At 59.1% G+C, this 57,671-nt stretch carries 48 protein-coding genes, 2 tRNA genes and 2 pseudogenes (2 of these 52 only partly in view); 26 read left to right on the forward strand and 26 right to left on the reverse strand.

Going from position 1 to position 57,671, the window contains the following annotated elements; translation table 11 throughout:
• The 5 genes in view from L8V00_RS08185 to L8V00_RS08205 are tightly spaced (at most 48 nt apart) and all read right to left on the reverse strand, a layout consistent with a single transcriptional unit that may run on beyond the window.
• Positions 1 to 532, reverse strand: the 5' portion of a protein-coding gene (locus tag L8V00_RS08185; RefSeq protein ID WP_011274335.1) for an NUDIX hydrolase. It extends 29 nt beyond the left edge of the window; only the first 532 of its 561 coding nucleotides appear in the window; the start codon lies at positions 530 to 532; the stop codon falls past the left edge of the window.
• A 48-nt stretch (positions 533 to 580) separates the two neighbouring features.
• Entirely contained in the window at positions 581 to 970 is a 390-nt protein-coding gene (locus L8V00_RS08190; RefSeq protein WP_035003242.1) for a branched-chain amino acid transporter permease, read from the reverse strand.
• Complete coding sequence (locus L8V00_RS08195; protein WP_035003245.1) at positions 971 to 1,723, reverse strand: AzlC family ABC transporter permease; 753 nt, start codon at positions 1,721 to 1,723, stop codon at positions 971 to 973. It abuts the gene before it with no gap.
• Entirely contained in the window at positions 1,724 to 2,566 is an 843-nt protein-coding gene (locus L8V00_RS08200; protein ID WP_269944727.1) for a hypothetical protein, read from the reverse strand.
• Positions 2,563 to 4,176, reverse strand: coding sequence for a CCA tRNA nucleotidyltransferase (locus tag L8V00_RS08205; protein WP_420840057.1), 1,614 nt, complete (start codon positions 4,174 to 4,176; stop codon positions 2,563 to 2,565). Before L8V00_RS08205 ends, L8V00_RS08200 begins: the two co-directional genes overlap by 4 nt.
• A gap of 435 nt (positions 4,177 to 4,611) precedes the next feature.
• Here L8V00_RS08205 and L8V00_RS08210 point away from each other — a divergent pair, with 435 nt between their 5' ends.
• The 7 genes from L8V00_RS08210 to L8V00_RS08240 all read left to right on the forward strand — a co-directional run bounded on the left by L8V00_RS08210 (position 4,612) and on the right by L8V00_RS08240 (position 16,044).
• On the forward strand, positions 4,612 to 5,421 hold the full coding sequence (locus tag L8V00_RS08210) for an NUDIX hydrolase (RefSeq protein ID WP_274707168.1): 810 nt from the start codon (positions 4,612 to 4,614) through the stop codon (positions 5,419 to 5,421).
• Positions 5,422 to 5,522: 101 nt separating this feature from the next.
• Positions 5,523 to 8,339 carry a hypothetical protein gene (locus tag L8V00_RS08215; protein ID WP_269944728.1) on the forward strand — a complete coding sequence of 939 codons (2,817 nt, stop codon included), beginning with the start codon at positions 5,523 to 5,525 and terminating at the stop codon, positions 8,337 to 8,339.
• A 53-nt stretch (positions 8,340 to 8,392) separates the two neighbouring features.
• On the forward strand, positions 8,393 to 12,274 hold the full coding sequence (locus tag L8V00_RS08220; protein WP_269944729.1) for a murein biosynthesis integral membrane protein MurJ: 3,882 nt from the start codon (positions 8,393 to 8,395) through the stop codon (positions 12,272 to 12,274).
• 198 nt (positions 12,275 to 12,472) lie between these two features.
• Positions 12,473 to 13,090 carry an RNA polymerase sigma factor gene (locus L8V00_RS08225; protein ID WP_035003258.1) on the forward strand — a complete coding sequence of 206 codons (618 nt, stop codon included), beginning with the start codon at positions 12,473 to 12,475 and terminating at the stop codon, positions 13,088 to 13,090.
• A 38-nt stretch (positions 13,091 to 13,128) separates the two neighbouring features.
• Positions 13,129 to 14,160, forward strand: coding sequence for a thioredoxin-disulfide reductase (gene trxB / locus L8V00_RS08230; RefSeq protein ID WP_269944730.1), 1,032 nt, complete (start codon positions 13,129 to 13,131; stop codon positions 14,158 to 14,160).
• A gap of 197 nt (positions 14,161 to 14,357) precedes the next feature.
• Positions 14,358 to 14,681 carry a thioredoxin gene (gene trxA / locus L8V00_RS08235; protein ID WP_035003263.1) on the forward strand — a complete coding sequence of 108 codons (324 nt, stop codon included), beginning with the start codon at positions 14,358 to 14,360 and terminating at the stop codon, positions 14,679 to 14,681.
• A gap of 175 nt (positions 14,682 to 14,856) precedes the next feature.
• Positions 14,857 to 16,044, forward strand: a complete 1,188-nt coding sequence (locus L8V00_RS08240) for an N-acetylmuramoyl-L-alanine amidase (RefSeq protein WP_035003397.1) — start codon at positions 14,857 to 14,859, stop codon at positions 16,042 to 16,044.
• Here the strand turns inward: L8V00_RS08240 and L8V00_RS08245 are convergent.
• The 9 genes from L8V00_RS08245 to rpmH all read right to left on the reverse strand — a co-directional run bounded on the left by L8V00_RS08245 (position 16,018) and on the right by rpmH (position 23,403).
• The gene (locus L8V00_RS08245) at positions 16,018 to 16,989 is read right to left on the reverse strand and encodes a hypothetical protein (protein WP_269944731.1); all 972 of its coding nucleotides are present in this window, start codon (positions 16,987 to 16,989) and stop codon (positions 16,018 to 16,020) included. The two genes, L8V00_RS08240 and L8V00_RS08245, sit on opposite strands and share 27 nt — an antisense overlap.
• 203 nt (positions 16,990 to 17,192) lie before the next feature.
• A complete protein-coding gene (locus L8V00_RS08250; protein ID WP_049050551.1) occupies positions 17,193 to 17,774 on the reverse strand; it encodes a nitroreductase family protein in 582 nt (193 codons plus the stop codon).
• A gap of 127 nt (positions 17,775 to 17,901) precedes the next feature.
• Entirely contained in the window at positions 17,902 to 19,179 is a 1,278-nt protein-coding gene (locus L8V00_RS08255; protein ID WP_035003270.1) for a ParB/RepB/Spo0J family partition protein, read from the reverse strand.
• A gap of 260 nt (positions 19,180 to 19,439) precedes the next feature.
• The gene (locus L8V00_RS08260; RefSeq protein WP_035003272.1) at positions 19,440 to 20,378 is read right to left on the reverse strand and encodes a ParA family protein; all 939 of its coding nucleotides are present in this window, start codon (positions 20,376 to 20,378) and stop codon (positions 19,440 to 19,442) included.
• Positions 20,379 to 20,475: 97 nt separating this feature from the next.
• Positions 20,476 to 21,144 (reverse strand): 16S rRNA (guanine(527)-N(7))-methyltransferase RsmG, encoded by a 669-nt coding sequence (gene rsmG / locus L8V00_RS08265; protein ID WP_269944732.1) that lies wholly within the window; start codon positions 21,142 to 21,144, stop codon positions 20,476 to 20,478.
• 233 nt (positions 21,145 to 21,377) lie between these two features.
• A complete protein-coding gene (gene yidC, locus L8V00_RS08270; protein WP_070488564.1) occupies positions 21,378 to 22,352 on the reverse strand; it encodes a membrane protein insertase YidC in 975 nt (324 codons plus the stop codon).
• 87 nt (positions 22,353 to 22,439) lie between these two features.
• Positions 22,440 to 22,682, reverse strand: coding sequence for a membrane protein insertion efficiency factor YidD (gene yidD / locus L8V00_RS08275; protein WP_080722668.1), 243 nt, complete (start codon positions 22,680 to 22,682; stop codon positions 22,440 to 22,442).
• A gap of 91 nt (positions 22,683 to 22,773) precedes the next feature.
• Positions 22,774 to 23,175 carry a ribonuclease P protein component gene (rnpA, locus tag L8V00_RS08280; RefSeq protein WP_070488562.1) on the reverse strand — a complete coding sequence of 134 codons (402 nt, stop codon included), beginning with the start codon at positions 23,173 to 23,175 and terminating at the stop codon, positions 22,774 to 22,776.
• A gap of 84 nt (positions 23,176 to 23,259) precedes the next feature.
• A complete protein-coding gene (gene rpmH, locus L8V00_RS08285) occupies positions 23,260 to 23,403 on the reverse strand; it encodes a 50S ribosomal protein L34 (protein ID WP_005292556.1) in 144 nt (47 codons plus the stop codon).
• A 706-nt stretch (positions 23,404 to 24,109) separates the two neighbouring features.
• Between rpmH and dnaA the strand changes: the two genes are divergently transcribed.
• From dnaA to L8V00_RS08315, 6 genes are all read left to right on the forward strand, one after another.
• Complete coding sequence (gene dnaA / locus L8V00_RS08290; RefSeq protein WP_070488560.1) at positions 24,110 to 25,879, forward strand: chromosomal replication initiator protein DnaA; 1,770 nt, start codon at positions 24,110 to 24,112, stop codon at positions 25,877 to 25,879.
• A gap of 607 nt (positions 25,880 to 26,486) precedes the next feature.
• Positions 26,487 to 27,671 (forward strand): DNA polymerase III subunit beta, encoded by a 1,185-nt coding sequence (gene dnaN / locus L8V00_RS08295; protein ID WP_034985185.1) that lies wholly within the window; start codon positions 26,487 to 26,489, stop codon positions 27,669 to 27,671.
• Positions 27,672 to 27,731: 60 nt separating this feature from the next.
• Positions 27,732 to 29,009, forward strand: a complete 1,278-nt coding sequence (gene recF / locus L8V00_RS08300; protein WP_269944733.1) for a DNA replication/repair protein RecF — start codon at positions 27,732 to 27,734, stop codon at positions 29,007 to 29,009.
• Positions 28,999 to 29,526, forward strand: coding sequence for a DciA family protein (locus L8V00_RS08305; RefSeq protein ID WP_269944734.1), 528 nt, complete (start codon positions 28,999 to 29,001; stop codon positions 29,524 to 29,526). Before recF ends, L8V00_RS08305 begins: the two co-directional genes overlap by 11 nt.
• 110 nt (positions 29,527 to 29,636) lie before the next feature.
• On the forward strand, positions 29,637 to 31,661 hold the full coding sequence (gene gyrB, locus L8V00_RS08310) for a DNA topoisomerase (ATP-hydrolyzing) subunit B (RefSeq protein ID WP_035003291.1): 2,025 nt from the start codon (positions 29,637 to 29,639) through the stop codon (positions 31,659 to 31,661).
• 9 nt (positions 31,662 to 31,670) lie between these two features.
• Positions 31,671 to 32,672, forward strand: a complete 1,002-nt coding sequence (locus tag L8V00_RS08315; protein WP_269944735.1) for an alpha/beta fold hydrolase — start codon at positions 31,671 to 31,673, stop codon at positions 32,670 to 32,672.
• Positions 32,673 to 32,835: 163 nt separating this feature from the next.
• Here the strand turns inward: L8V00_RS08315 and L8V00_RS08320 are convergent, their stop codons facing one another.
• A complete protein-coding gene (locus L8V00_RS08320) occupies positions 32,836 to 33,495 on the reverse strand; it encodes a cell surface protein (protein ID WP_269944736.1) in 660 nt (219 codons plus the stop codon).
• 413 nt (positions 33,496 to 33,908) lie between these two features.
• On the opposite strand from L8V00_RS08320, the gene gyrA reads away from it, so the two are divergent.
• The 4 genes from gyrA to L8V00_RS08340 all read left to right on the forward strand — a co-directional run bounded on the left by gyrA (position 33,909) and on the right by L8V00_RS08340 (position 37,584).
• Complete coding sequence (gyrA, locus tag L8V00_RS08325) at positions 33,909 to 36,422, forward strand: DNA gyrase subunit A (RefSeq protein ID WP_239200942.1); 2,514 nt, start codon at positions 33,909 to 33,911, stop codon at positions 36,420 to 36,422.
• Positions 36,423 to 36,578: 156 nt separating this feature from the next.
• A complete protein-coding gene (locus tag L8V00_RS08330) occupies positions 36,579 to 37,265 on the forward strand; it encodes a DUF3566 domain-containing protein (RefSeq protein ID WP_269944737.1) in 687 nt (228 codons plus the stop codon).
• A 104-nt stretch (positions 37,266 to 37,369) separates the two neighbouring features.
• Positions 37,370 to 37,446, forward strand: a tRNA-Ile gene (locus tag L8V00_RS08335).
• Positions 37,447 to 37,511: 65 nt separating this feature from the next.
• Positions 37,512 to 37,584 (forward strand) — tRNA-Ala (locus L8V00_RS08340).
• A 478-nt stretch (positions 37,585 to 38,062) separates the two neighbouring features.
• Here L8V00_RS08340 and L8V00_RS08345 read toward each other — a convergent pair.
• From L8V00_RS08345 to L8V00_RS08375, 7 genes are all read right to left on the reverse strand, one after another.
• Positions 38,063 to 39,297, reverse strand: a protein-coding gene (locus L8V00_RS08345; RefSeq protein WP_192816336.1) for an IS3 family transposase whose coding sequence is annotated in 2 segments (ribosomal slippage) — positions 38,063 to 39,009 and positions 39,009 to 39,297 — 1,236 coding nt in all. Because the reading frame shifts where the segments join, the coding sequence is not laid out codon by codon here.
• A gap of 21 nt (positions 39,298 to 39,318) precedes the next feature.
• A complete protein-coding gene (locus tag L8V00_RS08350) occupies positions 39,319 to 39,585 on the reverse strand; it encodes a hypothetical protein (protein WP_070762363.1) in 267 nt (88 codons plus the stop codon).
• Positions 39,586 to 39,659: 74 nt separating this feature from the next.
• Positions 39,660 to 41,114, reverse strand: a complete 1,455-nt coding sequence (locus tag L8V00_RS08355) for an MATE family efflux transporter (RefSeq protein ID WP_046648445.1) — start codon at positions 41,112 to 41,114, stop codon at positions 39,660 to 39,662.
• A complete protein-coding gene (locus L8V00_RS08360; protein ID WP_035011700.1) occupies positions 41,096 to 42,157 on the reverse strand; it encodes a PLP-dependent cysteine synthase family protein in 1,062 nt (353 codons plus the stop codon). Before L8V00_RS08360 ends, L8V00_RS08355 begins: the two co-directional genes overlap by 19 nt.
• A gap of 18 nt (positions 42,158 to 42,175) precedes the next feature.
• Complete coding sequence (locus L8V00_RS08365) at positions 42,176 to 43,564, reverse strand: alanine racemase (RefSeq protein WP_269944738.1); 1,389 nt, start codon at positions 43,562 to 43,564, stop codon at positions 42,176 to 42,178.
• Positions 43,558 to 44,550: an ornithine cyclodeaminase gene (locus L8V00_RS08370; protein ID WP_046648446.1), complete on the reverse strand. Its 993-nt coding sequence runs from the start codon at positions 44,548 to 44,550 to the stop codon at positions 43,558 to 43,560. Before L8V00_RS08370 ends, L8V00_RS08365 begins: the two co-directional genes overlap by 7 nt.
• The gene (locus L8V00_RS08375) at positions 44,547 to 45,515 is read right to left on the reverse strand and encodes a TauD/TfdA family dioxygenase (protein WP_070851609.1); all 969 of its coding nucleotides are present in this window, start codon (positions 45,513 to 45,515) and stop codon (positions 44,547 to 44,549) included. Before L8V00_RS08375 ends, L8V00_RS08370 begins: the two co-directional genes overlap by 4 nt.
• Before the next feature lie 164 nt (positions 45,516 to 45,679).
• Here L8V00_RS08375 and L8V00_RS08380 point away from each other — a divergent pair, with 164 nt between their 5' ends.
• From L8V00_RS08380 to L8V00_RS10110, 5 genes and pseudogenes are all read left to right on the forward strand, one after another.
• Positions 45,680 to 47,212 (forward strand): ABC transporter substrate-binding protein, encoded by a 1,533-nt coding sequence (locus tag L8V00_RS08380; protein WP_175974191.1) that lies wholly within the window; start codon positions 45,680 to 45,682, stop codon positions 47,210 to 47,212.
• Positions 47,175 to 48,161, forward strand: coding sequence for an ABC transporter permease (locus L8V00_RS08385; protein WP_269944739.1), 987 nt, complete (start codon positions 47,175 to 47,177; stop codon positions 48,159 to 48,161). Before L8V00_RS08380 ends, L8V00_RS08385 begins: the two co-directional genes overlap by 38 nt.
• Positions 48,158 to 48,949, forward strand: coding sequence for an ABC transporter permease subunit (locus L8V00_RS08390; RefSeq protein WP_269944740.1), 792 nt, complete (start codon positions 48,158 to 48,160; stop codon positions 48,947 to 48,949). The genes L8V00_RS08385 and L8V00_RS08390 overlap by 4 nt, the downstream gene beginning before the upstream one ends.
• Before the next feature lie 20 nt (positions 48,950 to 48,969).
• Positions 48,970 to 49,456: pseudogene (locus L8V00_RS10105) on the forward strand (ATP-binding cassette domain-containing protein); the annotation flags it as partial.
• Positions 49,457 to 49,821: 365 nt separating this feature from the next.
• Positions 49,822 to 50,412 (forward strand): annotated as a pseudogene (locus tag L8V00_RS10110) (ABC transporter ATP-binding protein); the annotation flags it as partial.
• Positions 50,413 to 50,533: 121 nt separating this feature from the next.
• Here the strand turns inward: L8V00_RS10110 and L8V00_RS08405 are convergent.
• The 3 genes from L8V00_RS08405 to L8V00_RS08415 all read right to left on the reverse strand — a co-directional run bounded on the left by L8V00_RS08405 (position 50,534) and on the right by L8V00_RS08415 (position 54,671).
• A protein-coding gene (locus tag L8V00_RS08405; RefSeq protein WP_192816336.1) for an IS3 family transposase occupies positions 50,534 to 51,768 on the reverse strand; the annotation gives its coding sequence in 2 pieces (ribosomal slippage) (positions 50,534 to 51,480 and positions 51,480 to 51,768; 1,236 coding nt in all).
• Positions 51,769 to 51,828: 60 nt separating this feature from the next.
• On the reverse strand, positions 51,829 to 53,730 hold the full coding sequence (locus tag L8V00_RS08410) for a hypothetical protein (RefSeq protein ID WP_269944741.1): 1,902 nt from the start codon (positions 53,728 to 53,730) through the stop codon (positions 51,829 to 51,831).
• A gap of 671 nt (positions 53,731 to 54,401) precedes the next feature.
• Positions 54,402 to 54,671 (reverse strand): antitoxin VbhA family protein, encoded by a 270-nt coding sequence (locus tag L8V00_RS08415; RefSeq protein ID WP_049050538.1) that lies wholly within the window; start codon positions 54,669 to 54,671, stop codon positions 54,402 to 54,404.
• Between the two features lie 313 nt (positions 54,672 to 54,984).
• Here L8V00_RS08415 and L8V00_RS08420 point away from each other — a divergent pair, with 313 nt between their 5' ends.
• The 3 genes from L8V00_RS08420 to L8V00_RS08430 are packed head-to-tail and all read left to right on the forward strand — an operon-like array spanning position 54,985 to position 56,787.
• Positions 54,985 to 55,392, forward strand: coding sequence for a hypothetical protein (locus L8V00_RS08420; protein ID WP_241476873.1), 408 nt, complete (start codon positions 54,985 to 54,987; stop codon positions 55,390 to 55,392).
• 34 nt (positions 55,393 to 55,426) lie between these two features.
• A complete protein-coding gene (locus L8V00_RS08425) occupies positions 55,427 to 56,023 on the forward strand; it encodes a sigma-70 family RNA polymerase sigma factor (RefSeq protein WP_269944742.1) in 597 nt (198 codons plus the stop codon).
• Positions 56,020 to 56,787, forward strand: a complete 768-nt coding sequence (locus L8V00_RS08430) for an anti-sigma factor (protein ID WP_049050537.1) — start codon at positions 56,020 to 56,022, stop codon at positions 56,785 to 56,787. Before L8V00_RS08425 ends, L8V00_RS08430 begins: the two co-directional genes overlap by 4 nt.
• On the opposite strand, the gene L8V00_RS08435 is transcribed toward L8V00_RS08430, so the two are convergent.
• On the reverse strand, positions 56,784 to 57,368 hold the full coding sequence (locus tag L8V00_RS08435; protein ID WP_269944743.1) for a hypothetical protein: 585 nt from the start codon (positions 57,366 to 57,368) through the stop codon (positions 56,784 to 56,786). The genes L8V00_RS08430 and L8V00_RS08435 overlap by 4 nt on opposite strands.
• Positions 57,369 to 57,601: 233 nt before the next feature.
• On the opposite strand from L8V00_RS08435, the gene L8V00_RS08440 reads away from it, so the two are divergent.
• A protein-coding gene (locus tag L8V00_RS08440; protein ID WP_049050535.1) for a hypothetical protein crosses the window boundary here: on the forward strand, positions 57,602 to 57,671 show its 5' end (the start). The gene runs 191 nt beyond the window's last position; the window shows 70 of its 261 coding nt (coding positions 1-70); the start codon lies at positions 57,602 to 57,604; its stop codon lies beyond the right edge, outside the window.

Below are 57,671 nucleotides of genomic sequence, written 5' to 3' on the forward strand. Positions count from 1 at the left end.
AGCCCATGCGCGGGCGGAAGCCCGCCGGGTGCTTCATCTGCGCCACCGCGTCGGCAATCACCAGGCGGAAGCGCGGCTGCATCGGCGGCATCTGGGAGATCGAATACCAGCCCACCTGCGTGGACTCGTCGTCGCCGATCACCGGCTCGTCATTGAACTCGCCGGTCTCGGGGTCGGGAATCACGGTGCAGCGAACGGTGGTGTCCACGTAGCTGGTCACATCCCCATTCGGGTATTCCACGGGGCCGACCTGGCCCACGCCCAGCAGCGCATCCACCTGCACGTGCAGGCCAGTTTCCTCTCGCACCTCGCGGATGGCCGCCAGGTGCGGCTCCTCCCGCGGGTCCACGATCCCCGTCACGGGGGTCCACTGACCGTCGTCGGCGCGCTTCACCAACAGCACCTCCGGCACGGCCCAGATGGGTGCGCCCTCTGGAACGTCCCGAATGACAATGGCTGTCACGCCGGGCAGCCACAGCTCGTCGTGGCCGATTTTCTTGCGCAGTTCAACGATGAAATCAGGGGTCGGCATGGGCGCTATTCTACGGTGCTGGGGCTAGGTGCGGCGGGGGAGGGGGCGTCAAAAAATAAGGTTCACCAGCACCAGATACAGCACCGTGCCCAGCAAGATCGACAACGTGGCCGAGCGGCGCCAGAGGTGCAGGGCGACGGTGAAGGTCAGGGCGATGGCGACCGCCGCGAAGCCACCCGGCGCGTCGGCCTGGCCGGAGACGGTGTAGACGACCAGGAGGGTCATCACGCCAACGGGCATGGCCAGGCCCAGCCAGGCGACCAGGTCGGATTCGCGGAAGAAGCGCAGCGCGGCGAAAGGCAGGCCGCGCAGGGCGAGCGTAACCATGAATATCGAGCCGAGAATCGCGAGGGTGGGGCCAAGTTCCACGCCCTCGGGGAGACCCGCGGCGGCCTGTAGGTGTACGGCGGGCGCAGCAAGCGCGACAGTGGTGGGCATCTACTCCACCTCCCGGGAGGCGGCGTTATCCGCGCCGACCTTCAGCCGCAGCGCGCGGTCCAGCGGCGGGCACAGGAAGCGCACGATGAGGCTCACAAAGTACAGGCTCATGCCGATCATCAGCATGTTGTCCGGCGAGATCAGCAGGCCGACCAGCCCGCATAGCGCCGCCACGATCGGCAGGGAGAGGTCTTTGAAGCTCACGAAAGCCTCGATCGCCAGCACCGTGAACAGGGCGATCAGCGCAAACTCCATGCCCTGGATCTCGAAGGGCAGGGCGCTGCCGAACAGCGCGCCGAGCACACCACCGCCGACCCAGCCGATCTGCAGCAGAATCTGCACCGCCATCACGCGGGCAGTCGACCACTTCGCGTCGCGCCGGGCGGCGAGGATCGCATACGTCTCATCTGTCAGCGCATAGATGCCATAAGCCCTGGCCAGCCAGCCGCGCACCTGGGCGATGGGGTAGTTCAGGGCGTAGAAGGCGTGGCGGAAGTTCACCAGGAACCCGTACAGCGCCGCGCTCAGCGGACCCACGCCACCCGTGACCAGCGACACCGCCAGGAACTCCATGGAGCCCGCGTAGATGACGAAGGAGAAGATCGGCGCCCACCACCAGGCGAAGCCGACCTGGGTGATCAGCAGGCCAAAGGCCAGGCCCAGCGGCACCATGCCCAAGGCCACGGGCCAGGCGTCGGCGATCCCGGCGCGCCAGTCAGCGTTCCTGTCGCGGTGGGTGCTGCTCGCGGCCATCTAGTTGCGCTCCGGGTGGCTCGCCCAGGTTGCGAACAGGTTTTTGGGGAAGGGGCTGTTCTTCATAATCTGACGCCACGTCTCCGCCGGTCGGTCCGTGAACACATCCTCTGCGGTTGCGGCCTGGAGGCCGGCGATCCCGGAATCCAGCCAGCCGCGCACGTCGGCGGCGTCGAGGAGGACATAGCTGTGGAAGAGCCGCAGGCCGCGCAGCATGGAGGGGTCCACATGGCCGACGACCTGCGCTACCTGCTCGTCCACGCTGGGTGCCTCTTCGGCGGTGCTGATCAGCATGAACTGCCCGCGCGCGCCGAAGCGGGCGGCGGGGGCCGCGTTGGCTTCAGGGCTGCCGGGGGCGGGGGCTTCAGGGCTGCCGCTCGCCGCTTCACCATTGCTGCTCGCCGCAGAGGCGCCCGCAGCGTCCAGCTCCAAACGGTCAGCGTCCAACAGGCCGACGGCAAGCACGACGGGTTCGTTGTCGCCGCCGATAAAGAAGACCTTCGGCTTGGTGAGCTTCTCCGCTAGAGAGGGCAGGTGATTGGCAACGGCTTCACTGCTCATGAGGCCCAAGCGGACGGCCACGATGGTGGCGCCGCCGGCATCCGGGTCGTCCTGAACTTCCAGCACGAGTAGCGCGTCCGCGCCGGGCAGCCCCGGCACGGCGAGCACACCGGGGGAAGTGCCGAAGGCATCCACGAACGCCTCCAGGTGTGCGGGCTCGATGTCGGCGGTGTCCAGGTAGCCTTCCGGATCCACAACCACGGCGGGTGCCTGGAAGATCACGTCACCGGGCCGCACGTTGAACTGGTTCTCTGTGCCATTCGGCTGCTGGTCAGCGCTCACTTTTGCGACCCACCTTTCTGTTCGCCCCACCATTGTTTCAGCGCGGCGATGGCGTCCTCACGCTCCATCGGCCCGCGATCCAGCCGCAGCTCCTTCAAGTACGCCCAGGCCTTGCCCACATCGGGGCCGGGCTTGAGGTCCAGGATCTGCATGATCTCGTTGCCGTCCAGGTCGGGGCGGACGGCGGCGAGGTCCTCCTGCTCCTGCAGCTGCTCGATTCGCCTTTCCAAATTATCGTAGGTGCGCTGCAGCCTCTGGGCTTTTCGCTGGTTGCGGGTGGTGCAATCGGCGCGCACCAGCAGGTGCAGCAGTGGCAGCAGCTCGCCGGCGTCGTTGACATAACGGCGCACGGCGGAGTCGGTCCAGGTGGATTCGTTGTTGTCCTTTTCCCCCGCACCGCGGCGAGCATCCTGGTTCTGCCCCTTGCCCTGCGTATCGGCGTAGCCGTGGAAGCGCATGTGCAAAAACACCAGCTGGCCGATGTCTTGGACGTGCTGCTTGGAGTACTTCAGTTTGCGCAGGCGGCGGCGAGTGATGCGCGCTCCGACGACTTCGTGCTGGTGGAAGGTCACCGCGCCAGATTCGGTAAAAGCCCTGGTATCGGGCTTTCCGATGTCATGCAGCAGCGCGGCCATGCGCAGTTCCAGCGAGGGCTCCAGCCCGCGCTCTGCCTCTAGGTTCACGGCGTTGCGCAGCACCTTCAGCGAGTGCCAGTACACGTCCTTGTGCTGGCGGTGCTCGTCCTGCGTGAGCTTCAAAGCTGGCAGTTCCGGCAGCACGTGGTCGGCCAGCCCGGTCTCGACCATCAGGTCCAGGCCCACCCACGGCGCCGCGCCAAGCATCAGCTTGTTCAGTTCGACGGCCACGCGCTCGACGGTGATGCGGCTGATCTGCTCGCTCATCGCCGTCATTGCTTCCTTGACTCTCTTTGTGACACCGAACTCCAGCTGTGAGACGAATCGGCACGCGCGGAGCATGCGCAGCGGGTCGTCGTTGAAGCTGATCTCCGGGCTGTCCGGGGTGTCTAGCACTCCGGCCTGGAGGTCTTCGAGACCGTTCAGGGGGTCGCGGAGCTGGTGATTTCCGTCGGGGGAGAGCTCCAGTGCGATGGCATTGGCGCGGAAGTCACGGCGGATGAGGTCTCCGTCGAGGCTGTCACCGAAGGAGACTTCGGGGTTGCGGGACTGGCCGTCGTATTGGTCGGCGCGAAAGGTAGTGATCTCCAGGATCTGGCCCTTGACCAGCGCCGATACGGTGCCGTATTCAATGCCCGTGTCCCACACTGTCTCCGCCAGGGGCGTGACAATGTCGACGATGGCCTGCGGCCGGGCGTCGGTGGTGAAGTCCAGGTCGTGGGAGAGGCGCCCCAACAGGGCATCCCGCACCGACCCGCCGACGAGGTAGAGGCTGTGGCCAGCATCGTGGAAAGCCTGGGTGAGTGGCAAAAGGTCGCGGTCAAGCGCGCGCAGGGAGGTAAAGGCCTCCTGCAGCATGCCTTCAATGGTGCGCGGCTTTTCCGGCGCAGGATCCGAGTTTGCGGGGGAGTGGGCGGGTTTCGTCACGTTGCCAGATTCTACTAGCCCCCTCGGACGGGCCAGCGGCCCCCTCATAACCTCCCAAACCTCCCGCACAGGCGCCAAGTCCCCCTCAGATCCTCCCCAACCCCGCGCACAGGCGCCAAGTCCCCCCTCAAAATCTCCCTAGATGGGCGGCAAATGTCGTTAGAACGGGAATACGCCGAGCAAAAGCTGACGCCCAGAAAATCCGCAATCCCCTGACCAGGCACTTTGCATAATCGACGCTCGCTTTCAATAACGTATTCCCGTTCTAACGACATTCACCGGCTTACGGCCCTGCCGGAACCCCCAGAAGCCTGCACACGCGCACCACCAATACCCGCACACCGCCCACGCACCGCCCGCAGCCCATCCCACGTGCCCAGCCCGCGCACCACCCGCAACTAGTTACAAATTCAGTTACAATTTCGCCTCCACTCGCTTCCATTCAGTTCCACATTGCACAGATAACCGGCTATCGTTATCAGAATGAGTGGAAACGACAGCACCGGAAACGGCACGCCCCGCCGCCGGCGCCGCCGTTCAAGAAGAAGGCACCGCTCTGGCAACGGCCAGAGCGGCCAAAACGCCCAGCAGCAAGGCGGCCGTTCCGGCCAGCAGGGCAACAGCCAGCGCAACCAAAGCGGCCAGAACTCCCAGAACAGCTCCAACCAGGGCAAACGCAAGAGCAACCGGAACCAGTCCCACCGCCGGAAGGGCGCCAACTCCAACAATCGCAACCGCCAGCGCAACCGCAACAACTCGCGCCCGCGTTCTTTCGACGAGCACTCCAGCCTGCCGACCTCCGTGGAGACCTCCGCGGGCGGCCTGGTCCTCTCCGGCCTGGCGGAAGCCGTGCAGCCTAATGGCGAGGTCGACTTCTCCGCAATCTATGTGGCCCTCATCGGCCGCCTGGATCGCCGCGGAAGACTGCTGTGGTCCATGCCGAAGGGGCACATCGAACCGGATGAATCCCAGCACGCCACCGCAGAACGCGAGGTGTGGGAGGAAACGGGCGTGGCCGGGGAGGTCATCGCCGACCTCGGCACCATCGACTACTGGTTCGTCTCCGAGGGCATCCGCATCCATAAAACCGTCCACCACCACCTGCTTCGCTATGTCGATGGGGACCTGAACGACGAGGACCCGGAGGTCACCGAAGTCCGCTGGCTGCCCGTCAACCGCCTGATCGAGCACCTGGCCTATGCCGACGAGCGGCGCCTTGCCCGCCAAGCCTTCGATAACCTCGCCGACCTCGCCCGCGCCGAGGCCGAAGCTGGCCGTGCCACGCCACGCTAAGGAGCGCTAACGGATTGCCAGCCGATGCTGTTAGAACTAATAGCGACTAACAACTACTAATTACTTACGTAAGCGTGTAATCGTGCACAAAGGTGAGCGCAATGTCTAGATTCCCCCACGCCTGCACGGCGTTTGGTGTTTCTGTCGCGCTCTGTGGCCTGTTTGCCCTGCCTGTGGCCCCGGCGGTTGCTGACCCTATTAATGACGCCCCCTCGGCCTCCACCACTCAAGACTCAGCCCAAGGGCAGGCCCCGGATCCCACCGACCCCGCGGTTCGCGAAGATTCCACCTGGGCCAACCCGCTGGCCCGCGCGACGGATCCGCAGCAGGACGTGGACCTGGAGATCATCGGCATTGGCACCAGCTCAAGCGTCCACGCCGCCGCAGGCCAGACTTATACCCTCCGCATCCGCAACGACCGCTCCCACGCGCTGAACAATCTTTCGCTCACCTTGTTCTATCGCTCGGCCGCCACTGCCGCGGAGGTGCGCGTCGCGCAGCTTGCCAACCAGGGCGAATACTCCCTCAGCAGCCAGCCTCTGCAGCTCGACGGCACGCTCAGCCCCGGCGAGACGCGCGAGGTCACGGTCACCGTTCCTGCGGCCGGTGCTTCCATCGATTCTTCTCGTGACGCCCCCTCGCCCCAACCGCTGAACCTTCCGCCTCATGCTTTTGAGGAACCCGGCGCTTATCCCCTGTTGTTTAGCCTGAGCGGCCAGGACACGAACCCGGAGAGCCCGGAGCAGGGAGGTACGCAGTACCTGGCGGTGGCGCGAACCACACTGAGCGTGGGGGCGTCCACAAGAAAGGAAGACCAACCCAGCACCCCAGTGACGGTCGTGTATCCGCTGGCGGGGCCTACGTACATGGCGGCGGGGCAGACGGGCGATGCTCCGAAGCGGCGGCCCGCGTTTGTGACGAAGGACGTGCTGGCGGCCGAGGTCGGTGAGGGCGGCAGGCTGCGGGGGCTGCTGGATGCGTACCGCGAGGCGAAGTCGAGCAAGCTGAAGCAGGCGACCTGCATCGCCATCGACCCGGAGCTGCTGGATACGGTAAACCGCCTGGCTGAGGGATATTTCGTGGGCGAGCGCACTCCCGACCCGGTGGAGGAACCGCAGCGGCTACGCGACTCCTGGGACCAGATCCTGGGTGGCGAAGAAGTGGAAGCCCAGCACATGCCCGGCAATGCGGATGCAAAGAAATGGATCGCTGACCTGCGGGAAGTCGTGCAGAGCAACTGCTCGGTGGCGTTGCCGTACGCCGGGGCGGACATCAATGGGCTTTCGCAGGTGGATTCCGACTGGCTGCGCGTGCGCGCGCTGGGCACGGGCGCCGGGGTGATTCAGCGGATCCTGGGCGTAGTGCCGACGCAGAACGTGGTGATCCCGGACGCCGGCTACGTCGCCCCGGAGGCACAGCAGGTTCTGGCGGCAGGGATCAGCAAGACTCCGGAGGGTGTGGAGCCGGTCGAGGCCGACCAATCGCGCCGGTTTGAGCAGACCGTGCAGGGTAAGCCGGCAATACCGCAGACCGGGCACGTCACCGCTCTGGTGGCGGAGAATACGGTCAACATCGAGCAGCCGGCGGCTGCGCCGGACCCGGCGGCAGACCCAGACGGCATCGGCGCCGACGGGGCCGACGGGGACGGCTCAGACTCCGCCGAGCCCAACCCCACCGACGAGGCATGGAACCAGCGCCTGGTGAACCTCCCAGGTGCAACGCGGACCGGCAACGCCGGCGAGGAGGTCGGCGCGCAGGGCGACGCACCGGCCAACGGAGCAGCGCAGACCACCGCCACCGCGCTGACGTACTCCGCGGACCTCGGCACGGTGCTCAAGGCCACCGGCCAGCACCCGGAGATTGCCGCATATTCGAACCCTGACCTGCGCTTTAACCTCACCGAGGATAGCGCCGTCGCCCGCCTGGCCGACGCGCAGGCGGTACTGAACCTGGAGCTCGACTCCGGTCGCCCGACCCTCGCCGTACCGCCCGCCGCGTGGTCCGTGAACAAGACCCAGGCCAGCAGCTTCCTGCAAACCATCAGCCAGCACCTGGACAATCACTCGGCCACGCCCGCCCCGCTGCCGGAGGCCGTGCAGCCCCGCGGCATCGACCTGGCGGATGTGGGCTCGGGCAGCACCACGGTGCCCTACACCGACCCCGGCGCGTATTCCGCACCTTACCTCGGAACGGTGGCGGATACCGCCCGCAAGCTGCGGGAACTTACCCTGTTCATGCAGAATGACTCCGCCATTGCGCTGACCCGCGAGGGCTTCACCAGCCCCCTGTTCTCCGACCTTCTGCGCGGCCTTTCCACCTACCGCAAGCGCGAGCGCGGCCACGTGGACGTCCTGCGTGAGCAACTCGGCACCAACCTCGCTCGCGTGGGGCAGGTCACCTCCCAGCTGCGCCGCTCCATCAGCCTGCTGCCACCGGGCAACGTCTTTACCCGCACGTCGGATTCCTCGCCGTTGCTGGTGGTTGCGCGCAATGGACTGCCCCTGCCGGTGACGGCCAAGGTTGGTTATTCTTCTGACGCCGACACGGATGTCACCGTCCACGTGGATTCCACGGCCTCGCCGACGATCCCGGCGAAGGGCTCCATCACCTGGTCGCTAACCACCGACATCGCGGACACGTCCGAGCAGGTCAACCTATCTTTGTGGCTGGCGACCAACAGCCAGGACGGCAAGGGGGATCTGGAGGACGGAACCCGCATTTCGGATCCGGTGGAGCTGCGCGTGCAGTCCGTGCCGGGGCTGTCCTCCCGTGGGGTGGCCATCATTGCCGGGCTGCTGCTGGGCATCGGCGCGGCCGGCAAGATGCTGTGGGACCGCCGGAGTGGGCGCGCTTCTAAGCGCAAAACGGCCACTGCTCTTCGGCCTGCCCCGCGACCGCAGGAAGGCGATCAAAACTAGACACGCCCAGAGCTCCGTTAGGGAATGCACGGTTGTTGCATAAAGATGGAGTAGTGACTTCTGAGCAAGAGAGGGATGACCAACCGGCTAGGCCCTCGGCCGGACAGCGCGGACGTTTCCGTGCGACCCAGCCGCCGGCGCTAGCGCCGAAGAAAGACCGCGCGAAGGCTGGAGCGCCGACGGGTGGAGACGGGGCGTCACAAAGCCCTACAGAGGTAGCCCCGACCTCCCAGAGCGGCCAGAGCCAGAGCAACGGTGGCCAGAGCGGCCAAAGCAACAGTGCCCACAACGGCGACGGCACGACCGTGGCTCAGGGCGCGGCAGCCACGACCGCAACCGCGGGCACCGCGACCGCAGCCAGTGCGAGCGCCACCGCGACCGCAGCCGACGAAACGACCGGCAACGGCGCGAACACTGGCGGCAGTGGCAGCACTGGCAACAGTGGCAGCGGCGACAACACAGACGGCCAGAGCCAAAAGCAGAGCGACGAGCAGATCGTCCGCGCCGGCGGCTCCATGGCCATCGCCACCCTAATCAGCCGCATCACGGGCTTCCTGCGCACGGTGTTTATCGCCTCCGCGCTGGGTGGAGCGGTGGCCAGTGCGTTCAACACGGCCAACACGCTGCCGAACCTGGTGACCGAGCTGGTCCTCGGTGCCGTGCTGACCTCCCTGGTGGTGCCCGTGCTGGTACGCGCCGAGAAGGAGGACGCGGACCGCGGCGAGGCGTTCATACGAAGACTCTTGACGCTCACGTTCTCGCTGACCCTGGTGATCACTCTGGTCTCCGTGGCGTGCGCGCCGCTGCTGGTGCGCATGAGCCTGGATTCCGAAGGCCACGTGAACATCGGCATGTCCACGGCATTCGCCTACCTGGTGCTGCCGCAGATCATGTTCTACGCCATGTTTGCCGTGTTCATGGCGATTCTGAACACCAAGGGAGTGTTCAAACCCGGCGCGTGGGCGCCCGTGGCCAACAACGTGGTCACACTCGCCGTGCTGGGGCTGTACATGTTCCTGCCGCGGGATACGAAGCTGCAGCCCACAGACAACGTGACCATTACCGACCCGCACGTGCTGCTGCTGGGCCTGGGCACCACCGCGGGCGTGGTGATGCAGGCGCTGATCATGGTGCCCTTCCTGCGCAAGGCCGGCATTAACCTGCGCCCGCTGTGGGGCATCGACGAGCGCCTGAAGTCCTTCGGCGGCATGGCCATCGCCATCGTGGTGTACGTGGCGATCTCCCAGGTCGGCTGGCTGCTGAACAACCGCATCGCCTCCGACACGTGGGAGGTCGCGCCAACGATCTACATGCAGGCGTGGCAGCTGCTGCAGATGCCCTATGGCGTGATCGGCGTGACGTTGCTGACGGCCGTCATGCCCCGCCTATCCCGCAACGCCGCGGAGGGCGACGACAAGGCCGTAGTGCGCGACCTGACCGTCGCCTCGAAGCTGACGATGCTGGCGATGGTGCCGATCATCGTGTTCTTCACCTGCTTCGGCACCCTGATCTCCGCCGCGCTGTTCGCCTACAAGGAGTTCTCCCTGGAGGACGCGAACGTGCTGGGCTGGACCATCAGCTTCTCCGCGTTCACCCTGATCCCCTACGCCCTGGTGCTGCTGCACCTGCGCGTGTTCTACGCCCGCGAGGAGGTCTGGACCCCCACCTTCATCATCGCGGGCATTACCGCGACGAAGCTGACCTTCGCCTACATCGCCCCGCAGATCGCCACCGAGCCGCGCCTGGTCGTGGTGCTGCTGGGTGCCGCCAATGGCCTGGGCTTTATGGCCGGCGCGATCATCGGCGACCGCCTGCTGCGGCGCTCGCTGGGGGACCTGCAGTTCCGCAAGGTGACGAAGACCGTGCTGTGGGCGCTGGGTTCCTCGCTGATCGGCGCGCTCGTCGCCTGGCGGGTGGACGTGCTGCTGACGCACTTCGCATTCCCGACGCTCGCCAACCCCTGGTTCATCATCCGCCTGCTCATCGCCGGCGTGCTGTTCCTGGGCGTTACCGGGCTGATCCTGGTGCGTGCCCCGCTGCCGGAGATCCAAACCCTGGTGGGCGCCCTGTCGCGCATCCCGGGTATGTCGCGGGTTCTTCCTTCTCGACGCCCACTTCCCAGCGACGAGCAACCCATCGAAGAGGACCAGCCCCGTCGCCTGTCGGCCCAGGAGCTGGCCGCCCGGGAGGCCATTGCTCTGGACCACATGATGGCCGGCGTGGCGCTGCCGCCACTGGCGGCGGGCCGGGTGCGCGGTCCGCGCCTGGTTCCGGGCGCTCCACTGCTGGAGGGCCGCTACCGCCTGCTTGCCGACCACGGCGGTTGGTCTGCCGCCCGCTTCTGGCAAGGCCGCGAGCTGGCTACTGGCGACATCGTGGCTCTGACCATCATGGATCCGGTGGCTTATGCCCGCTCGCAGGTCGATCCTGGAGTATCTGTGCCCGTCAACGGCGTGGAGGTGGCGCGTGCGAAGGACGAGATGCTGCGCCTCTCTGCGAAGCTAAAGCAATTCGACGTGCCGGGTATGGCGCAGGTCAACCGCGTGATCGACTACGGCAACCTGGTGGTCATCGTGTCCCGCTGGGTGCAGGGTTCCCCGCTGACCACCGTGGCGGAGAGCCAACCGGAGCCACTGGCGGCTGCCTTCGCCGTGTCCTCCCTGGCCGACGCTGCCGCGCAGGCCGAGGACAGCGGCACCTCGCTGGGCTTGGATCACCGCGACCGCGTGCGCATCGGCACCGATGGCGCGGCCGTGCTGGCCTTCCCGGGTGTGCTGCCGAACGATGACACGGCGCAGGATGCACACGGCGTGGCCGTGGCGCTGCGCCTGCTGCTGGAGCACGTTCCCTACGAGGAAGTGCCGGAGAACCTCACCCGCACCTACAAGAAGATCTACGAGCTCGACGGCGAGAAGGTGGGTCCGGAGGACCTGCGCAAGGTAGCGAAGGATCTGCGAGAGCTACAGGCTGGCGGGCTGGCCATCAAGGAGGATTCAACTCCGGACCCGAGTGCACAGTCCGGCTTCGGTGCCCGCGGCAACCGCCCGGTAGGCATGGCAGCCGCTGCCGCCATCGCGTTCGCCTCCGTGTTGGTTATCGCCGCGCTGGTTGCGGCGGTGGTCAGTGTGGTCGGCGGCGACCGGAAGGATTCGCCGCTGTCCACCGACTCGTTGCGCCAGGGTGCGCAGGCAGTCCGTGGGGTGGACCCGGCGGAGGTTCCTCTGAGCCGTCCCCTCGAGTGGCTGCCCGCCGACGTGAACTGGCCGCTGGACCGCCCGGATCTGGCGCGCCTGATCACCGATGGCGACCCGGAGACGTTCTGGCAGTCCAACCCTGCATCCGTGCAGCTGGGCGGCGAGCCTGGCACCACGAAGCCCGGAATTGGTCTCTTGATGACGCTGCCAGAGGGCACCGCCCTGTCGCAGGTTCAGCTGCGCGGCCTGACCCGGGGAACCACCCTGGAGCTGCGCTTGGCGCAGGCTGACACCAACGGCAAGCTGGCCTCCCTGGACCAGACGACGCTGCTGAAGACCGTGCATGCGGACGCCGATGACGTGACCGTGGATCTGGCCGGCATGGGTGCGGACCACGCAGATACAACTGGCGACTCCGGCTGGGGTGCCGGCCGCGAGGGTTCCTCCGCCGCGCCGGGTGAAGGCAACAGCGACGGCGAGAACGAGGACGCCGCGGGAAGCCAGAAGGGTAGTGAGAAGGGCAAATACGATACCGATAAGGTCAGCGCCGCCAAGGGCAACCGCCTGCTGATCTGGATCACCGGCCTGCCGCTGCCGCGATCCGCCACGCTGGCGGAGGTTACCGCCGTCGGAAACTGGCTAGAGCAGACCAGTGACGAAGATGCCGACGACCCGGACGCTGACGAAGCCAACACGGAAGAGGGCTCCCGCCCCGCACGCCCCGTACAACCCGTCGGATAGCTGGTCGGACAGACGCTCAGAACGCCCGCGCTCCCATAGCGCATCACGGCGCCTGCCTCAACTGTGAAGTTCACAATGAGGCAGGCGCCGTTCCCAGTTATCCACAGGCCAGGAACTTCAAACCCACAATCTGCCCGCCGAAGAATAAAGTGTTGGGCACGGGGGCGGCACGGCTCCCGAAGACACACTAGGGGGAAGATGATGCTGGGGGCGTCACAAAGAACAAAGAGCAACACACGGCCAGCGCAACAAAGCGACCACGAGCTGCTGCGCGGCCACAACGAGGGGCAACCCGGCGCGTTCCGCGAGCTGATCGACCGCCACCAGCGCACGCTGTGGTGGGCGGTGCGGCGAGTCAACGTGCCCGAGGCGCACCAGATGGACGTTTACCAGGAGGGACTGTTGCGCGTGCACCGCTTCGCCGCGCGCTTCAACGGGGAGCGTTCCGCCAGCGTGAGCACCTGGATGGCCACGATCATGCGCAACGCGGCACTGTCGTACATGCAGCGCTACAGCCGCGAAGCACAGCCGGGGCGCGAGGATTTCAACGAGCGCACGCGGACGCTTCCCGCGCGGGGGATGCGGGAGGAAGCCACCGTCGCCCGGCTGGATGTGCACCGCAGCCTACGGCAGCTCTCACCCGAGATGCGAGACGTGATGGTGCTGACGGAAATTCGGGGGTTGAGCGAGGCCACAACCGCGGAGCAACTGGGGATTCCCGTGGGCACCGTGAAATCGCGGAAGAACCGAGCGAAGCGGATGATGTGCGAGCACCTCGGCGGGGCAGGGGAATACGGAATGGCCGTGGCCGGTTAGACTGGGGTGAACAACATCTTCGACCTCAAAGGATAGATATGAACCAGCCATTCCTGCAGGCCAGCGGTATTCTCAGCAATGATTCGAAGGCCGCGGACGCGGATAGTGCCAGCGCCAGCAGTGCAGACGGCGCTGCGAACGCGGAGGCAGGCAAGGTTCACGACGTCATCATCATCGGTTCCGGCCCGGCCGGCTATACTGCCGCCGTGTACGCAGCGCGCGCTGAGCTGAACCCGGTGGTTTTCGAGGGCGTGGAGTACGGCGGCCTGCTGATGCAGACCACCGAGGTGGAGAACTTCCCCGGATTCCAGAAGGGCATCATGGGGCCCGACCTGATGGAAGAGATGCGCGCCCAGGCCGAGCGTTTCGGCGCTGACCTGCGCCAAGAGGACGTGGAGAAGGTCGACCTGACCGGCGAGATCAAGAAGGTGTGGGCCTATGGCGAGGAGTACCAGGCCCGTACGGTGATCCTGGCTACCGGTGCTGCCCCGCGCTACCTGCACGTTCCCGGCGAGCAGGAGATGCTGGGCCGCGGCGTATCCGCCTGTGCGACGTGCGATGGCTTCTTCTTCAAGGACAAGCAGATCGCCGTGGTGGGCGGTGGCGATTCCGCCATGGAGGAGGCCGACTTCCTGACGAAGTTCGGCGAGAACGTCACCATCATTCACCGCCGTGACGAGTTCCGCGCCTCCAAGATCATGGAGGAGCGCGCCCGTAACAACCCGAAGATCAAGTTCCTGACCAACGCGAAGGTCGTGGAGGTCAAGGGCGACAAGTCCGTGGAGACGCTGGTTGTGGAGGATACCCAGACCGGCGAGCAGAAGGACGTTGCGATGGATGCCATGTTCGTAGCCATCGGCCACGATCCGCGCACTACGGTCTTCGAGGGCCAGGTGGAGCTGCAGGAGAACGGGTACGTGAAGGTCGAGGAGCCCTCCACCCGCACTAGCCTGCCGGGCGTATTCGCAGCCGGCGACCTCGTGGATTCCCACTACCAGCAGGCCATCACCGCAGCCGGCTCCGGCTGCCGCGCCGCCCTGGACGCCGAGGCTTACCTCGCCACCCTGTAGAAGCACACTGGGCTGTAGCGGGACGGCGGCCTGTGGCGGGGCGCCGGCCTTGTAACGGACCACCGGCCCTGTAACGGATCGGACAAGTTCGGTCACCGTTAGGTAACTATGGCCGGTCGGACATAGGATATTTACACGTTGAAGGGTAACCTCCAACCTAAAGAAAAGCGCTCCCAACCAGGAGGTTTGTCGCCACTATGTCCGACATCGTGAACGTCACCCAGTCCAGCTTCAAGTCCGAGGTCGTCGAGGCTACCCAGCCTGTTCTAGTCGACTTCTGGGCCGAATGGTGCCGCCCTTGCCTAGCTATGACGCCCATTCTCGACGAACTAGCGGCGGAGTTCGATGGCAAGGCGAAGATTGCCAAGGTGAACGTCGATGAGGAGCGCATGCTGGGCGCTATGTTCCAGGTCATGTCCATCCCCGCCCTAATGATTTTCAAGGACGGGGAGAAGGTCGCGGAATTCACCGGCGCTCAGGATCGGGACACGCTGCGATCTGCGATTGAAGCGCAGCTTTAGAAAACAGCTGATAAAACACGCCTGACCTGCAAGTAAAGCAGATCGGCGGATTTGTCCCTAGAATTGCATCTATGACTCGCCACTGTCGGCGAAAGATCTTAAATGTGATTTGTCTCACAGTGGATACAGTGGCTTTAGTGCCGCGAAAGTTTGAAGAATTGGAGTGTTGAACCCAGTGGATCGTTTGCTTCTCCAGGTCGGCGACCGCAGCCCGCGCGTCGCTGAGGTCCGCGGCACCTTGGCGCGCCTCGGTCTGCTGGAAGGGTATGAAGGCGACACGACCGGCAGTAAGTCGCAGCGCTGGACCAGCGAGGAAGAAGTTTTCGACGAGGCCCTGGCGGAGGCGCTGAAGGCGTTTCAGCAGCAGCGTGGCATCATTGCCGACGGCACCATCACTCCCGGCACATTGCGTGCGCTACGTGAGGCCTCCTACACCCTGGGGGCGCGTGTGCTCTCGCTGCAGGGCAACCAGTTCGTCGGCGACGACGTGGCGCAGCTGCAGACTCAGCTGCACGACCTAGGCTTTTACACCAGCCGTGTGGATGGCCACTTCGGTCCGCGTACCCACTCCGCCGTGGTGAACTACCAGCTGAACTACGGGCTGAATAACGACGGGGTTGTCGGCCCAGACACCCTGCGCGCACTGTCTTACCTGGGGCGGAGGATCACCGGCGGCTCGCCTCAGTCCATCCGTGAGAAGGAGCAGATTCGCTCTGCCGGACCGCAGCTGACCGGCAAGCGTGTGGTGATCGACCCGGGCCTAGGTGGCTCGGACAAGGGATACATCGTTGACGGCCCCTTCGGACAGATTTCGGAGGAGGAGATCCTCTGGGATCTCGCCGGCAGGGTAGAAGGCCGTATGATCGCAGCGGGGATGGAGACGATTCTTTCGCGCCCCCGGTCTGCCAATCCCACTAACCAGGATCGTGCCAATATCGCGAATGCTTTCGGCGCAGACGTCATGATTAGCCTACGTGCCGATATTTATCCGAATGAGAAGGCCAACGGCGCGGCTACGTTCTACTTCGGCTCGCTGACGGGCTACTCATCGATGGTGGGCGAGAAGCTCTCTGGCTTTATTCAGCGCGAGATTGTGGCCCGCACTCCGCTTCAGAACTGCTTTAACCACGGTCAGACGTGGGACATTCTGCGCCTAACCAGCATGCCGACGGTGCAGGTCGTGCCCGGTTACCTGACCAGCCCTAAGGATGTTGAGATCCTCACTGATCCTGCGATGCGCGATACCATCGCCGAGGCCATCGTTGTGGCCGTTAAGCGCCTATACCTGCTGGATAAGGATGTCCACGCTACTGGCACCTTTAGCTTTGTGGAGCTGCTACAGGAAGAGCTTCCGAACAAGTAGATTCTGCACCGGACTAGGCGCGGAGACCCGGTTGCTCGTCTCGCGCTGTCCAGTAGTCCCGAACGTTTCCGGAGTTTCAAGGCTTCCGAGCACCCCAGATGCTTTTGGCGTCCGGTTGCCACCGATAACCGTGGAGAGCTTCTCCGGTCCGTTGACCTGTGCGTGATCCTCCTCAGCGAAGTCCCCAAAAAGGCTATGCGACCCGCTGATCTCAAAGCGATATCGCGGGAAGTGTCGGTGATGCTTGACCACCTTGAAACCCTCCGCCTCAAGGATGTCCTCGGAGAGCATCGGGGCACTATCCAGAATGTCCTCGTCTATCCCGTGGGTTTCCGCGGCCGTCTTCCAACCCCGATAGGATTCGGGCACATAATTCAGGGATTCAAGGGCACTGTACCTGCGATTTTGTTCCTCTGGTGACCACTTAGGCTCCTCCGGATCTTCCTGCGCCGTCGGCCACGAAGCCTCACTAAGCTGCCTAGCAAGTTCCTCGTCAAAGTCCTCAACTCGAGCGAAAGCCTCCACGGCCTTCACCCCGCGACGGTGCGCCTCGGTAAGCACGGTATCGATGAGTTGATGCTCTAGGTATAGACCCATGTACGGCACAGCCACGTGCACCGTGCTCAGAAGGATTGCATCAGGGGAAATCGGTGCAGTTGGCAGGTTCGCAATGCCTTGCATATAGCGCGCGGGGGCAAAGAAAACCGTCGCAGCAGGGACCGGTCGGGTGCCTGCATCTCCGGTGCCGACGAATGCCGTGTATCCGCAGATTCCCCATTCCAGGAGGACGTTCTGCAGCCATACCTGCTTATCAAATACCGGGTCTTTGGACGAACTACTCTGATTCTCGTAGCCCGGAGGGAGCGCCCAGAATGTCGATGCCGCAGCACTGGGCTCGAGATCTTCGGAACACTGAGGAGTGATGGCTTTAATGTGTACTTCCACAGCGCTCCTTTCTGTTCATTGAAGACATCCAAGAGTCCCTGAAAGTAGCGAGTCTGGAATGCACAATCAGCTGCGTGCGGTTGGTTTCTACGAAGATCCTATAGGGCACCAATCGTTCCCGTGGCGAAATCGCTAGTTTCTTGCTACACAAAACCCCGATGTTTCACGTGAAACATCGGGGTTCAGAGTGGAGGATTCTGCGTTTAATAGTGGTTATCCACTCGGCGGTTCACCGCACGACCCGGGTGAGTGGGCTCCTCATTGGGGTAGCCGGCTGCCACTACGAGTGCGATCGAACGATCATCGCGCCCCTCGAGGCCAATTGCCTTCTTGACGCCCTCTTCGTTCCAACCGGTAGTGGGGGAGGTGGCAAGACCCTGTTCCTGGGCTGCAAGAAGCAAAAATCCAGCAACGAGCATGGCATCCCTGATACCAATTTCGCGCAGCTTCTCCGGGGACGCGGAGCCATTGAAGCCACGAACCTTCTCCGTAAGCTCTGCTCCCAGAACCTCTTCAGCGTCGTCAGGCACCACCTCGGAGCGGCCGACCACAACGAAGACGACCGGAGCATCCAGGAACTGCTGCTGTCCCGAAGCATCAAAAATCGCCTGCTTAACGGCCTGATCCTGGACTACTACCAGGTCACGCATCTGCGCGTTGAACGCGCTAGGGGCTTCAAGAGCATTCTCAACTACCCGATCCAAAACTTCCGTTGGAATCGCCTGGTCGGTGTACTGGCGCGTTGCCCGGCGGGTTGAAATGGCTTCGGTAACGGTCAAGGACATAGAAATTTGCTCCTTTTCTTAAGGTTAACTTCCGCTGGTTCAGTTTGTCTGGGTTGGCCTTCCGGTGGTTCTCTTAGTCTGAGTTAGCTACATGCCGGTTTGCTTTGTCTGGGTTTAGCTAAGCGTTTTAGTGCTTCTTAAACTTCAACAGCTCAATGATCCTGTCGAAGTCCTCAGGGCCTCCAAATTCAACAACGATCTTGCCCTTTTTCTTCCCCATTTGGACACTGACCTTGGTCTCCAATGCATCGGAGGCATTATCCACCCAGTTGGAGACATCTTCGGGCAGCTGTTGGGGGCTGCGTCCAGTAGCCTTCGTAGCACTGGCTGCCTTATCGCCACGGTTCAGGAGGGTCACCGCTTCCTCCGTGGCGCGCACGCTCAATCCCTCGCTTACAACACGGGTGGCAAGCTTCTCCTGTTCCTCAGCGCCGCTCTTTAAGCCCAGGAGAGCGCGAGCGTGACCCGCACTAAGGACTCCGGCGCCGACTCGCCGCTGCACGGATACAGGCAACTGGAGAAGGCGGATCATGTTAGTGATCAGAGGACGAGATCGACCGATCTTCTTAGCCAGCTGTTCCTGGGTTACGCCGAACTCCTCCATAAGCTGCTGATACGCCGCGGCTTCTTCCAGCGGATTCAACTGGACGCGGTGAATGTTCTCTAGCAGCGCGTCGCGCAGCATCTCGTCGTCTGCGGTCTCGCGGACGATGGCGGGAATTACTTCGAAACCCGCTCGCTTTGCTGCGCGCAGGCGTCGCTCACCCATAATGAGCTCATACGTGGAATCCTCGTCTGGGGCCCTGCGCACGACGATCGGCTGCATAAGCCCGAACTCCTTAATGGAGTGGACGAGCTCCTGAAGGGCCTCCTCGTCGAATACCTCGCGCGGCTGCTTTGCATTTGTACGAATGGCACCGAGGGGGAGCTCTTGGTAGGTTGCCCCGAAATCATCTTGCGATGTTTCACGTGAAACATTCACGTCGCTCGGGGTAGCGGAACGGTTCTCGATGGCGTCGCATTCCGTACCGGAAGCCTCTCGGATAACCGTACGCGAAGCGTCACTGTGACGTTTCGCGTCCATACTCGAGGTACCCCCCAGATTCTCATCAGGTCGATCAAAATTCGGCTTGTCAGAGTCACTTTGATCCGCTTGAGGGTTCACAGGGCTCTTCTGAGATCTGGCAGAATCTTCTACCGCGCGATCACCCTTGCCACCGTTACCGGACGATGAACCAGCATCGGCCTTCTTTCCACCGCTACCGATGCTCTTCCCGCTACCCAATACAATGTCGGCTGCACCATCCCCAAGAGAGGGGCGAGCAGGTCCGGTCGGGATGAGCGATGCAAGACCTCGACCAAGTCCGCCCCGTCGAGCATTGCCTACAGCGTTAGGAGAGGGCATCTGCGGCTTTCGAGAGCCACCACTGGACTTGGTTGCACTCAGAGCTCGCCCCGCTTCCGACGCTAAGCTTCTACCAGCATTTTCGGGCATCTTCGCGCCCGCCGGCGTTTTCTTCGGCAACGGACTCTCCTGACTCTGAGGTGAATTGGCCACATTGTGCGGCTTTGAAACTTTACGCGAATCCTTCGAAACGCTATTTTCGGCGGACTTTAGATCTTTCTTCGACAGTTTGGAATCCTTTTTATTGCGTTTCCCCACTATTACTCACCCTGATCATGAAGTTCGGGAGCAATTCCAATCGGCGCGGTTTCCGTTGTCGGGAGGTAATCGCCGCGCTGAGCGAATTCCTTAGCTGCGTCATAATAGGCAAGCGCCCCAGGGGCGCCGCCGTCGTACTGCAGCACTGTCATGTTGTAACTCGGAGCCTCGGATACCTTCACATTACGCGGAATATGGTTATCCAGAACCACGGATCCGAAGTGAGTTCGAACATCGTCGCTAACGTTCTGCGAAAGCCGTGTGCGACCATCATACATCGTTAAAAGTACGCCCGAAATGTGCAGGTTCGGGTTCAGGTTCTCGCGAATCATTGCGATGTTATCGATCAACTGGCTTACGCCTTCCAGGGCGTAGTACTCGCACTGAATTGGGATCAGTACCTCATCCACGGCCGTCATTGCGTTGATCGTGAGGAGCCCGAGGGAAGGGGGGCAGTCAATGAACACGTAATCGAAACCGTGCTCTTCGATCCATCCGTCGCTGAGCGCGGAGGAAAGTCGATACTCACGTCGAACTTCGTTAACCAGATTGATCTCGGCTCCCGCCAGATCGATGGTTGCTGGGACGCAGAAGATGTTCTCGTTCTCGTCGTTGCCCTGCATCACTTCATCGACAGACATCTCATTCAGCAGTACCTCATAAGACGAAGGCGTGCCGACATGATGCACCGCATCAAGTGCCGTCGATGCGTTGCCTTGAGGATCCAGGTCGATAACGAGCACCTTCATGCCCAAAAGGGAGAGGGACCACGCCAGGTTAACAGTAGAGGTCGTCTTGCCCACGCCACCCTTTTGGTTGGCAATGGTGATCTTCCTGCACTTCTCCGGCCTCGGAAGTTTGTTCCGATTCGGGTTCTTCAAGCGCGCAGCCTGTTGGGCAGCTCGCCCGATGGGTGTTTCATCCATGTCGAAGGTCGACATCTATGTCCAATCCTGAAGTCGAAAGATGATGTTTCACGTGAAACATCGAGGTGTATGTAAAGGATAGATCAGCCTCACAGAGGCCACAATGAGAGCCCTACTTGATGCGCGGAATAGTGATCACGTGTGTAGGTTCCGCCACCTTAGACTCGCCTACTAGCTGGATGGTTCCATCCCCGCCACCCGCTTTAGCAATCTCTTTGGCGTCTCGCTCGAGTTCCTCTGCGACCGAACCACCCTTAAGGGCCTTCATCGCTCCACCAACGCGCACCAGAGGCAGTGACCAACGGGTGAGTTTACCGAGCGGTGCCACAGCTCGAGACGTAGCAACGTCTGCACCGCCCAAAGCTCTAACTACATCTGGCTCTTCGGCACGACCGCGGACGGCCTCGCACCCCAGATCGAGTCGGTCGTTGATCTCGGACAGGAAGTTATAGCGTCGTAGCAGTGGCTCCAGGAGCTGAACCTTTAGATCCGGACGCGCGATCGCCAACGGGATACCTGGTAGACCGGCACCGGAGCCAATATCGACAACACGGCATCCCTCATCAATAACTTCCCCAAGGACAGCGGAGTTAAGTACGTGCCGCTCCCAGATACGTGGAACCTCGCGTGGGCCTAACAGTCCTCTTTCAATGCCGGCTGTTGCCAAGAACTCCGCATACTCCCGGGCAAGGGGAAGACGATCGCCGAAAACCTCCTGGGCGGCCGCTGGAGGTTCACCTAGTTCCGGGCTTTGAATGTTCACGTCGTCTCGATTTGCCATCTAGACACTCCTTCAACGGTGGGAGGTAGGGGCAATGTTTCACGTGAAACAATCCGGGTTGTTCCACACGATGTTTCACGTGAAACATTCGGCTTCTATTACTCCGCCCATTCTATAGTCCGTTGACCTCAAAGCAGCACCCGAGTCTTCAAGCCGCGAACGGATTGTGCAGAGAAACTAGAGAAAACAAAAGAACCGCCACCATAACGGTGACGGTTCAACGCGGTTTAGGGCTACTTCCGCTTCTTACCCTTCTTCTTGGGGTTATCCGGGCGGGCGCCGACTTTCGGAGCAGAGGTGCGCTTGGAAGCCGCGATAGCTTCTTTCTCCGCCTCCTCCTCAGCATCCATCTTCTTGTAGAGGAAGTACTGCTGCAGGTAGGACCACGTCATGTTGGTAGCCATGTACAGGGCAAGACCAACCTGCCAAGCGAAGCCACCCATTAGGTACAGAACCGGCATGACCCACAGCATCAGCTTTTGCATCATGTCCATCTGCATCTGAGACTGCATGGCCTTAGGGTCGTTAGCCTTAATCGGGTTCTCCGCACGGCGCTTTGCAGCACGATCCATAGACATGCGGGCCGAGAAGTGCATCAGCACGGAAGCCAGCAGCATCAGCGGGACAACGACCAGGATGATGTTGGTTCGGGTGAAGTCCACGTGACCATCCGCGGAGAACGCGCGGTAGTTGGCCGGGTCCATGGAGATAAAACCGGACAGGGGAGTACCGAAGATACGAGCGTCCAGGAAGGACTGAACCTCGTCCACACCGAAGAAGTAGTTCGGCGTATTACGAGTCTCCTCGACCGTCATTCCCAGCTGACCCACACCGGTGCCCGTGCGGTTGAAGGAACGAAGCACGTGGAACAGGCCAAGGAAGATCGGCATCTGCACAAGCATCGGCAGGCAGGAAGCCAACGGGTTTACGCCCATTTCCTTCTGCAGCTTGCGCATCTCAATCGCCAGCGTCTGACGATCGTTCTTGTACTTTCGCTGCAGCTCCTGCATCTTTGGCTGCATTTCTTGCATCTTGCGGCTGGAACGCAGCTGATTAGCCATCGGCTTCACCAAGAGGATACGAATGGTGAACACGAGGAACATGATTGCCAGCGCCCAAGTGATGCCCGAATCTGGGCTCAGGACGTAGCTGAACAGCTTATGCCAGAACCACAAAACGCCGGACACTGGATAATAAACAAAATCCATGGCGACTCGAGGTTTCTCCTGAAATTGATCTATTAAGGCCCGTAGGGCCGGCGCCGCCGATAGTTGGCGTCCAAAAAAGGAACACAGCTAGCGGCGCCGCCCGCCCCACGAGCACAGGGGACGACGAGGCGGGACAGGATCCCAACCTCCCGGATGCCAAGGCCCACAGCGGGCCAAACGACCCAACGCGAGAAGCGACCCCTTAATCAGGCCGTGGCGGCCTATAGCGGTTAAGGCGTAGTTGCTGCACGTAGGATCAAAACGGCATGTTGGCCCCATTTTAAGGGGTGACACATAACTTTGGTAACCAAGGATCAATCGGCGAGCCATTCGGGCCCCGACACCCGGCCGACCATTACGACCATCACTACTGGTACTCGCATCACCATTGGGCGAGGGCTCGGACGTGGGAGAGTGGCCACTAGCGGGCGAGGGCTCGCCGGATGCAGCTGCGCACATCGCCGACCAACTCCTCAAAGCTCGCAGTGGCGCTCTTAGGCAACGCACGGATCACTACCGTGGTGCCGACGGGGAACTCCAGGCTGCCTTCCTGCAGCCCTTCGTCCAACACAGCACGGAAGGCATGACGAAGCTTCCGCGAGGTATTATGCCTGGTCACGGCGTTGCCGACCGCCTTCGAAACCACTAGCCCCATGCGTGGCCCGGCAGTCGCCCCCTCTTGCAACGGCAGCGGAAGCTCTTCGGCCCCGCCGCCACCCGCTAAAACGTGAACCACCACAGTGCGGCTACCCTTCTTCCGACCCTTCCGTATCGTCTGCCCAAACAAGGCAGTCGACCGAAGCCGGTGCTGGGGAGCTAGCACTGTGGTGGCTCTTTCTTACTTATTGACGCCCCTACGACAATCCACCCCAAGAGTATTGGGGTGGAGCGAACGTCTGTGCCTAATTTAGGCAGTCAGGGACTTGCGGCCCTTGTTGCGGCGTGCGGAAACGATGGCACGGCCGGCGCGGGTACGCATACGGGTACGGAAACCGTGCACACGTGCACGACGACGGTTGTTGGGCTGGAAAGTACGCTTGCCCTTGGCCACGGTACTTCACTCCTTAACTTTCGCTATCAGCGGACGAGCCACGTGCAGCCACAACAGACACCCAGCCCCTTCATGAGCTGGGATCAACGCTTAAGCCAGCGGCGCGCCCACAAATTTAAGTGGACAATTGCACCGGCAAAGTCCCGGAGGACCTAAGAGCCGGTACCGGAGGCACCCGATAGACAGCGTGGTGACCTGCTGTCGTACGTGGGTTGCCATAGACGAGTCAAGGATACGTGCTGTGACGGAAGTTATCCAAATTTTAGAAAGTCACTACGGTAACTAGCGCGAGAAGTGCCACCTCAATGGGCATAAAACCGCACCGCAATCACCCATTTCTGCCGCCGAAGTCTGGGTGTGAACAAAAACCCTTAAGGACGGAAACGGACTTCGTCAAATATCGATTGGCCTTGTGGAAAACTCCTCCACCCCCAAACATTAAACCTTTACTTTACACCTTATACATGCAGGTCACGGGCATTTTCACACTTTAATTAGAGTTATCCACAAGAGCGCTGTACCTTGGGGATAACATGTGCAGAGAAGTTATCCACAGGTGTGTATAACTGTGTGGAAACGCAGGACAATCGGTGTTTCGCACTGTGCACTGGGCCGTGAACAACTACAGAACAGCCCGACTAGCTAAACCACCCGTGGTTTAACCCCCGTTAACCTTTCGGCCACCCCCGACCAACCCTGGAGCCCCATGAGCCACTCGAATTTCTCCATCGAGGAACACTTCCCAGACATGTGGGATGCCATCATGCACGATTGGCTTGCCGATAGCTCGTCGGCTAATCCCGATCCGGACCTGCCGGCGATCTCCCCCAAGCAGCGCTCCCTGCTGCGCAAGGTCAGGCCGGTGGGGCTCATGGGCCGCATTGTGGTGCTGGAGACCCCGAACAAGTGGACCAAGGAATCGATCGAGAAAGACCTGATCGATCCCATCAAGCACGTCCTCAAGACGCGGCTGGATCTCTCCGTTAGCCTCGCCATCACCAGCACTAACGGGGAAACCGAGGATCGCGCCGAGGCAGCCAACGACAGCCACACCGATGCTGATGCTGCCGGCGATGCCCACGAAGGGGCGTCACAAAAAGGGTCGGTGGCAACCGCAGACGACCTTTCGATGTCGCAGGTAGAGGAGCTGGTCAACAAGGCCGAGCAGAGGGACGGCGCGGCGCAGGCTGGGGATAGCGCCGCGGCCGAAACTGCTGAGGAAGCGGCGCGGCGTCGGGAGCATGACGCCGACGAACTCGCCGGGCAATACGCTGCGTCGGAGAACCATATCGACCCGAACCCGTCTCCGACGCCTACGCGCTGGACGAACAAGGAGACCGCGCACCGTCCAGCCCCGCGGCATACTCCTTCCTCGCACACCTCTTCGCCCCATACCTCTTCGCCGCAGCCGTCCTCGAGTTTCAACGACGGGCTCGACGGCGAATCGCTGCTGAACAAGAACTACACGTTCGAAAACTTCGTGGTCGGCTCCTCGAATAACTTCGCCGCCGCGGCTTGCCGCGCCGTGGCCGAGGCACCGGCCAAGGCTTATAACCCCCTGTTTATCTGGGGCGAATCGGGCCTGGGCAAAACACACCTGCTGCACGCCATCGGGCACTACGCCAAAGAACTGCAGCCGAATATGCGGGTGAAGTATGTGAGCTCGGAGGAGCTGACGAACGACTTCATTAACTCGATTGCTAACGACACCCGTGAGTCCTTCAAGCGGCGCTACCGCAACCTGGACATGCTGATCGTGGATGATATTCAGTTCCTGCAGAACAAAGAGTCCACGCAGGAGGAGTTCTTCCACACGTTCAACGCACTGCACCAGGCGAATAAGCAGATCGTCTTGAGCTCCGACCGACCTCCCCGGCAGCTGACCACCCTGGAGGATCGCCTGCGGACGCGCTTCGAAGGCGGCCTGATTACGGACGTGCAGACTCCGGATCTGGAGACGCGCATTGCGATTCTGACGAAGAAGGCCGAATCCGACAACGTGCAGTTGCCGGAGGACGTGAAGGTGCTGATCGCCAGCCGCTACGAAAAGTCCATCCGCGAGCTCGACGGTGCTTTGATCCGCGTGACGGCCTACTGCGCGCTGAGCCACGAACCTTTGACGGTGGAGACCGCCGAGATTGCGCTGCGCGATATTTCGCCGGCGGATCAAGACGTGGAAATCGTACCGCAGCACGTCATCGAGGTAGTGGCGAACTACTTCAACCTGACCACGGACGAGCTGGTGGGGAAGGGTAGGGCCAAGAAGTTTGTGCAGGCCCGGCAGATCGCCATGTATCTGTGCCGCGAGCTGACGGATCTATCCCTGCCGAAGCTGGGAAGCGCATTTGGCGGCCGCGACCACACCACGGTGATGTACGCGGAGCGGCGCGTGCGGGAATCCCTGTCGGAGAACAAGAAGGTCTTCGATCAGGTGCAGGAACTAACACAAAAGATCAAGTCCCATGCCCGGGATTAGCTTCGTCGCCCGGTAGCAGCACCCCCGGCGGCAGAGCAGGGCGCGAGTTTCCCACAGTTTTCCCCAGATTCACCGAGTTATCCACAGCGAGCCTGGGGATAACTCACGAGGCTCTGACCTTTACTAGACCAGGATTCAACTGAGTTATCCACAATTCCACAGGGTTTTCCACAGATGTAATTTCAAAGTTGTAATTCAAGGGGTAGCGGTTTCGGCGGGCTCCGGGTGCGCCGCAGAGGATGAAAAGTTAGCTGCGTCACAAAACAGCGCCCCGCCCCCTGGGGAAAACTGCGCCTAAACTGGGTAAACAGCAGTGGAGAAGATGTGTACAACTCGCGACCCGCCGAAGTTATCCACAGTCGAGATCTGTTATTCACAGCTTGTCCACCGGATCATCAACACCCGAACCTGCGGTGCGACATGCATCGATTAGGGTTTGTGCACAGGATCCACAACACCTACTACGACTGCTATCTCTCTAAATAAAAGGGAATAAACAGAAATAGAGCTTGTGGGTTAATCTTGATCAGACGAACCTCGAGGCCCGCTAGACCCCGAGAACCTCGAAAACCACGAGAGCGACGAGAGCACGGAAGTTAGATTGAGCATGGATAGCCAAACAGTGAGTTTCATTGTTCCCAAGGATGACTTCGCATCCGCCCTCGGTTGGGTAGCCCGCTCCCTGCCTAGCAAGCCGACCCAGCCCATCCTGCGCGGCGTGATGATTGTCGCCGACGACGAAGGGTTGGAGCTTTCCGGATTCGACCGCGAGGTTTCCACTCGCGTGCGCATCAATGCCGAGGTCAACGAGCCCGGCAAGATTCTCGTAGCCGGCAAGCTGGCCTCCGACATCGTTGGCTCTTTGCCGAATAAGCCGATCAACATCGAGTTCGACGGCACTACCGTGACTCTCAAGACTGGCAAGTCCAAGTTCGAACTGCCCGCAATGACCATCGAGGATTACCCGGTTCTGCCGGAGCTGCCCGAGGTCACCGGCACTATCGACCCGAATCTCTTTGCGGAATCTATCTCGCAGGTCGCTGTGGCGGCCGGCCGCGACGACACCCTGCCGATGCTCACCGGCGTACACGTGGAAATCGACGGCGAGAATGTCATTATGGTCGCCACTGACCGCTTCCGCCTGGCCGTCCGCAGCTTCCAGTGGAATCCGGCGCAGGCCGACGCGCAGGCGAAGCTGCTGATCCCGGCTCGCACTCTGGCAGACACTGCGCGCTCCATGGATCCGAACAACACCGATCCCATCGAGATCGCAGTGGGTAGTGGCGAGGACATCGGCGCCGATGGCCTGCTGGGTATTTCCACCGAGTCGCGACACACCACCACGCGCCTGCTCGACGCAGAATTCCCGAAGTTCCGCCCGCTGCTGCCGAAGACGCACACCGCACTCGCAAGCGTGGAGATTGCCCCGCTGCAGGAGGCCATCAAGCGCGTCTCCATCGTCGCCGAGCGGAACTCCCAGATCCGGATGGACTTCAAGGACAACACCGTCACCCTTTCCGCAGGTGGCAGCGATGTCGGTTCCGCTACGGAAACCCTGGACTGCGCTTTCGCCGGCGAGCCGCTGGTCATCGCGTTTAACCCCAGTTACCTGAAGGAAGGCCTGGCCGCCATCCACACCCCGCGCGTGGTCTTCGGCTTCACCATGGCCTCCCGTCCCGCGATCCTGCTGCCGGATCCGGGCGAGCTGCCCGAGGCAGACGCAGAGGGTAACTTCGCAACCCCGGAGACGGACTTCACCTACTTGCTGATGCCGGTACGCCTGCCGGGTTAAGCCAGGCTAGGCCGAGGTTGATTCTCGAGGTTGTTTTTCTAGGTTGATTTCTGGCTAACCGTGTACGTCTCCAATCTTCGTCTGAGTAATTACAGGTCGTGGGAGGAACTCGACCTGCAACTCAGCCCTGGCATCACGATCTTTTCTGGCCCTAATGGCCACGGGAAAACCAATATCGTCGAGGCACTCGGTTACCTGGCCCACCTAAGCTCGCACCGCGTCAACACCGACGCCGCCCTGGTGCGGCGTGGGGAAGACATCGCCAACATCTCCGCTACCGCCGTGAACAATGGCCGCGAGCTCACCGCTCACCTGGCCATCCGCGCCCGCGGCTCGAATCGCGCGCACATAAACCGCGCTGCCATGAATTCCCAGCGGGATCTGCTGGGGGTTGTGCGAACCACGCTGTTTTCCCCGGAGGATCTGGCGCTGATCCGCGGCGAACCCGAGCAGCGGCGTCATTTCCTAGACACAATCATGATTTCCAGATACCCGCGCCTAGCTGCCGTGAAGGCGGACTACGACAAGGCCCTGCGCCAGCGGAACGCGCTGCTGCGGCAGTCGGCCTTCGCTCTGCGGCTTGTCGTCGGCGCCCCGAAGGGGGCCAGCCACAACCTCTCGGAGGACATCAAGGCCGATGCGGAATCCGCCCTGGCCACTCTCGATGTTTGGGATAGCCAGTTGGCCGCGCTGGGTGGGCAGATCATGTCGGCGCGGGTGCAGATCGTCTACGACCTCGCCCCGCACCTGCAGCAGACCTACCAATCATTGGCTCCACAATCGCGCCCCGCGCACATGTCTTACACGTCCACCATCGATGCGGAGCTCGCTGACCTGGGCATTCGCCTGGGCGTCAGCGAGCCAGACCAGCCCACGGCACTTCTCAGCCCCGAGATCGCCGAGGCCACCCTGCTGCAAGCCTTCGCCACCAAGCGCCCCCAGGAGGTCGAGCGCGGCACCACGCTGCTTGGTCCCCACCGCGACGACGTGAACTTGATCCTCGGCCACCAGCCAGCCAAGGGTTACGCCTCGCACGGCGAATCTTGGTCATTTGCCCTCTCGCTGCGGCTCGCCGCGTTTTTTATGCAGCGCGGGGACGGGGTTGAGCCCGTCGTGATCCTCGACGATGTTTTTGCGGAGCTCGATTCTTCTCGACGCCACCACCTCGTCGACCTCATTTCCAGCGCAGAGCAGGTCCTCATCACGGCCGCGGTGGATGAGGACATTCCAGAAGCCCTGCGGGATGTAGCAAAGATCTACACTATTGATGAACTCAAGAATTCCGCGTTAAGCACGGCGGAACGCATTGTGAAGGATGGCGAGGCCAATGGCGACTGACCCAGTAGCCCAAGCCCTCGCCGCCATGAAGAAGGCCGGTGGTTCCCCACAGGCCGAGTTGCCGCTGGTGGCGTCACCAAAAAAGAACAAGAAGACAACGTTCCGCAAGGCGACCAGGTACAAGACCCGCATGGATGGGCGGCTCGATCGTAGTTACCGCGACCCGAAGCGTTTCGGTGCGCTCATTGGGCGCGAGATCAAGCGGCAGGGCTGGCAGCAGCGGGTGAGCGTTGCGCGGATCATGAACGCCTGGCCGGAGCTGGTGGGCGACAAGATCGCCGAACACACCCGCCCGGTGCGCTACGAGGAGGAAACGCAGATCCTGGTGGTCGAATGCGATTCCACCCCGTGGACGACTCAGCTGCGCTACATGCAGACCGTGATCCTGCAGGCCATCGCCAAGCGAGCGGGCGAGGACGTGGTGGCACAGCTGCGGATCGAAGGGCCCAACATCCGCCGGCCGAAATACGGCAAGCTGCGCGTGCAAGGGCGCGGGCCGCGAGACGACTTCGGATGATCTAAACACAGCTCAAATAGCTCAAACGGCCTGTCCAATGGCACCTTTAGGCCCGCGACGCGCTAGAATGGGGTGGTTATTTACGCGCGAGAAAAGGAGTTTGACCCACCGTGGCTGAACCACAGAAGCAGAGCGACTACGGCGCGAGTTCAATTACGATCCTCGAGGGCTTGGAGGCCGTTCGCAAGCGCCCCGGTATGTACATCGGTTCCACCGGCGAGCGCGGCCTGCACCACCTGGTGTGGGAGGTTGTGGACAACTCGGTTGACGAGGCCATGGCGGGTTACGCCAAGGAAGTCAGCGTAACGCTGCTGGCCGACGGTGGCGTGGAGGTCATCGACGACGGCCGTGGTATCCCGGTGGAGGATCACCCGACCGGCCCGCCGACCGTGCAGGTTGTTATGACGCAGCTGCACGCGGGCGGCAAGTTCGACTCGGACTCCTATGCCGTATCCGGTGGTCTGCACGGTGTGGGTATCTCGGTGGTCAACGCCCTGTCTACCCGCATGGAGACTGAGATTAAGCGCGATGGGTACCTGTGGCGTCAGAACTTCAACGAGGCTGTGCCCGAGGAGCTGCAGCAGGTGAAGAAGGCCCGCGGTAGCGGAACGAAGCAGCGCTTCTGGCCGGACCCGGAGATCTTCGAGACCGTCGAGTTCAACTTCGATACTGTGGCGAAGCGCCTGCAGGAGATGGCCTTCCTGAACAAGGGCCTGACCATCAAGCTCGTCGACGAGCGCGAGAACCTCGAGGACGACGAAGAGCTGGAGACCGCAGCCGAGGATGCGGCGGCACCGAAGTCCGCCGAGGAAAAGGCGGCAGAGGCAGAGAAGAAAAAGGGTCCGCGCACCCGCGTCTTCCACTACCCGGAGGGCCTGAAGGACTACGTCGCCTACATCAACCGCAAGCGCACCGCGATCCACCCGACCATCATCTCCTTCGACGTGGCCGAGGAGGACCACGAGGTAGAGGTTGCGCTGCAGTGGAACAGCGGCTTTAGCCAGTCCGTTCACACCTTCGCCAACACCATCAACACCTTCGAGGGTGGTACGCACGAGGAAGGCTTCCGCGCCGCGCTGACCTCCCTGATGAACCGCTATGCCCGCGAGCACAAGCTGCTGAAGGCCAAGGATCCGAAGCTTAGCGGTGACGATGTGCGCGAAGGCCTCGCGGCGGTTATCTCCGTGCGCGTCGGCGACCCGCAGTTCGAGGGTCAGACTAAGACCAAGCTCGGCAACACCGAGATCAAGGGCTTCGTGCAAAGGGCCGTAAACGAGCACCTGGCGGATTGGCTGGATGCCAACCCGGCGGAGGCGAAGGCCATCGTGGACAAGGCGGTGGCCTCCGCCCACGCTCGCGATGCCGCCCGCAAAGCCCGCGACATGGTGCGCCGCAAGTCCGCCTCCGACATCGGCGGCCTGCCGGGCAAGCTGGCCGATTGCCGTTCCCGCGATCCGAAGCTCAGCGAGCTGTACATCGTGGAGGGCGATTCCGCAGGTGGTTCCGCGAAGTCCGGCCGCGATTCCATGTACCAGGCCATCCTGCCGCTGCGCGGCAAGATCCTGAACGTGGAGAAGGCCCGGATGGATAAGGTGCTGAAGAACAACGAGGTCCAGGCCATTATTACGGCCCTGGGCACCGGCATCCACGACGAGTTCGACATCAAGAAGCTGCGCTACCACAAGATCGTGCTGATGGCCGACGCTGACGTGGATGGCCAGCACATCGCCACGCTGTTGCTCACCCTGCTGTTCCGCTTCATGCGTCCGCTGGTGGAGGAGGGCTACGTGTACCTGGCACAGCCGCCGCTGTACAAGCTGAAGTGGGCCAAGGGCGAGCCGGGCTTTGCCTTCAGCGACCGCGAGCGCGACGAGCAGCTCGAGGAGGGCCTGGCTCAAGGCCGGAAGATCAACAAGGACGACGGCATCCAGCGCTACAAGGGTCTGGGTGAGATGAACGCCAAGGAGCTGTGGGAAACCACCATGGACCCGACGGTGCGCACCCTGCGCCGCGTGGACCTGGAGGATGCCGCGGCCGCCGACGAGATCTTCAGCGTGCTGATGGGCGACGATGTTGTGGCTCGCCGCAGCTTCATTACCAAGAACGCGCGCGACGTGCGCTTCCTTGATGTTTAATCGAGTGTTGTGAGCGATTCGAAACACCAAGGGAAAACCACTCGTACGCAGCCGCGCCGCGAGCCGACCCTGCTGCCGGTTGAGATGGCCGACGGCACCACGTCGCAGGTTCGCCTGTTCCTGCCCGGCACGGCGAAGGTGGGGGAGGAAGGTACGGACGCCACCGCCTCCAGCAGCGCTGCGAACTCAGCGAACAGCCCAGCGGATGCCGCGTGGGATCGTGCCCGCCCGCTGATCGTGGTCTGGCCGGGCTTTGGAATGGGTGCCCGCTATTACGACCCAATCGCCTGGGAGTTGGCGGACCGGGGATACCCGGTGGTTACCGGCGAGCTGCGCGGCCAGGGTAGCTCCACGGCCGTAGCTACCCGCAAGCACCAGTGGGGTTACCACCACCTGGCCTCTCAGGATTATCCGCGAACGATCCGGGCTGCGAAGGAGGCGTTGGGCGTCAATAAAGATCACCCCACATTAATGCTTTGCCATTCGATGGGCGGACAGATCGGTGCGCTCTTCCTTGCGCGGCCCGAGGCTGCAGAGCTGGGCATTCGCGGGATGATGGGCGTGGGTTCCGGCACTCCGTATTACAAGGGGTTTGAGGGTAAGCAGCGTACGCGCCTGCGCTTCGGTACCTACCAGATCATGCTGAATATCCTGCTGTTTGGGTACCAGCCGACGGGCGTGCTGGATTTGGCGGGCTATGGGCGCCAATCGGGTACCCAACTGCGCGAGTGGTTCCGTTATGGACAAACGAACCGCCTGCACAAGCTGGCGGACCAGGACATGGACTACGAGGAAGCGAAGAAGTCCGTGCGCACCCCGGTGCTGCTGACGCGCTGCGCGAACGACGAGGACTGCCCGATGGCTTCCGCGGAGAACTTGGGGTCGGAGTTGCCTGCCGATGTGGTGCAGGTCGAAGAGCTCGATTCGCAGCTGGGGCATAACCGCTGGGCGCGGGAGCCGGAGCTGGTTTCCGATCGGCTGGAGGAGTTCTGGAGGGGGATGGCCGACTAGCGGTGCGCCCGGAGCGTGCTCAGAGTGCGCCCGGAGCGTGCCTAAAGCATTCGAACGCATGGGAAAACCCGCGGTCCCTTCCAGAGTGAGAAGGAGCCGCGGGTTCGTGGGTTCAGCGGAAGCTTTGTTCCGCCTTTCCGTGATTACGCTGTGGAAGCGTGAGTTATGCCTGGCGGCGAGCGAACATCATCCAAGCGCCTGCGACCATGGAGATCAGAGCCAGGCCAGCCAGGATGGAGATCTCCGGCTTAACGCCGGTGTTAGCCAGCTGAACGTTGCGCTCTGCCGGTGCCTCAGCGTCTGCAGCCGGAGCCTCTGCAACCGGTGCCTCAGCCTCGCCCTCGGCCGGAGCCTCAGCTGCCGGAGCCTCGATGTCCTCCTTGGCCGGAGCCTCTTCAGCCGGTGCCTCGGGCTTGCCCTCGCCCTCAGCCGGAGCTTCTTCCTTCTCGCCGTCCTTCGGAGCCTCAGCCTCGTCGTCGGCCTTGTCCTCGCCCTTGTCGCCGGCGTTGCCCAGGACTGCACCCAGAACGCCCAGGCCAACGATGGTGCCGCCGATGCCGGCAGCGATCTTGTCTTCCTTGCTCATGTTGGAGGAGCCGGCCGGGTTCTCGTCCTCGTTGTCGGTCTCGCCGCCGGTCTGGTCGTCCTCAGCGCCGGTCTCGCCTTCGCCAGCGCCGTTGTCCTCCGGCTGGGTGTTCTCGTTCTCTGCAGCCGGAGCGTTGCCAGCGCTTCCTTCCTGGGCGTTAGCAACCGGGGTCAGCAGGGCTGCGGAAGCCAGAGCGGTAGCAGCGGCGGTAGCGGTGATCTTCTTGGACAGCTTCATGTCTTTCTCCTGTGTTTTCGTGTGCAGCCAAACCGTTTGGCTTCTGGGTGAAACGTCGGACATTTTTAAATTAACCCTCGCCCTCGGATTTCTCAGTGCTAGGAATTACAAAAACTCCTGCTCAGGCGGTTTCTCGAAGCGCTTTCTTTAACGAGACTGGTCAGCGCGATTTTGCACATATGCGCAACTTCTTACACCAGTCACTTTAATTTACCCAACTATGGGGGTAACAGGCGTACTAACAATTCATTTATAAGTTCCACACCAGTTCAAGCAATAGACACGTTCTTGTTTTGAAATCACTCAACGCGGCGGGAAAGGTGGCGTCACAAAGCCTCCAAAGCACAGGAAACCCACAACAAGGGGGTAGAATAGATAGGTCTGAAGGCTAAACAGAAAGGCTTCTCAAAACAGTGAGCGACGACAACAACGGTAGCGACAACCTCTTTGATCGAATCACACCGATCGATCTGCAGGAGGAAATGAAGTCCAGCTACATCGATTACGCCATGAGCGTGATCGTCGGACGCGCCCTGCCCGAAGTCCGTGACGGTCTGAAGCCCGTGCACCGACGCATCCTCTACGCGATGTTCGACAACGGCTACCGCCCCGAGCGCAGCTATGTGAAGTCCGCAAAGCCTGTCGCCGACACGATGGGTAACTACCACCCGCACGGCGACAGCGCGATCTACGACACCCTCGTACGTCTGGCTCAGCCGTGGTCCATGCGTTACCCGCTGGTCGACGGCCAGGGCAACTTCGGTTCCCGCGGTAACGACGGCGCGGCTGCCATGCGTTACACCGAGTGCCGCATGACGCCCCTGGCGATGGAGATGGTGCGCGACATCCGCGAAAACACTGTCGAGTTCCAGCCCAACTACGACGGCAAGACCACCGAGCCGACAGTGCTGCCGTCCCGCGTGCCGAACCTGCTGATGAACGGCTCCGGCGGCATCGCCGTGGGTATGGCTACCAACATTCCGCCGCACAACCTGAACGAGCTGGCGGAGGCCATCTACTGGCTGCTCGACAACCCGGAGGCTGAGGAAGCCGACGCGCTGGAAGCCTGCATGGAGCGGGTGAAGGGACCGGACTTTCCGACCGCCGGCCTGATCGTCGGCGACAAGGGCATCCAGGACACCTACCGCACCGGCCGTGGCTCCATCCGCATGCGTGGCGTGACCAGCATTGAGGAAGAGGGCAACCGCCAGGTCATCATCATCACCGAGCTGCCCTACCAGGTGAACCCGGACAACCTGGTGGCTTCTATTGCGGAGCAGATCCGCGACGGCAAGATCGCCGGCATCTCCAAGATCGACGATGAGTCCTCCGACCGCGTGGGCATGCGCATCGTTATCACCCTGAAGCGCGACGCTGTGCCGCGCGTGGTGCTGAACAACCTGTACAAGCACTCCCAGCTGCAAACCAGCTTCGGATCCAACATGCTGTCCATCGTCGACGGCGTGCCGCGCACCCTGCGCCTGGACCAGATGCTGCGCCACTACGTGGACCACCAGATCGACGTGATTGTGCGCCGCACCCAGTTCCGCCTGGACGAGGCTGAGAAGCGCGCCCACATCCTGCGCGGCCTGGTGAAGGCCCTGGACATGCTGGACGAGGTCATCGCCCTTATCCGTCGCTCCCCGACGGTGGACGAGGCCCGCACGGGCCTGATCGACCTGCTGGATGTCGACGAGGTGCAGGCCGACCACATCCTGGCTATGCAGCTGCGCCGCCTGGCCGCGATGGAGCGCCAGAAGATCATCGACGAATTGGCGGAGCTGGAGGAGACCATCGCCGACCTGAAGGCGATCCTGGAATCTCCGCAGCGCCAGCGCGACATCGTCCGCACCGAGCTGGCTGAGATCGTGGATAAGTACGGCGATGAGCGCCGCACGCAGATCATCGCCGCTTCCGGTGACGTGTCCGAGGAAGACCTAATTGCCCGCGAGAACGTGGTTGTGACCATCACCTCCACCGGCTATGCGAAGCGCACGAAGGTGGATAGCTACCGCAGCCAGCGCCGCGGCGGCAAGGGCGTGCGTGGCGCCGAGTTGAAGCAGGATGACGTGGTACGCCACTTCTTTGTCTGCTCGACGCACGACACGATTCTGTTCTTCACCAACTTCGGCCGCGTGTACCGCTTGCGCGCCTTCGAGCTGCCGGAGGCCACCCGCACGGCCCGTGGCCAGCACGTGGCTAACCTGCTGGAGTTCCAGCCGGGCGAACAGATCGCCCAGGTTATCCAGATCCAGTCCTACGAGGATGCCCCGTACCTGGTGCTGGCTACCGCTCACGGCCGGGTGAAGAAGTCCCGTCTGACGGATTACGACACGGCCCGTTCCGGTGGCCTGATCGCCATCAACCTGAACGAGGGCGATCGCCTGGTCGGTGCGCAGCTGTGCACCGCCGAGGACGACCTGCTGCTGGTCTCCGAAGAGGGCCAGGCTATGCGCTTCACCGCCGACGATGAGACGCTGCGCCCGATGGGTCGCGCTACCGCCGGTGTGAAGGGCATGCGCTTCCGCGAGGAGGACCAGCTGCTGGCGCTGACGGTCGTGGCAGAGGATTCTTCCCTGTTCGTGGCTACCTCCGGTGGTTACGGCAAGCGCACTCCGATGGAGGAGTACCCGACGAAGGGCCGTGGCGGCCTGGGCGTGGTTGCGTTTAAGTACGACAAGAAGCGCGGCAAGCTGATCGGCGCGCTGACGGTCAACGACGACGACGAGATCCTGGCCATGACCTCCAACGGCGGCGTGATCCGCACCGAGGTCAGCCAGATCCGCCACAGCGGCCGCGCGACGATGGGCGTGCGCCTGGTGGACCTGGCCAAGGGCAACGAGCTGGTTGCCGTGGACCGCAACGTGGAGGAAGAGGCAGAGGAGTCTGCCGAGGCCACCGCGAAGGCGGAAACGGAATCCGAGTAGGCCGAGTACCCCGGGCAGTCCGGGTAGGCCTGCAGGGTAAGCATTGAACCGAAGTAGCCTGGCGGTCGATACCGCTAGGCTACTGTCGTAAAGGCATAAAAGAGCACAACCGAGCACGAACGAGTACTGAAGAGTACGAACAAGTACGGAGATGCGATGACGCACAAAACGCCCCCGCCGAACGCGAAGAATGCCAAGAACGCGCAGGCCAAGAGCGCCAAGAACGCAGCGAACGCGCAGAATGCGAAGGCAAAGAACGCAAAGAACGCGAAGGCAACGGCGGATAAGGCTAAAAACGCTCCGGCGGAGAAGGCCAAGGCGCCGGTGCAGGATCAGGCTGCGGTGAAGAACCAGGCCACCTCGAAGGCTGGTGACAAGGCCGCCGCGGAGACCGGGCAGAAGGCTACCGCGAATGCCGACCAGAAAGGCCCGGAGACCAACGCGGCTACCCAGCCCGCTCAGCCCGACAATAAGCCCAGCAAGCCCAACAAACCCGGCAACCCGGCCAAGCGGGGCGTGCAGCGCACAATCACGTACATCGAGCCGATCAGTGCCCTGAAGATGGCCCTTATTTTCAACTTGGCGCTGTTTGCGGTGTGGTTTGTGGCTATGGCGCTGATCTACATCGTTCTTGGCGCTGCGGGCACGTGGGACCGTCTGGATTCGCTGATCGGTGACCTGACGGATTCCTCTGGCATGTCCGCCGGAATGTACTTCGGTGGTGTTGTGGCCATTGGTCTTTTCGAGGTCGTGCTCTTCACCCTCCTGGCGCCCGTTGCCGCGCTGATCTACAACGCCTCGTCGAGCATTCTGGGCGGTCTGCGCATCCAGCTGGATCGCTAACTCTTTTGTTCTTTTTGACGCCCACTTTCCAGCCATAAAAACCGCTACTGAACAGGCGATTTGGTGATTGGCCGGGTTGGTGGGTAATGTTTCTACTCGTTCGAGGGCCTATAGCTCAGGCGGTTAGAGCGCTTCGCTGATAACGAAGAGGTCGGAGGTTCAAGTCCTCCTAGGCCCACCATCGAACACTCTTCGCTAGAGATAAAAGCGTCTGATATAGTTTCGGAAGCTTGGTTCGATAGTCAAGGGGCATTAGCTCAATTGGTAGAGCATCTGCTTTGCAAGCAGAAGGTCAGGAGTTCGATTCTCCTATGCTCCACAACTAAAAACGCAGGTCAGGGCTTTGCCGGGAACACTCCTAGCAAGGCCCTGACTGTTTTGTTTCACATTGATTTCACACGAGGATTCTTCTGCGCCGCGTTCTTGCGTATGAGGGAGTCGATTTCAGTCCCCACTCGGTCTAGATCTGAGTCAAGGAGATCCGCGTAGGTGTCCAGCGTCATCTCGGCCCATCGAATGCCCGTATAAGCCAATACTCTAATGACGGTGAGTTACCGTCGGGCATGGTACGTGGCTTGCGGGACTGGGCCAAGTGAGCATGAGGCGCTCATGGCTTTTGTCCCGCCGGTACAATACTGAACATCCGCACTCGGCGTTGGGCTATCTCAGCCCGGGCAGGTATGCGGAGAATTGGAAGAAAAAGCAGCAGGCAGTCGCTTAAACCTACTGAACCTAATTCTTAAACCACCCCAGCATGGGTACCAAACCTCGGATGTGAAGTGCCCCGGGTTTTGTTCCTAGGCGTTTGCCTTGATTTCTATTATTTCCTGTGGCGGGTTCTGCTTCCAAAATTCGGTTTCGACCTCGACCGGGGTTCGGTAGTCCAAGCTTTGGTGGAGCCTAGTCTCGTTCCACCATGACACCCACTCGAACGTCGCGATTTCTACCTCGACAACATCATCCCACCTGCGAGCATGGATCAGCTCGTTCTTGTAGGAACCATTAACATTTTCTGCCAGAGCATTGTCATAAGAATCCCCGACCGTTCCGGTGGAAGCGGCAATCCCGTGCTGGGCAAGTCGCTGGTTGTAGACAACGCTGACATACTGTGAGCCGTGATCTGAATGGTGAATGAGACCTGTTGTTTCCTCAGCACACACGATCGCCTGGTTAAGAGCTTGCAGCGGCAGTGCTTCCGTCCGCATCGAGTCTGATAACGCCCACCCAACGATCCGTCGAGAGTAAACGTCGGTGACAAACGCGGCGTACACAAAGCCTTTCTTCGTGCGCACATACGTAATGTCGGCCACCCACAGTTTATTCGGGCCCTGAGCTTTGAACTCACGCTCGACCAAGTCCGGGCGCAGATCAGGCACATTAGCCTTACGGGTTGTGAGAGGTGATCTGCCTTTGCCTTTGCCAGAAACACCGGCCAAGCGCATCAACCGAGCAGTTTGTTCACGACCGATATCAATTCCGTCACGGCGGAGAGCATGCCACATTTTCCGCACGCCGTAGACGCCGTAATTATCCCGATGAACAGCACTAATGCGGTCGACCAGCACAGCATCACGAAGGCGACGAGCACTTAACCCACGGGCCTTGGACTGGCGATACCCACGCGAGGTGATGAACCCACCAGCCCGGTTATCCTTCAACGTCTTACAGATGAACTCGACAGAGAAACGATTCCGGTATTCATCGATGAATCGGATCATTTCCGACGTTTTGGGTCGAGTTCCGACGCGAAAAAAGCTGAGGCAGCCTTCAGCAGCTCGTTAGTGTCGCGTAGCTCTTGATTTTCACGACGTAGCCTCGCGTTTTCGGCAGCCAAATCTTCAGGCACAGGTTCTGGAATGTTTCCCGCACGGCGGGCCTGCTGAGTCCATTGACGGGCCGTGTGCCATGAAACCCCCAGCTTTGGAGCTACTGCCTGGCACGCGGCTTGCATCGACATATTTTCCGCCAAGATGCGGTCTTCCACAAGACGGACCACACGGTCCTTCGCATCCTGGTCAAATTTCCTTGGCACGTTCCAAATTTTCCCATCTACTCAAACGGAACAAAACCTGGGACACTTCAGGCGGTGGAAGGCGAACCAGGACGCCAGAGCGATAACCGAACCGCCCACAAGCGCTGCGACCAGGTAAATCAAGGCAGCCTTGAGGGAGAGCTGGTCATCATTGAAAATCTCGTAACGGTCTTCGTCGGTGAACTCGCCTGCGAGCCGGTTTGTGGAAAACTCTGTAGTTTCGTCAAAAGCTGGCGAAGCCTGTTGGGCTTCGCTGCATGATGAGGTGTCGGCCTGCTTGTCAACCATGCTTTTAAGTGTTGCACACGAACGTGAACGACCGGATACCTGCGACGTGGATATCGCTTTGAGGGACGAGTTCTTTAGAGTTTCACGGTAAGGTCTTTACGCGTCGCGAGAAGGAAAGCTCTCCAAAGGATTATTGAAGAACTGGCAAGCCCGATGACCAATCCCCACCACACCCCGTGAGGCCCTAGACCGATGGGAAAAGCAAGTATTAAAGCAGCTGGCAAACCTATAATCCAATAACCAGTGAGGGATGCCTTCAAACCAGTAGTGGTGTCGCTAATCCCGCGCAGGAGACCGATAGCTATGTTTTGTGCAGTATCGACAAATTCCATCACTGCGCCAATAGCCAACAACCCCAATGCGATGCTTAATGTCTCGGTGGCATTGGATTTCTCGGAGCTGCTTATAAATGGGGAAAGTACGAGGCGGGGAGCGCAAAGAAAGCTGACGGAAGCAACAGCAACGATGGCAGCCATCATCGTTTGAGTTCGAATGCCGACTTGGCGTGCAAGGGAGTTGTCATTCAGACCCCAAGCGCGACTCACAAGAATAGAGCTGCCGTGGGAGAACCCAACACCAATCTGGAAAACAATAAAGGTTATTTGATAGACGACGTTGTGCGCTGCGAGTGCTTCTGTGCCAAAGGATCCCATGACCATCGCCAGCACAGAAAACATGCCCGCTTCGGCTCCGTAGGTTGCTGAGACTGGAAGGCCCAGACGAAGCTGAGTGCGGACGAGGTGACGGAGCCTTCCGTGCATCGTGTCTCCGTCGGCACTCCAGAAATCGAGGGCAAGAAAAGTTGAGAGGTCGGGATCTCGGATGGTGATTCGCAGATAAATTAGGGCCGACAATAAATGAACCAGTGTGGTGGACAGTCCAATGCCTAGCAGACCCAATGCAGGAAACGGCCCGAATCCAAAACCGAGCGCGTAGTTCAACGCTGCATTCACTACGATCATCGCCACGGTTATGTGTAGTAGCGATTTTGGTTTGCCGAGGCCTACACAAAACTGACGGGAGACTTGGAACCACAAACAAGGAACAAGACCTGGCGCGAGCAACCACATCATGGAAGTGGCTGCGGAACTAATCTCAGCGGACTGGCCGAAAAACGGTAGGGCGTAGGCAATCGCCATCAGAACCAGTGCTCCCACTAGACCGCTGACAGTTGCTAATAGCCAGCCGGCGCGTGAGAGGTTGCGAATTTCGCGTTGCAGCGTAGCGGCAGATAGTTCGGAGTCCGCTCGCTCGCGAGATTTGCTTTCGTAGAGTGAATGAGCCGACGCAATTCTATTGCCCAGCGGTGTTAATAGGCCCACGGCCATTGTGCGTATCTGGTTAAACCACACAACTGCCAAACCTCCGCCAGCAAGAGCCCCGAGGCTAAGTTGGCCCATCATGAAAGTGTCGGTGGTTGAAATTGCGATATTCGCAAGCTGTGTGCCGGCAAGGGGAAGAGACAACGCCAAAATCTGGCGGTTTAGTTTCTGAGAGGTAGCTCCGGGCACTACTTTTCCTTCGACCATGAAACTCGTGTTGAATTTAGCGAAATTGGGCTTTCCCCAGCGCGCAATGACATAACTTGTTCCCAAATTTTGTCCTCGAGGGCGACATCGAGTAAACCACGTTCGGACATCCACTCATCGTTGAATACGGTATCTAGATACTTTTCCCCTCCATCGCACACCATGGTCAACGATGTAGAGCCAGCGGGAAAGCCCGGCAGGAGCTCGAGGGCTGCTATTACGGCTCCGCCAGCAGATCCTCCCAGTAGAAGCCCCATGTGCTTTCCGATTGTTCGGCATGCAGCGAAAGCTGCTTTGTCGGATACCTTTGCTCCGTAGTCGAGTAAGTCGTAGCGAACTGAAGTGCCGATAACTGCACCTTCGGGGGTGCCCGTTCCAGATTGCCAATAGTCGTGTCCAGGAGCACCGAATGCAATGGAACCTTCCGGTTCGACGCCTATAATAGTGGGACGGTGTCCCAATTGATGGAGACGTTCAGTAACTCCAAAGAGGCTTCCACCTGTGCCTACGGCACTAATGATATGAGTCGGACTTTCCCCAAGATCATTCAAAATTTCATCAGCTGCAGGGTAATAACCCATCGAGTTTGCGACATTGTCATGCTGCTTCATGAATACCCAGCCGTGTTGTTTGCCGAGCTCCTCAGCATGGTTTTCTCTAGCCGATGTGGCGAGCGAATCGTCATCTTGATTGGAAACGAAGCACATCTGTGCATTCATTGCACGCATGGAGTTCAATTTATCTTTACAAGAATGATTATCGACGACTGCTACGAAGTCGTATCCGCGCTCAAGTGCAAGAAGTGCTAAGCCCTGTCCAGTATTACCGGAAGTCGATTCAACGATAGTGCCATGCTCTTGAAGTCGGTTATCCTGCTCTGCCGCCTTAATCATCGACTGGGCCATCCGGATTTTCGCACTTCCAGTTGGGTTGAATTGCTCGAGCTTAAGCAAAACGCGACTTTTCTGGGGCGTACAGACAAGCTCGAACAGAGGAGTATTGCCAATGAGTTGAGACATCTGCGTATAAATTCTTTTTGGCATCTTTATTTGGCCTCTGTTCTAGCGATCTTCCGTGATGGTCATGGTGACAGGATTAAAGGCGTATTTCTGAGGAATCCGATATCCGTGGAAAGCAGACTCGTTCGAGTCCATTTGATACCCGGCTGTGTCGGGATAGACTAGGAAATCTCCAGGTCGAGGCCTGTCGGGGAGTTGAATCATTCTTTTGCTGAGATAATCGCTGTCTAAGCACGTTGATCCGGAAACTGCTGTTGCGGTAGCTACTCCCGAGTCGATAATGACTCCGTTGCGCACAAGGTATGGGTCCGGATAATACTCCGAGTTGAACCATTGCTCTGAGAGGCTGAGACTAGTTCCACGTACGACAGTTACTGTCCGTGCAGCATTGGGCAATGCGTGACACGAAAGAACAGGAAAGAAACTAGCACCCGCGAACTGGCATAAAGACCGTCCAGGCTCTGCCAAAATCTTTATGTTGTGACGATGAGCGCGCTGAGCCATGGAGTCCGAGCTGCGTCGAGTGGACTCCATATCTCGACGTGTCAGTGGGCGATGTTGATTAGCTATAAACCGTAGTGAGTATTGTCCGGATAAAGGTGATCCGAACGGATATTGGTCTTTAGGTTTATCCGAATCTATGAACATTTCGTTTTTTAGTCGAGATTGCAGGTTTCGCCAGACTCCATACTCGACTGAGCTTGTGGGAAATCCACCTCCAATGGAAATAGTGTCGGCCCGTGGAGACAGGGAGCGCACCTTGAGTAGGGTGTCGATTGCCAGATGCGACATGTTTATCCTCTCGTGGAGGTCATAACCGTTGCAGTGGAAACCTAGGCCGGTAATTTCGATGTTGGCACGGCCTTGGCTAAGACGAGCGGTTAGAGACAAGGCGGTATCGATGCTCATACCAAACCGTGTGGAGGGGGTTTGGTTCGCAATCCGGAGAAGAACTCGGAGCTGATTAGGCGTATCGATTTCGTCGACAAATTGGGAAATTATTCTTGAATCTACTTCATTGGAAATCGTTAGAGTTGCATCGTGGCAAACTGCCAAATGGATAAGTTCTCGACTCGGTGTAGCACCAGTAATGATTAATTTATTTCCTGGTACACCAGCGGCCAGAGATGATTGGAACTCTTCGACGCTGGCGACATCGATTCCACTGTCGAAACCACGAAGAGCACTCAGTGCTATCTCGCGACTGAAGTGCGCGGACTTATTTGCCTTTTTGCCAAACCGGATACCGAATTTAATGCCGACTTCCTTAGCGGTTGTATGCCAGGCTGAAAGTGTTTGAGCAAATTGGTTTGGGCAAAGGACATGAAAAGGGGTGTCGGAAAGCTCAGCAATGAAGTCAAGTTTCCCTGAGCCAATCAGAGCCGTTTGCCAGCTTGGAACATCAATCTTGCATGATATGGCACTTACCACAGGGATATCTCCGTCCCGAATCCCTGCTTAAGACCTTCCTTGGCGAGGATTTGGCCGACAGCGATATCGGTTAGAACTAGTCCGCTGTTATAGCAAAACGTAGTTTCGTCAATACGAGGCAGTTTGCGCCCTTTGCGGAGCAAATCGGATAGTTCGGCATGGACATTCGGCAACCGACCATCGGTGTCAGCGTAATCGCGACCGGTAACATTCATCTGTTCGATACTCGTCGTGATGACTCTGCTCGCTTGATGACAGATATCAGGGGCGATTCCGTAGCCCACAACAACGACGGTTGCGTGCCGGGGAATATCGGATGCTGTGACAGTACAACGAGTCTCAGGTCCAGCGGCCCCGATAATGAGATCACAGTTTGAACTCACAGTTGTAGGATCGTCTACAATCTTGATTCTTATTTTTCGGCCAAGCTTCACTGCTGCTGTTGATGCAATCTTGGCGCCTTTCTCTAGTCCCACGCTGTGGCTGCCGGCGAGATAAATCGTGTTTAATGTTTCAAAGGTTTCAAGGAGAAAAGGGGCTGCGTTTTGTCCTTGGGTTCCCGAACCGATGATGAGAGCGCTCTGAGGAATTGCACCAGCATACTGTGCCAATAGCGCTGAGACTGCCGGGGTTCTGAGAGTTCCTGCCGCAGCGCCGTCGAGAAGTGCAATAGGATATCCGCTGGAATCGTCGTACAGTGTGAGGGTCGTGTAATAGCTTCTATCCCTGGCGCTTTGTTGGTGAGTTTTGCTCCAATGGGTATAGGAAGTCTTGAATCCGACGGAATTTGAAGAACGACTTCTGCCGACCATCGAGTAACTCACGCTTTCAGGTACTTCAACTTTGATTTTCCCTGGGCACAGAGTTCCTGGCTGGTCGAGCTCGATGAGAGCGGATTTCACCGACTCGAGTACGGACTCGGGTGAAATTTTTATTTGAGCTAATTCTGATCTGCTGAGGACGGTCAGGTTAGTTCGCTGTTTCATAGGATTTCACCATCCATAAATCGGATGTGTTGGCCGTAGCCGGGTTCGTTGATTTCATTGATGGGGCGTGTGTTTTTGGTTCCCATAATGTTGATGCGTAGCATCCAGCGGTCGGTCCCGTCGTAGTTGGCTACGAAAGGTACTCGTCCGTGGGCGCATCGGTCATTGTTGATGATGACCATCTGACCTGGCTTTATAGGCACCGTATAGGTGACAGTGTGAAGAGCCTGTTGAAGCTTCTCAAATGCCTCCCACCACTGTAAGGTTCCAGAATTTTTGTCTGTGTAGGCGGGGTCAAACCTCATGCCTAAATTGCCATCAGTTTTCCAGATTGATGTCATGGCAGTAGGAGCTGCATATTCGTAATCACCGTAAGATGCATCTGGAATAATGATGGCTCCGTCCCCGGTTAGAATTTTTTTCGAATCTACATCGAGTAGATGCCATGCTTCATCGATGGGGGCCAGCGTAGTGCCGACATTTTTGGGGTTACGAAGACCAAATAAAGCGAAGTGCGTCGCGCGCCGCGGATGAAAAGCATCTTCCGTGTGCAGAGTCAATGTGGTGTTGCTGCTGGCGCCAACTTGCTGGTTCTCCTGGCCGCGGGTCGGCACCAAGTCTGTGGTGATACGGCCTTTCTGCTGTCCGAACCATCCGAATGGGCGACCGACAGCGCTAGCGATAATCGCAAGAACGAATCTCCAGGTTCGGACCTTGCCAACGCATTCCTGCCACGTGGCTGGGGTAGGTCCGTGAACTGCAGGGAAGGGAAGTCCATGGATGGAAGTGGCATGGGCAGTAGGGGAGAGCAGAATTAGTTCTTTCAGTTCCTCCAGCTCATCAGTCAAAAGATGATTGATGGCATTGTACGAGTCGGGAGAGCTAATCTTCTGTGTCGCAGCCAGTTCGTCGGCAGCTTTAACGATCCTGTGTGAGAGTTCTTGGCTCAGGTGCAAATTCTGCATGACAAAGAGATTAGGTGAGGGTAAGCTATGCTGTAAAGGGTGACCTAGATAATTATTCTTAAAAGAATTTCGTTAGTAGGCTTGCCTAAGCTTTACTGCTGCTGTAGTTGTTAGTAATGTCTTTTCTCCTGTGGGCAGTCTTTCTTAGAGATTAAGGAACCATCATGACCAATTTTTCTCGACGCCAATTCCTCGCTGCAATGGCAGTTATTGGGACAGGCACTTTTCTGACGGCGTGTACGTCACGAGAGTCGACGGCAGGGGATGGGGCTGCCAGTGGGGATGAAGTCGAAAACGTTAATGTGCTGCGTGTTGGGGCTCTCGGGAAAGCGGCAAGCGCTCAACGAGACCCTTACCAGCTTTTGCCTAATGATTCAGATATGCTTATTAGCTCCCTGATCTGGGAGGCTCTGACGGTGCCGGGCGAGAAAGAAACTGTAGTGCCACGCCTGATGCAGGAATGGAAACAGAATAATCCGACTGAGTGGGAATTTATGATTGCCGACGGTGCTACCTTCCATGATGGTTCCTCGGTCACATCTGAAGATGTCGTGTGGTCGTTGAAGAAGATGCTTTCGGATGAGGAAAACTCATTCCGGCTTCCAGTGATGCCTGATAGCATTCGTGCTGCTGGAGCCAACGTCGTTGTGATGGAAACTGCGGAACCGAATTCACAGCTTCCGATGCTTGCGCGATTGATGACCTTCGTGATGAAGAAGGGTTCTTCTGCTGAAAAGCCCATTGGATCGGGGCCGTTCCAGCTGGTCAGTTGGGAAAATGGTTCTGCTAAGCTCAAGCGTTTCGATAACTATCACGGAACAGTAGCAGGAGTTGCTGAGGTCCATGTCATTCCATTTGAAGACTCCACCGCAATGACTAATGCGCTGTTGTCCGGGCAAATTGACTTAGCTCAAGCTGCGGGTCCTATTGCGGCCCGATCCGTCGAAGGAAATGAAGATATAAAGATTGTGCGCCGGATGAATGACTCGGTTATTCCACTAATCATGCGTACCTCAGATGGGCCTTTCTCAGATGTGAGAGTTCGTCAGGCGCTGCGCCTTGCAGTTGATCGGGAGCAAATCATCCAACGAGCTCTCTCCGGTTATGGAACCCCTGCAAACGACATTCTTGGAACGGCAGATTCGAACCTGGATTCTTCGTTAGTGCGTAAGCGTGACGTTGTGAAAGCGAAGAATCTCCTCCAAGAGGCAGATTTTGACCTTGAGAAAACGTATGACTTGTACGTTACCCCTGAGGCTCCGGGTCAAGTAGAGGCGATGAAGGTTATCGCTGATCAGGTGAAAGAAATCGGCATGACTCTCAATGTAGTGGAGCAGGATTCGGGTACTTTCTACGACGAGACATGGACCAAGGCAGACCTATATTGTGGCTATTGGGGAACTAACGATTCCGTGCTCTTCTTCGCCGGGAAGGTTCTCGACGGTGACGCGGCCTCTAATGAGACCGCATTTGATGATGCTGAATTCAACGAGATCTATGACCAGGTACTGGAAAGCACCGATACTGAGAGAATTAACCAGCTAAGCCGCCAGCTGCAGAAGATTGAGTTCGAGCGATCCGGGTATCTGGTCTGGGGTGCATCCGACGGCGTCGATCTTGCGAGAGCGAATTTGAGTGGTCTGCCTAAGGCTCCAGGCTATGGTCGTGTCCTCCTTGAAACTGTCAAGAAGGCTTAGTGTGTCAGCGGAAATCGCGCGTTGGCTTATTCCTCGGCTGATAATTCGTGGAGGCTTACTTTTCGCAGTTCTCGGACTTGTTTTTGTAGCGATTGATCGACTGCCCGGTAATGCTGCCTCCGCAATCTTGGGCGCAAACCGGACCCCGGAAGCTCTGGCAGCGCTAGAAAGAAACCTGAATCTTGATAAGCCGCTTATGGCCCGCTTCCTGAGCTGGCTGGGAAGTGCGTTTGCGGGCGACTTTGGTACTTCCGTAAACGGAGTACCGATTATTAATCTGCTGAGTTCAGCGCTGCCTGTGACGCTGGCAACAACTGGTATGGCATTTTTAGTCACTGCTGTTCTTTCGGTAGCAATCGCCATTTTTTGGGCTTCACGTGCTGAAAAACCCTGGATTTCGCACATTATTGACCGATCGACAGTGGCATTAATTGCGCTACCAGAGTTTGTCGTTGGTGTGTTTCTGGTAGCGGTATTCTCTCTCTGGCTTGGTTGGTTTCCCGCGGTCACTATCACCGCGGAAGGCTTGCCAACCCAGATAAGTATGTACGCATTACCGGTTATGGCGCTGGTAATTCCTCAGGCGGCCTGGAATTCGAGAATGCTTTTCGCAGCGTTCGAGGATGCTTCTCACAACACTGCGGTCCGCAATGCTGAGCTAAACGGAATCGTGGGAAATCAGCTGGCACTTCGACATATCCTGCCGCTATCCGCACCGACATTTGCTACTTCAATGGCTACAACAGCAGGTGTTTTGGTAGCAGGGACAGTCACAGTCGAAGCGTTATTTAACCATCCTGGAGTGGGGCTTTTGGTGTCTAATGCAGTCGCGCAACGGGATATCTCGGTAATTCTCGCCGTACTTGCCGTAACGGGAGCAATCATCCTGGCGTTGCTGACTGCGGCAGATGCAATAAAAATCGCATTCACCCCGAAGGTGCAACTATGATTCGAAGGATTTTAGCGGGGGCTTTTATCGCCTTAGTGTTAGGAGGTCCGGTCGCTGCTGGTTTGTTTGACATTGAGCCGTCGGCGCATGGAACACCCTTCGCTAACGGTAATGAGGCGGGCTTCCTAGGAACAGAACACCTGGGGAGAAGTGTGGGCGCTGCGGTGCTTGTTGGCGGCCAGTCCTTGGTCGTAACTGCAATAATCGTCGGTTCTTTAACCACGGTATTTGGCACTCTACTCGGTATCTTGGGGGCGCTAAGGCCAAAACTGGGTTTCTTTATTGAAGCAGTGGCGGATGTCACGATCTTGGTGCCGGCGGTAATTCTTTTGCTTTTAACCGCTGTGTTATATCCCAATGGAGGATTGCCTTTACTTATCAGCGTTTCTGTCGCAGTCGGTACTCCATACGCCGCCCGCGTAGTCGCTGCCGCAACCTATCCCGTTGCTAGCGCTGGCTATGTTCAGGCTGCACAGGGCAGTGGCGCAACGACCGTCTCGATAATTTTTCGGGACATCATTCCCAATATTTCGGCTGTACTTCGTTCGGTGTGGAGTCTTCGCATTATCGAGGCACTGTATGTTCTGGCAACAGCGAGTTTCCTTGGGGTCGGGAGAAGTTTAGGTGAATTCGCTTGGTCAGCGATGGTGCGGGATAACGCGAGTGGAATATCACTGAACCCGTGGTCAGTGCTTGCACCAGCCGCCGCGTTGGCAGCGACATCGATTGCTGTAGTGGCCCTGATTAATGGGAGGCAGAAGGAACCGAAGGATGTGCCGAGCTCGTGATTGATGTAGATATTTCCGTGATGCAAAGCGGGCACGTTATCCTACCCCGCACAGTGCTCACTGCCCGAGCGGGTGAAATTACGGTTTTAACTGGGGTGAGCGGCTCCGGGAAGACCTCACTTTTAAAGGCATTGATTGGTGCGGTACCGGAGAGATCGGAAGTAATTGGTGAGGTTTCTGTCGAGTCCAGTGAGTGGCGAGATGTAAACCCGCTGGAGCTTTCATCATGTGAATTAGCTCATTTTCGCCGTGAGCACATTGCTTTCGTAGGACAGGATCCGGGCGCCGAGTTGCCACCATTGATGTCAGTAGCCCGGATGCTCCGGGAGCTAGCTCCAGCGGCCGACGTTGCAGCGTTGCTGCAGCGTGTAGATCTTCCAGCCAGCATTGCTTCCCGACGTATTCACCAGCTTTCTGGTGGACAGCAGCGACGGGTGGCACTGGCTCGGGCACTATCGCGTTCGCCTGAAGCCATCGCTCTTGATGAGCCCTTCGCCGGCCTTGACTCCGATACTTCGACGGTAATCGCTCATCTGCTAAGAGGCCTCGCGGATAGTGGCGTTACGGTCATTTTCACCGCCCACCAGGTTCCTAAGCTTGCGATTTGCATTGACTCGGTCGTGGCTGTCGGGAATGGAACGGAAAAAAGCGATTCGATCACCCAGCGCGTGGAACGCCAGAGTGTAGAGACGACTTCTGGCCACAGCCCGCGTTCAGTAACGAAAGGCATCCAGGTCACAGAACTCTCCAAAGCCTCGATTGGTGAATCTATGCCGGGGGCGGGGGCAGGGGCGGGCGCGTCTCCAGTCTTAAGAGTTTCCAACCTGAGCTGCGTGAATAATGAACGCGTGACTCTTTTTCAGGGCCTCTCTTTCGCTGTACAGCGTGGCACTATGGTTGGGGTCAAGGGACCGTCGGGAAGCGGAAAGTCGACACTACTTCGGTGCCTAATCGGGCTAAACCACGCAGAGTCGGGTGAGATTGAATGTGCTGGTGTAACTCGTGAAGCTAAGCGTACATGGCCACGGAAGAATCGTTTGATGATGCAGATAGTTCCGCAGGATCCTGCCTCTACGTTGAACCCGAAAATGACCGCGCTCGATGCCGTAGCGCGTGCAGCCCGGGTGTCGGTAAGGGGACGCCGTGACGCACGCCGAGCGGCAATAGATTTACTCGATAAAGTCGGTATCGATAAGCAGCTCGCACAGCGTAAGCCAAGTGGACTCTCTGGAGGGCAGAGGCAGCGTGTTGCAATCGCACGTGCTCTAGCCGTGCGCCCAAAGCTCCTGCTCTGCGATGAAATTACCTCGGCGCTTGATTATCAAGCAGCGACCAAAGTGATGAGCGTTCTGCAAGAACTCAACAGCGAGGGAATGGGCATAGTTCTAGTCAGTCACGATGATGAGCTGCTGCAATCGTATTGCTCCACGGTTATCCCAATTGGAACTGCAGCTGTGGGTTGAGACCAAAGCCCTGCTATTCGGGCCTTGGTCCCCTCCAGACCTTAAATAGGCAGCATCTTGAAGATCGGGCGCGGGATGTGCTTCAGCACCATCATCACCTGAAGTGCCCCGGGTTTTGTTCCTAGGCGTTTGCCTTGATTTCTATTATTTCCTGTGGCGGGTTCTGCTTCCAAAATTCGGTTTCGACCTCGACCGGGGTTCGGTAGTCCAAGCTTTGGTGGAGCCTAGTCTCGTTCCACCATGACACCCACTCGAACGTCGCGATTTCTACCTCGACAACATCATCCCACCTGCGAGCATGGATCAGCTCGTTCTTGTAGGAACCATTAACATTTTCTGCCAGAGCATTGTCATAAGAATCCCCGACCGTTCCGGTGGAAGCGGCAATCCCGTGCTGGGCAAGTCGCTGGTTGTAGACAACGCTGACATACTGTGAGCCGTGATCTGAATGGTGAATGAGACCTGTTGTTTCCTCAGCACACACGATCGCCTGGTTAAGAGCTTGCAGCGGCAGTGCTTCCGTCCGCATCGAGTCTGATAACGCCCACCCAACGATCCGTCGAGAGTAAACGTCGGTGACAAACGCGGCGTACACAAAGCCTTTCTTCGTGCGCACATACGTAATGTCGGCCACCCACAGTTTATTCGGGCCCTGAGCTTTGAACTCACGCTCGACCAAGTCCGGGCGCAGATCAGGCACATTAGCCTTACGGGTTGTGAGAGGTGATCTGCCTTTGCCTTTGCCAGAAACACCGGCCAAGCGCATCAACCGAGCAGTTTGTTCACGACCGATATCAATTCCGTCACGGCGGAGAGCATGCCACATTTTCCGCACGCCGTAGACGCCGTAATTATCCCGATGAACAGCACTAATGCGGTCGACCAGCACAGCATCACGAAGGCGACGAGCACTTAACCCACGGGCCTTGGACTGGCGATACCCACGCGAGGTGATGAACCCACCAGCCCGGTTATCCTTCAACGTCTTACAGATGAACTCGACAGAGAAACGATTCCGGTATTCATCGATGAATCGGATCATTTCCGACGTTTTGGGTCGAGTTCCGACGCGAAAAAAGCTGAGGCAGCCTTCAGCAGCTCGTTAGTGTCGCGTAGCTCTTGATTTTCACGACGTAGCCTCGCGTTTTCGGCAGCCAAATCTTCAGGCACAGGTTCTGGAATGTTTCCCGCACGGCGGGCCTGCTGAGTCCATTGACGGGCCGTGTGCCATGAAACCCCCAGCTTTGGAGCTACTGCCTGGCACGCGGCTTGCATCGACATATTTTCCGCCAAGATGCGGTCTTCCACAAGACGGACCACACGGTCCTTCGCATCCTGGTCAAATTTCCTTGGCACGTTCCAAATTTTCCCATCTACTCAAACGGAACAAAACCTGGGACACTTCAATGATAGCGATTAAGAACTTGGTACATAGCCGGCGTTGAGGTGTTCAAGTTGAATATATGCAGGCAGGAAACCAGTAACGGGATGGTACCCAGCCGCCGTGACCCATGTTGAAACGTCGGTTATTTGGTTAGCATCGATAACCTCGCACGTGACATGTGGACCGATAGAGTTTCCGGCAAAAACCTCATTCACTGCGAAGGACAATTCCTGATTGACGGCCACTCTGTCTGTGTATTCAGACTCGAACGCGACCGCCACCCTAATCAGATGCCTCCCACTGGCAGACGTTTTTCTAGCATGAGCTACCCCGATCCACGACAGGCCTTTAGTGCAACAGTGGCGCAGAGCTCGGCGAACGGCGGCGAGCGCGAGTGCCTGATTTGTGGCAGCTATTGATCGTGCCCCTAAAGCACGGGGCCATAGCACGGGGAGTTCCAGCGACGTGGTCTGTGGGGGTGCAGCGTTGGGAGAGGAGGTGCTGACGCCGGCCTCTTTCGGCGGATCGAACCACAGTAACTCAATCGGGAAGTCCGTAAAGGAATCGATACCCAGGTCACCGAGAACATCACACACGTCATGTGCCACAGTGCCGAGTGGCGCCTGCGCATCGACCTCAACTGTCAACAGTGGTTGATGAATGGAACTTTCCACAGCGGAGATGCAATTGGCACGCACGCCAAGCACGGAACACACTGAACTTGCGGTGCTGCCGGACGCGAGACCCCAAGTGCTGAGAGATTCCCAGATCAGCGTCGGTGTTACAGCTGCGGCGAGACAATCAGGATCAGCCAACGCCTTTTCCTGTTGTAACTTAGAAACAAGTTCCGAGGATGCGAGATAGCTGCCGCGGTGAATTGCACGATCGACGATGCTTGTTCCTGGGATGAAACTGCGTACCCGGATGATGCCGCTATCTGGGAGCCGACGAATACTGAGCGAAGTCCGTTGGGCAGGTTCTCTCAGTGCGTCATCGGCTGTGCGGGCGGTGCTGTCACCCAACACCTGCGTTAAGGATTGGACAGGGAGAAGATCAGTGCTGAGCGGGATTCGGTACAGAATGATTGGTGTTTCTTCAGCATCCGGTTCATGGACGGTGCTAGGGAACGCCTGGTGGAAAATGATGTTGTGGAATACCGACTCGCAATGAACGCCACTTCCACATGCGCTAGCGAAGGCCTGTGCCCGGTCAACGATGTGCCTCAACACAGATTCTGTGAAAAGAGGATCATCTTCCTGAACGTGCAGGGTGATCACCCGAGTGGTGGTTGCAGAGTCATCATTAACTTTAAACGCCACGCTATAGGCGAGGCGGCCACAACCAAGCACTTCCTGGGTGTTTAGAGAATCCGAACGAAGATCCTTTACATACTTCCGAGTAAGTTCCCGTACCACCGCGCCCGTGAAGTATTCACGAACAGCAAGAGCTAGAAGCCCTAATGACTCGGCCAAATTCCAGGCAGGGATATGTTCTGAAAGAGCCGATCCTATTGCGGAGTTGCTGAGGCGCTGAGCTGCAGCTAATGCTTCCTTGGGACTGTAGTCGGGGCGGCGATCAGCGGCAGACGACTGCCTGAAGGAGTAGTTTTTGCTCCCGCACGCGCTATCGCTGACATCCAAGATGGCGAAGTCATGGTCGAGGAGCTCATAATGCGTTAAACAGAGCTGCTGGTGGTACACATAATCCAGCACAGATTCATCACTAGGAGCTCCAGCTAGCAACCACTGGATATGTGTGTACTCACGCTCAATGTCCTCGAATGTTGTGGCGCGTCCCCCGGCGCTCTGGATCAAGATTCTTCCGGGAGAATCCCCCGGAACAACAGCCAACGCCTGGCAGTTTCGTGGGATGGCTAAACCACTGGTCCACGCTGCAATTCCAATCCAGCGCACATAGTCAATGGACATGGTCATTTCGCCAGTTTAACCTTTTGCCTTCCAGGCCAGTCTCGTTCGCCAATAACATCTACATCGACTAGATTCCGCCAGCTCACGGGATGAGCAGATTTATGGCAATATGCACGTGCTGTAACCCTCTGTCCGCTCCCGCCACCGGATCGGATTGTTCCGGTGGGGCAAACGGTCTCTACTACTGGTCAGAAGCGAAGTCTCGATTACTTCTCGTGTCATTTGATCAAGGGAGGATTCAGCATGGGTCAAGACCGTTCAGGGAATCCACTACCAGCCCATCACGCTAAGGGCCAGCAAGGAACAAAAGCACCTGGGATTTTCTTGTATCTGCGGTGATCAGGCACTTTCTGGTTAAGTCCCACGTGGTCTCCTGTAGACCCGAAAGTGCAACAATAGCGGAACACTGTTCCGTCCTCCGGGAAGTGGGCAGCTGAGCTTCAGGCTTGTGGAGAATACGTAGCTGTGCTCAAAGTTCCAAACTCATAAATCAAAGTGTGAAACCGCTAATTGTTTAACACTTTAATTCGCACTTTGAGGTTCAAACTGTGAATGAGCAGGTAGTGAAACTATGAAACGATTTGTTGAAAGTCGCACTTTCATTCAAAGTTTGACACTTTGATTCTCAGTTTGATGCAAAGTGGGAATCCTTGAGGAGACGGCTAGGCAGGGAAGTTCTACGCATTGTCCGTTAGGTCATCACTCTTGCCTGTTTGACTTTCCTTCTTACTCTCAGCGATGCGTGTGCGGAGGACTTCGGCGCGTTCGCTGTCGCCCAAACCGTGTCGTTCCAGTACTTCCAGTACAGCTTCGTCGCCGGTGATTTCTCCTCGGAGGATGCGTCGGACATCCTCTTCGTCTCGGGTTGTCATGGTGTATCCGGCCATCGTCATGGAGGCGCGGACGGCAGCAGCCTTCTGATCTTCGGTGCGATTGTCGGGGGTCATGGTCTGTGTCCCTTCCGATATGTTGTTGAGTTGTTTACGGTGGGCAAATGCCTTGGCATCTTCGGTGGATGTAGTACTTACTGTAGCGACGGGGTAAGACATCTAAAGTGGTTCATCTGCTCGGTAATCAAACGTTTGTTTGCCTTACTGCACTTCTGCGAACTGGTGGGGCATCTCGTGGCAAGTGTTCGGGAATTTAAGAATTCTCGAAAACTCCCAATCCGGTGTGGGGGAGGGCGCCGTATGTACCAATGAAGCGGCCCTGCGACGGGGTCGTGTGGAAAACGATCGCTAACCCGAAGGAGCAGTACAAATGATGATTCGCAAGACCAACTCTGCAGCTAACCGTGCAGCCGGATTCTCTGTGGGCCGTGCCGCCGTTGCTGTGGCCCTGACCGGCGTGATGGGTCTGGGCCTGGTTGCGTGCAACGAGGACGATGACGCTGCGGATTCCAAGATGAGCGAAACCACTTCTTCCGAAATGACCAGCGAGAGCAAAATGACTGAAGAAGAGATGACCGAAGACATGAAGGGCGGTGACCAAATGTCCGGCAAGACGGAGAACATGATGGAGACCGACGAGAGCATGATGCCGGACAAGCCCGCCATGTCCGAGAAGATGGACAACAAGATGGACGGCAAAATGGAAGACAAGGTCGAGAACATGATGGAGACCGACGAAAGCATGATGCCGGATCTGCAGGGAAAGCAGAACCAGTAGATGACGAGCAGGTCGTAGGCCCCGGGGCGCTACGATGAAAACGGTGGCCATCGTCGATAGAGAAACCCTCGAGAGCTTGATGCTGCTCACCCAACAGGGTGATGCGGCGGCTTTCGCACGCCTCTACGACCACATCGCCCCGAATGTCCTGGGCCTCAGCCTGCAGATACTCCACGATCAGGCGCAGGCAGAGGAAGTCACCCAGGAAGTTTTCATCGAGGTATGGCAGCACGCTGCAGACTTCGACCCAGCCAAAGGCTCGGCCAAAGCATGGATCCTCCGCCGGGCGGGGCTCCGCGCCATTGATCGCGTCCGAAGCGCCATCGCCACCTTGAAACGGGATGACCGAGAGGCCTTCCTGGTGGCGTCAATAAAAAAAGAAAGCGTGGAAGACGAGGCCTTAAGGAACGTGCAACGCCACGCCGTGCGGACTGCGCTGGAGATCATGGGCGAGCCGCACAAGACCGCGATTCTGATGGCCTACTTCGGCGACATGACTCACGCGGAGCTGGCTGAAGCCACCGGCGTACCGCTGGGAACTGCGAAGACGCGCGTGCGTGATGGGCTTCGTAAGCTAGAGAAGATCCTCAAGGAACAACGTGCCGCACTGACGGAAGGGGGTGCCCGATGAAAGACGAGAAGCCGGACTTCGGCGAGCTAGAAGCCGACCTGGCGGACTTGGCCGGACCGGTGGCACCTCCGCCGCAGTTGAAGTCGAACATTATGGATGCGATCGCTTCGGGCGAGTATCCGCAGGTCGCGCCGGGTGCAGAGGCCGGTGAGGATAACGTAGTGCCTATGTCGAAGGCGCGCGGAGCTCGTCGTGGATTCGCGCGCACTGCCTTTGCCGCGGCTGCCGCAGTTGTACTGCTGGCCGGCGTGGGGATTGTGGGCACCACCAGCGGGCTATGGGGCAGTGGCGAGGACGCCGACCTTGCGGAGAACAACACCAGCGAGTCCGGCGAAGACGGTGGGGGAGACGCCCCGGAGGTGTTCTCAGACTCCGAAGGAGCTGGTCAGGGCACGAATGACGAGGAGCCCATGCAGGGTGCCGAGGCGGAAGACCACATGCACTCCATCATGGCGATGGGGGATGTGCGCAGCGTGTCGCTGAAGGCCGAAGGGTCGACGCTGGACGTGGTGGTCTCGACGGAGATGGATTCCGGTGGGGCGATGGTCAACGGCGCGCCCGTACTGAAGGACGGAATGGGCGCGCAGGTGTGGTCTATCAACAAAAGCGGCGCCGCCCGATCAGCCGGCGTGATTGGCCAGGACCCGCACGACAACGTGTGGATGCCGCTGCCCGCGGACACGATGATGGTGCGCGTCACCGAGGAGCCGATGGACGGCAGCGCCGCGCCGGGCGGGACTGTGCTGGCCGAGGGGAAGCTCTAGTTCCCTTCGGGCTCCACAGCGAACTTCTTGCCCTGGATGCGGACTTCGGTCACGCCCTTCGGCACGATGAAGGCTCCGTAACGACGAGACTTGTCGCCCACTTCGGTGCCCTCTCCCCAGTCTTCGTATCCTTCGCTTTGTTCACAGTCGAACCCGAGCTCGGCTTCCTTAGCGAAGCCATCACCGTCCACTGCTTTAGGGTTGTCAAGGTAGACCAAGCCACCACTGACGGGATTGTCCAGCTTCTGGACGTCGATCTCAGCAAGGATCTGTAGGTATTGCTGATCGTCGTTCATTTGGTCGAAAGAGTACTCCGGATCGTCTACCCCAAAGCGGCATTCCTTACCCAGGGAGATTTCCTTGATGGTCATGAACACGTCATTGTCGCTGAGAGTAGAGATCCTAAGCGGCTTGTTCAGTTCGCCAGCGTCACCTTCGTCTTCGGTCGACTCCTCATTCTCAGGCGCGGATTCAGCTGCGGTGATGGTTCCAGCGGTAGTGGATTTCGGCTCATCACTCGAGCTGCAGGCCACGAGGCCAAGAGAAGCTGCAGTGACGATCGCAAGTGCGTAGCGGCGCATTTTTACTCCTAAAAGATAATGGTCAGGGAGATCATATACTTAACGGTGAATAAGAAACATAATTGTTTGCTGAGGTATGCAAAAGGGTGCCCCCGAGAGGGTTTGCTCTGAGTTCGGCCTCTGCCGAGGTGCTAAACCCCCATTTGTGTAGATCAGCCCCCGTCGCTGCAAGTAATGTGGGATGAGCGAGCTCAATCAAACCGCAAACCCCAACCCAGGGAGCCCCACGACACATGACCGGCACGACCACTACGTATCGCTACACCGACCCCTTCACCGGCACGCCGCAGACCATCGTCGGCC

The sequence above is a fragment of the Corynebacterium evansiae genome (assembly GCF_027570065.1).
GTDB lineage: Bacteria > Actinomycetota > Actinomycetes > Mycobacteriales > Mycobacteriaceae > Corynebacterium > Corynebacterium evansiae.

Excerpts from the sequence above, each read along its gene's own strand:
- L8V00_RS08355 (WP_046648445.1), bottom strand. The coding sequence starts at position 41,114 with ATGGTCGAAGGAAAAGTAGTGCCCGGAGCTACCTCTCAGAAACTAAAC.
- yidC (WP_070488564.1), bottom strand. The coding sequence starts at position 22,352 with ATGGATTTTGTTTATTATCCAGTGTCCGGCGTTTTGTGGTTCTGGCAT.
- L8V00_RS08320 (WP_269944736.1), bottom strand. The coding sequence starts at position 33,495 with ATGAAGCTGTCCAAGAAGATCACCGCTACCGCCGCTGCTACCGCTCTG.
- L8V00_RS08375 (WP_070851609.1), bottom strand. The coding sequence starts at position 45,515 with ATGCAGAATTTGCACCTGAGCCAAGAACTCTCACACAGGATCGTTAAA.
- L8V00_RS08415 (WP_049050538.1), bottom strand. The coding sequence starts at position 54,671 with ATGACCCCCGACAATCGCACCGAAGATCAGAAGGCTGCTGCCGTCCGC.
- L8V00_RS08330 (WP_269944737.1), top strand. The coding sequence starts at position 36,579 with ATGACGCACAAAACGCCCCCGCCGAACGCGAAGAATGCCAAGAACGCG.
- L8V00_RS08225 (WP_035003258.1), top strand. The coding sequence starts at position 12,473 with ATGATGCTGGGGGCGTCACAAAGAACAAAGAGCAACACACGGCCAGCG.
- L8V00_RS08255 (WP_035003270.1), bottom strand. The coding sequence starts at position 19,179 with ATGCCCTCTCCTAACGCTGTAGGCAATGCTCGACGGGGCGGACTTGGT.
- rsmG (WP_269944732.1), bottom strand. The coding sequence starts at position 21,144 with ATGGCAAATCGAGACGACGTGAACATTCAAAGCCCGGAACTAGGTGAA.
- trxA (WP_035003263.1), top strand. The coding sequence starts at position 14,358 with ATGTCCGACATCGTGAACGTCACCCAGTCCAGCTTCAAGTCCGAGGTC.
- dnaA (WP_070488560.1), top strand. The coding sequence starts at position 24,110 with ATGAGCCACTCGAATTTCTCCATCGAGGAACACTTCCCAGACATGTGG.
- L8V00_RS08430 (WP_049050537.1), top strand. The coding sequence starts at position 56,020 with ATGAAAGACGAGAAGCCGGACTTCGGCGAGCTAGAAGCCGACCTGGCG.
- L8V00_RS08370 (WP_046648446.1), bottom strand. The coding sequence starts at position 44,550 with ATGAAACAGCGAACTAACCTGACCGTCCTCAGCAGATCAGAATTAGCT.
- yidD (WP_080722668.1), bottom strand. The coding sequence starts at position 22,682 with ATGGCTCGCCGATTGATCCTTGGTTACCAAAGTTATGTGTCACCCCTT.
- L8V00_RS08410 (WP_269944741.1), bottom strand. The coding sequence starts at position 53,730 with ATGACCATGTCCATTGACTATGTGCGCTGGATTGGAATTGCAGCGTGG.
- L8V00_RS08425 (WP_269944742.1), top strand. The coding sequence starts at position 55,427 with ATGAAAACGGTGGCCATCGTCGATAGAGAAACCCTCGAGAGCTTGATG.
- L8V00_RS08195 (WP_035003245.1), bottom strand. The coding sequence starts at position 1,723 with ATGGCCGCGAGCAGCACCCACCGCGACAGGAACGCTGACTGGCGCGCC.
- L8V00_RS08385 (WP_269944739.1), top strand. The coding sequence starts at position 47,175 with ATGGTCGTGTCCTCCTTGAAACTGTCAAGAAGGCTTAGTGTGTCAGCG.
- L8V00_RS08205 (WP_420840057.1), bottom strand. The coding sequence starts at position 4,176 with ATGAGGGGGCCGCTGGCCCGTCCGAGGGGGCTAGTAGAATCTGGCAAC.
- L8V00_RS08390 (WP_269944740.1), top strand. The coding sequence starts at position 48,158 with ATGATTCGAAGGATTTTAGCGGGGGCTTTTATCGCCTTAGTGTTAGGA.
- L8V00_RS08350 (WP_070762363.1), bottom strand. The coding sequence starts at position 39,585 with ATGGTTGACAAGCAGGCCGACACCTCATCATGCAGCGAAGCCCAACAG.
- L8V00_RS08190 (WP_035003242.1), bottom strand. The coding sequence starts at position 970 with ATGCCCACCACTGTCGCGCTTGCTGCGCCCGCCGTACACCTACAGGCC.
- L8V00_RS08380 (WP_175974191.1), top strand. The coding sequence starts at position 45,680 with ATGACCAATTTTTCTCGACGCCAATTCCTCGCTGCAATGGCAGTTATT.
- L8V00_RS08260 (WP_035003272.1), bottom strand. The coding sequence starts at position 20,378 with ATGTCGACCTTCGACATGGATGAAACACCCATCGGGCGAGCTGCCCAA.
- L8V00_RS08360 (WP_035011700.1), bottom strand. The coding sequence starts at position 42,157 with ATGCCAAAAAGAATTTATACGCAGATGTCTCAACTCATTGGCAATACT.
- L8V00_RS08435 (WP_269944743.1), bottom strand. The coding sequence starts at position 57,368 with ATGCGCCGCTACGCACTTGCGATCGTCACTGCAGCTTCTCTTGGCCTC.
- dnaN (WP_034985185.1), top strand. The coding sequence starts at position 26,487 with ATGGATAGCCAAACAGTGAGTTTCATTGTTCCCAAGGATGACTTCGCA.
- L8V00_RS08420 (WP_241476873.1), top strand. The coding sequence starts at position 54,985 with ATGATGATTCGCAAGACCAACTCTGCAGCTAACCGTGCAGCCGGATTC.
- L8V00_RS08305 (WP_269944734.1), top strand. The coding sequence starts at position 28,999 with ATGGCGACTGACCCAGTAGCCCAAGCCCTCGCCGCCATGAAGAAGGCC.
- L8V00_RS08210 (WP_274707168.1), top strand. The coding sequence starts at position 4,612 with ATGAGTGGAAACGACAGCACCGGAAACGGCACGCCCCGCCGCCGGCGC.
- trxB (WP_269944730.1), top strand. The coding sequence starts at position 13,129 with ATGAACCAGCCATTCCTGCAGGCCAGCGGTATTCTCAGCAATGATTCG.
- L8V00_RS08250 (WP_049050551.1), bottom strand. The coding sequence starts at position 17,774 with ATGTCCTTGACCGTTACCGAAGCCATTTCAACCCGCCGGGCAACGCGC.
- L8V00_RS08215 (WP_269944728.1), top strand. The coding sequence starts at position 5,523 with ATGTCTAGATTCCCCCACGCCTGCACGGCGTTTGGTGTTTCTGTCGCG.